The sequence below is a fragment of the Phytobacter sp. V91 genome (genome assembly GCF_965644225.1).
In the GTDB taxonomy this organism is placed as follows: Bacteria; Pseudomonadota; Gammaproteobacteria; order Enterobacterales; family Enterobacteriaceae; genus CBFFRJ01.
Window position 1 is genome coordinate 1 of the sequence record NZ_CBFFRJ010000028.1, and the last position, 45,397, is coordinate 45,397.

The following is a 45,397-nucleotide window of genomic DNA, read 5'->3' on the forward strand; positions in this document are numbered from 1 at the left end:
ATCATACAGCTCAGCTAAGGTAAGGCTAATACAGATAAGGACTCCACTGAACCCCACCGATTAAATCGCACCTTCCATTACCAATATCGGTTTTGGGGTTATTCGTCTTGGCGCCATGATGTATTTCGTCACCTATTATTTAGGCAATGCCAGCTATTTTATGTGGATGCTCGGCGCTCATATTCTGGGTAAAGCAGCAGGCAGCGCGTTGGCCAAACGACTGACCCGAAACTTCAGCAAAGTGCAGATGTTTGGTTACTGCTCGGTGCTCGCCGGCGTTCTCAGTATCGCCCTCTTCTTCGCGCCAAAATCTATTTTCGTGCTGGTGCCGCTGACCTTTATCGTCTCAACGCTTTACCAGTCCACTACCACGCTGATGTGGGTGATGATGGCGGATGTTGCCGATTACGGTGAATGGCTACAGAAAAACGGATGGACGGGGTGATTTTCTCCACCTTCCTCGCGGTACTGAAACTCGGGATGGCTATCAGCGGCGCCATCGTCGGCTGGACGCTGAGCCTGAGCGGCTATGTCGCCAACGCCCCGGAACAGACGTCAACCGCAATGTACTGCATCGTCGCCCTGTTTACGGTGGTGCCTGGCCTGCTCTCTTTAGCGGCCTTTGCCACCCTGCGGTGGTACAAACTCGACGACAGCACCATGAAATCCATCAATCTTGCCCGTCACAGTCTCTCGTAAAAAGGACGTATTACTCATGAGCGAACTTATTCAACACCCCGACAGCATTGAATGGCGTTTTGAGCGTCAGATCCTGCGCATTGAGCCCTGGGGCGAAAACAGCCTGCGCGTGCGTGCCACCTGCTCGCCTGCATTTAGCGACAATCTGCATGCTTTGCTGGCGCCTGTTGCAAGCTCGCCGCAGATAAGCGCGCAACCGGAACAACTCAGGCTACGTAATGGCAATATTACCGCCGTGCTTAACCTTAAAGGCCAGCTGGCTTTTTACAATCAGCGCGGTGAGCTACTGCTGGAAGAGATGTGGCGTCAGCGTTCAACGGTTGGCATTGGCGCCAGCGAAAAGAGCCAGGACAAATATATCAGCGCCCTGAAACTCGATGGTCGTGAGTTTAAACCCCTGCCGGGCGGCAAATACCAGCTCAGCGTGCGCTTTGAATCCCGCGCCGATGAACGTATTTACGGCATGGGCCAGTACCAACAACCCTGGCTGGATCTTAAAGGCTGCGTGCTGGAGCTGGCGCAACGTAATTCACAGGCCAGCGTGCCCTTTATGCAGTCAAGCCTCGGTTACGGCCTGCTGTGGAACAACCCGGCGATTGGCGAAGCCAGCTTTGCCAAAAATCATACCCAGTGGCAGGCGAAAGTGACGCAGGAAATGGACTACTGGATAACCGCGGCTGACAGCATCCAGGCCATTACACGCCAGTATGCCAGAGCCACTGGAACACCGCCGCCCGCTCCCGCCTTTACCAGCGGTTTATGGCAGTGCAAGTTACGCTACCGCAGCCAACAGGAAGTGCTGGAGGTGGCCCGTGAATACCGTCGTCGCCATCTGCCGCTCTCGGTCATGGTTATCGATTTCTTCCACTGGCCAAATCAGGGGACCTGGTGTTTCGATCCGGTTGACTGGCCGGATCCCAAAGCGATGGTCGCAGAGCTTAACGCCCTCGGTATTGAGCTGATGGTATCCGTCTGGCCAACGGTGGAAGCCCGCAGCCCATTGTTCCCGGTAATGAAAGCCAAAGGCTGGTTAGTCACCAGTGAGCGGGGCGTGCAGGTGAACCTCGATTTTATGGGCAATACCACGTTCTTTGACGCCACCCATCCGCAGGCCAGGGCATTTGTCTGGGAGACGGTAAAGAAAAACTATTACGATCTCGGAATCAAACTGTTCTGGCTCGACGAAGCAGAGCCGGAGTACCGCGCCTATGATTTCGACAACTATCGCTATCATGCCGGTCCGGTACTGGAGGTGGGAAACCAGTATCCCCGCGATTTTGCTCAGGGTTTTTATGAGGGACTTCGCGCCAGTGGCGAACAGGATATCGTCAATCTGGTACGCTGCTCCTGGGCAGGCAGCCAGCGTTTTGGCGTCCTGTCCTGGTCCGGCGATGTACACTCCTCATTCCATGCTTTCCGTAACCAGCTTGCGGCGGGCCTGAATATGGGGCTGGCAGGGATCCCCTGGTGGACTACCGACATAGGTGGTTTCCAGGGCGGCAACGTCAATGATCCGGCATTCCATGAGCTACTGATCCGCTGGTTCCAGTGGGCGGTATTCTGCCCGGTGCTGCGTATGCACGGTTATCGCGAGCCGCAGATCCAGCCGCCGGAAAGCTATCGCCATGGTATTCCTCAGTGCAACAGCGGGTCTGCGAACGAACTCTGGAGCTATGGCGAGGAGAATTACGCCATCATGCAGCACTGGCTTTCCGTGCGTGAGAAGCTGCGCCCGTATATTGATGCGTTGTTTGCGAACGCCCATCAGCACGGGGATCCGCTGATGCGTCCTTTGTTCTGGCACTATCCGCACGAAACTCAGAGCTGGCAGGTGGAAGATCAGTATCTGTTCGGCGACGATCTGCTGGTGGCCCCGGTGCTGCATGCCGGCGAGCGCGAGCGCGAAGTCTGGCTGCCGGGTAGCCATGTCTGGGTTGCGCTTAGCGGTGAACGTTATCAGGGGCAGCAACGCATTAAGGTTAGCGCCGGGCTGGAGACCATTCCGGTGTTCATCCGCGAAGGGAGTGAGCTGGTCGGTCTGTTAGTTAATGGCTAAGGCAATTGCCTGAATATAGATGTTTCGTTATAAAAAGCCTGCTTATCAATGCGCATCCGCGTAAAGTACTGTAAGCAGGCTTACTTTTTTGGCAAGGAACGAAACGCTCTCCATGTTCGATACAACTCTTTTTATCCTTCTTGGGCTGGTGGCGCTGAGCTTCTTTAGCCACAACACGACCGTTGCCGTCGCGGTGATGGTGTTGATCATCGTGCGCATCACCCCGCTTAACGCTTACTTCCCGTGGGTCGAAAAGCAGGGGCTGACCCTCGGTATCGTCATCCTGACCATTGGGGTGATGGCACCGATTGCCAGCGGCACATTACCCCCTTCCACGCTTATCAGCTCCTTTCTGAACTGGAAATCGCTGATTGCGATTGCGGTGGGGGTTTTTGTCTCCTGGCTGGGCGGCCGCGGCGTCACACTGATGAGCTCGCAGCCCTCGCTGGTGGCAGGGCTGCTGGTGGGGACAGTACTGGGTGTGGCCCTGTTCCGGGGCGTGCCGGTCGGGCCACTGATTGCGGCAGGTCTGGTGTCGCTGCTAATTGGTCGGCAGTAAATGCCGACGCTGCCAGCGTTTAACACCCAGCTCCAGTAAGCTACAGAGCAGATAGTAAACCAGCCCGGTGAAGATAAATAACGCCGCCGGGTAAACCTGTACCCGGTTATTCACCTGTCCGGCCACGGTGGTCAGCTCCGGCACATTGACGATAAACGCCAGCGACGTGTCCTTTAGCAGGGCAATCAGCAGGCCGATAAACGACGGGATGGCATTGCGCAGCGCCTGAGGTAACAAGATCAGGCGCAGAATATGCGCGCTGACAAATCCGCTACTGAGCGCCGCCTCATATTGCCCCTTCGGTAAGGCATTTAACGCCGCCAGCGTCGAATACATCACCGACGCCGAGGTAAACCACGCCAGCGCCAGAGTGACGGTTACCGCACCCGGTAAATCCGTACCTGTCAGCCAGGGCAGCAAAAACCACATCCAGAAGATGACAAAGATAAGCGGGATGCCGCGGATCAGTTCCGCCCAGACAAAAAGCACCCTGCGCGGCCAGCCCTGAAAGCGCCAGGCGCAGCAGGCCAGTATAACACCGCCGGGGAACGCCAGCGCCGCCGCCCCCAGGGTCATCAGCAGGGATAACAGCACGCCGCCGGGTTCGCCTTGCAGAGCACGCCCCAGCAGCAAATAGCTGAGGTTATCCGTAATGACCTTAATATTAGCTATCACGCGATGCCTCCTTTCGCGCCATGGCGCGCCACCCGCGAGGGAGATTAAACAGCAGGCTCATCACCAGCCCGAGCGCGAGATAAAGCACGCTACCGACGGTAAAAGCCTCCAGCGCGTGGGCATTAAAGCTCTCAATCTGGCGGGTCTGGTAAGTCAGCTCCGCAAAACCGATCCCGGTTGCCAGGGAGGAGAGCTTCATCAGATTGAGGTACTGTCCGACCACCGGCTGCCAGGCATTCTCCAGCCCCTGCGGCAGCAGCACCCAGCGGAATAACGCCAGCTCGCTGAACCCCTGCGATTTCGCCGCTTCGATTTGCCCACCAGGTACGGCATGCAGTCCGGCCTGGATCTCTTCCACCAGAAAAGCGGCGGTAAACAACCCTAACGCCCAGGCTGAGGAGAGAAACTCCGGCGTAAACCACCAGACGTCGCCGGGCAGAATACTGAAGCTATGTTCGTCATTCACGTACTGGCGAAATCCCTCTGGTAGCACATTCCAGGCAGCGAAATACCAGAACAGGATCTGCACCAATAGCGGCGTATTACGAAACAGCGAGACCCAGCCTGCCACCACGATTTTGCCCGCTCGCCTTCCGGCAAGACGCAACGCCAGCAGTACAATGGTCAGCAAGGTCGCAAGCAGTACCCCGACGACCGTCACCCAGATGGTGGTTAAAAAGCCCGAGACAAGCCATTGTGCTGGCTGCCCGCTGAACACTCCAGCCCAGTCCAGATGGATCCCCATTACAACTCCTTGCCATCCGCATGCAGCGGATTAAGGACTTTTTGCAGAAAACGTCTGGCGCGAGGGTGCTCAGGCGCGGTGAAAAACGCCTCTGGCGTAGCCTGTTCAAGGATTTCCCCCCCATCGATAAAGACCACCCGGTCAGCAATCTCACGGGCGAACTGCATTTCATGAGTCACCACAATCAACGTGATCCCGCTATGGGCCAGCGATTTCATCACCTGTAGCACTTCGCCAATCATTTCCGGATCCAGCGCTGAGGTTGGCTCATCAAACAGAATGATATGGGGCTCCGCCGCCAGTGTTCGGGCAATCGCCACGCGTTGCTGCTGACCGCCGGAGAGCTGCGCCGGATAGTGTCCGGCTTTGTCCTTCAGCCCTACCCGTTCCAGTAAACCCAGCGCAATCGCCTGGGCCTGCGCTGCCGATTTGCCATGAATGCGGGTTAAGGCCAGCGTGATATTCTCCAGCGCGCTCAGATGCGCATAAAGATTGAACTGCTGAAAGACGAACCCCACCTGGCGGCGTAAATTGCGCAGTTCACGGCCTTTAAGCTGACGGGTCGGTTTGCCATCGACCAGGATCTCGCCGTCGCTCAGCGTTTCCAGTTGGTTGATAAGGCGGATCAGCGTCGATTTACCGGATCCGGAGGGGCCGCACACGGCAACAACTTCACCCGCAGCAACCTGGAGGTTAACCTGGTTTAACACCCGGTTATTGCCATAGCTTTTGCTCGCCCCACGAAACTCCACCGTGCCTTTTTGCACGGGAAAAACCTCCGGGGCCTGCGCCGCGGAGGTTGAAATTAGACCTGCCAACATATTACTTCGCTTCTATTTTAAAGCTGCGCGGAGCCGGGGCTTTGGTTTGTGGACCAAACCAGACGTCGTAGATTTTTGCGGCTTCACCGTTTTGCTCAAGCTTAACCAGTTCTTCATTGACGGCAGTAAGCAGCGCCGTTTCGCCTTTAGTGACGCCCACGCCAATCTCTTCTTTTGAGAGCAGATCCGGCAGAATTTTGAACTTCGCTTTGTCAGGCGCTTCCGCCAGTAAACCAGCAAGGATGGTGCTGTCCTGAGTGATAGCCTGCACGTTGCCGTTACGTAACGCGGTGAGCGCCAGCGGGATATCGTCATACGCCAGCACGCGAGACTGCGGGAAACGCTGGTGCAGCGCCTGCTCGCCGGTAGTGCCTTTTACTGCGCCAATACGGGCTTTGCTGTAGCTGTCGAGTTTGTCCGAACCGCTGGCAGCTACAAGGAACTGCTGCCCGGTGACAAAGTACGGGGTGGAGAAATCAATCACCTGCGCACGTTCCGGGGTAATGGTGATATCCGCCACGATCAGATCCACTTTGCCGGATTGCAGCAACGGAATACGGTTCGCCGGGTTGGTCGCAATCAGCTCCAGCTTCACGCCAAGGCTTTTTGCCAGCGCTTTAGCAAAATCAACGTCATAACCAACAATTTCGTGGCTCTGCGGGTCAATTGCGCCAAACGGCGGGTTGGCATCAAAGGTGGCCACTTTCACCACGCCAGCCGCTTTGATATCGGCCAGTTTGTCAGCGTGAGCGGCAAATGAAAAAGTAGAGAGCAGTGCCAGTGCGGTCAGCGCACCGATTTTTTTGTTTTGTGCTGTGGTTGCCATGCTAATCCTTACGCCCTGTTTTTAGTAAGATTCATGGCTAAAGTCACATAACCGTAATCATCAGACAAATATCAAAAAGTGCATTTATTATCTGAAAAAGTTATTAAAAGGATAACCGCCATACAAACTGCTTATTATCATCGGGTCGCCAGTTAACCCCTGCTAATCCCACAGCTAATAAAGGGAATTAGCAGCATAAAATATTTAACCTGCCCCCAGTGTCGCCAGATACCGCCCCGGCGTCTGCCCCAGCCCTTTCTTAAACATCGTGATAAAGGCAGTAGTGGATTCATAGCCCAGTGACTGGGCCACGTTTTGTACTGATTCCCCGCCGATCAACAGTCTGAGCGCCAGAATAAGCTGAAGCTGGTGTCGCCAGCGACGAAAGCTCAGGCCGGTCTCTTTCACCACCAGCCGTGCCAGATTGCGCTCGCTCATCGCAAATATTTGCGCCCACTGCGTAAGGGTTTGCCATTGCGCAGGCCGTTGTACCATGGTGTCAACCATCTGGCGAATTTTAGGGTGCGGTGAAACAGGCAGCTGTAGTTGCATTTGCGGCTGTCGCGGCAGCTCATCAAAAAGCACCGCAATCAGGCGCTGCGTGGCGGGTTGCTGGCGCTCGCGAAAGCTGCGGGTGGAGAGCGTCATGATAAGCTCCCGTACCAGGGGTGAAATCTTCAGCGTGCAGCAACTTTCCGGCATGTTGACTCTTTCTTGCTCCACAAACAAAAAGTAGAGCTGCGCCCCCGGCGTGGCATGGTTGCTGTGGGGGACCATGCCCGGCAACCACACCGCGTGGTGCGGCGGCACCATCCAGCGCGCATTTTCCACCTCGCTGGTGATAGCCCCGCTTAAGGCGAGGATCAGCTGCCCTTTACGGTGGCTATGCGCCGGAATTTGCTGCTCATCCGCTTCGACGGTGATGCCGAACGCCAGCGCCGATTCCTGCTGGCTGTCCGGGTTAAAGCCATCCAGCCCGAGACCATGCATAAGAATGTCCGAATTTAGCGATAAAGTGTCATTTTAGCTTGATTCAAACAGGGACAAAAAGCGCTAAGGTACTCTTCTGTTATTTTTCCTGAGATTACAATGACCACTGCTATCACTTCGCGCGCAAGGCAAGGATGGTTGCTGATTGCAGGCATCCTGATGATTGCCACTACTCTGCGCGTCACCTTTACCGGCGCCGCCCCGCTGCTTGATGCAATACGTGGGGACTATGGTTTAACCACCGCGCAAACCGGTATGTTGACCACTCTGCCTCTGCTGGCGTTCGCGCTTATCTCCCCTCTGGCGGCAGGCGTTGCCCGGCGCATGGGAATGGAGCGCAGTCTGTTTGCCGCCATGCTGATTATTTGCCTGGGTATCGCCATCCGCTCATTCCCCTCTCCCATCCTGCTGTTCAGCGGGACGGCGATCATTGGCTGCGGTATTGCCTTAGGAAACGTATTGCTCCCTGGGATAATCAAACGTGATTTTTCCCATCAGGTCGCCAGACTGACCGGCGCCTATTCATTGACCATGGGCGCTGCCGCGGCGCTGGGATCGGCATTAATTGTCCCTCTGGCGATGACCCGCGCTGGCTGGCACGGCGCATTGCTGATGCTGGCGGTGTTTCCGCTTCTCGCGTTGTTGCTGTGGATGCCGCAGCTCAAAAACAGACAACCTGCCAGCATAAGCGCCTCGCCTGTCAGCCAGAATCGGGGGATCTGGCGCTCAGCGCTGGCCTGGCAACTGACGCTGTTTCTGGGGATAAACTCGCTCATTTATTACGTGGTGATTGGCTGGCTGCCGGCTATTTTGCTCAGCTACGGCTATAGCGAAGTGGAAGCCGGTTCGCTGCATGGTTTGCTGCAACTGGCAACCGCGTCGCCGGGGATCCTTATTCCGCTCATTCTGCATCGCCTGCGCGATCCGCGTGGACTGGCCGTTATCATTGCCTTATTGTGCGCCATCAGTTCAGCAGGTTTCGTCCTCTGGCCCGCGGAGTCCATGCTGTGGACGCTGATGTTCGGCTTTGGCTCCGGCGGCACCATGATCCTCGGGTTAACCTTTATTGGTTTACGCGCAGGCTCTGCGCATCAGGCCGCGGCGCTATCCGGTATGGCGCAGTCAGTCGGTTACCTGCTTGCCGCCTGCGGGCCGCCGCTGATGGGCAGCATCCATGATGCCAGCGGTAACTGGCACATCCCGCTTATCGCCTGCGCGTTGTTATCGGTGGTGATGGCGCTGTCTGGCGCCCTGGCCGGTCGGGAACGAGAGACCGTCAGAAAATAAAGAACAGGCCCCGCAGGGCCTGAATTAGACTAATCGTAAGCTGCGCGCAGCATCGCCTGTACCAGCGGCACCGGACGACCTGCAAGGGCATTACGTTCATGCTGGAACAAGGTGGCAACGAAGAAAGGATGACTCACCAGTTCAACCGCCCGGATTTCCCCTTCTTCATCCCAGCCGGTCACGCGCAGATCGCTTTTTTCAAGCTCCGCCACGAAATCGTCCGCAATGCCGTAGCTGCAGCGATAGCCTTCAACGATCGTATCCTGGCCGTAAGCTTTAGCAATCAACGTATTGGGGCGTAACTCGATGGTTGCCGTTTGATCAATAAGAGCGCAACTCAACGGCACAACCACCATCCGGCCCTGGTTGTCTGTTTCCTGATGTGCAGCATCCCTGAAGCCCAGCACATTGCGGGCATATTCAATAATCGCATGCTGGAATCCGCCACATGTGCCGAGAAAGGGAATGGCATTTTCCCGCGCGTACTGGATGGCAATAAAAGCGCCTTCGGGGTTTTTATAGGGGCTGGCGGGCACAACCCAGATGGCATCGTAACCGATAAGGTCGTCGCCAGAGGCAATGTCAGTGGTCGCCAGCCAGTCGTAATCTGCGGTAAGCTCAAGGACGGCAGCAGCGTCATCGATAGCCAGAGGGATCGCCTGATGTGCGACGACATCGTGGTTATGATCGCCAACCAGCGCAATGCGCAGCGTATCTTTAACGGGAATGTGGGTCATGGTGGGTTCCTTACGTTCATGCAGATAACAGACAACATAAGGAAGCTCACATTAACGATCTTTTGCCTTTATCACAATATCTTAAAGCAGGTAGTTCGTAATTCATTGCCTGGCGGTGAAAATAGCGTGCAGTAAAACAACAGCGTGCAGGTAAACACAATAATGCAAAACAAAATTCTGGTGAGCGCCTGCCTGATGGGGTTTAAAGTTCGCTACAACGGCAGCGAAAAGGCATCGCTGACGCTGGCACGCTGGCAGCATGAGCAACGGCTGGTCATTCATTGCCCGGAGCTTGCCGCAGGTCTGGCGACGCCGCGCGCTGCGGCGGAAATCGTTGATGGCCGTGGTGACGATGTGATGCGGAACAGGGCGCGAATTGTGGAGGATAACGGTCAGGATGTGACAGCGCATTATCAACTGGCTGCCTGGCTGGCACTGGAGACCGCACAGCGAGAACAGTGTTGCGCGGCGCTACTGACTGACGGTAGCCCGACCTGCGGTAGTCAGCGCATCTATGATGGCACGTTCAGCGGCAGGCAAATCAGGGGGATGGGTGTGGCGGCGGCATTGCTTGAGGCCCACGGCATCCGGGTATTTTCTCATCAACAACTGCCGCAATTGATTGCATTTATCGCCGAAAAGGATAACGAAGATGATTCAGTGCAAACGAGTCTATGAGGCGCCCTCAACAGACGATGGTTACCGGGTACTGGTGGACAAACTCTGGCCCAGTGGAGTGAAAAAGGAATCTCTGGCCTGCAATGAATGGTGTAAAGCACTCGCGCCAGCCACGCAACTGCGCAAAGATTTTCACGCCGGAGTGATAGATTTCGCGACCTTCCGGCAGCGCTACTGCCAGCAATTAGCGGAACTAGAAGCGGAGGGCCTGCGGCTGGCGGCCCTCAGCAAACAGCAGAGAGTAACGCTACTCTTTGCAGCAAAGGACGCTCAGCAAAATCATGCGCTGGTGCTTGCCGACTGGCTTAACGCCCTGTAAATCAGCACGCTTCCCGCTGACGCTGCTCTTCTGGCTGATTCTCAGGCTGCAGGGGCATCAGATGCCCGGCACGCACAAATGCAAACCCCGACTGACCATCAAAGGCCACCACTTCGCCGGTAACCAGCCAGAGCGGCTGGGACAGCGTCAGTGGCATACGAGTCATGACGCCGTTCACTGGATTAAGGAAGGTCTCGCCCGGCTGGTAAAGCCCAAACAACTCAACGGCTTTACCAATATTTCCTCTGCCTGCGGGGGTTTGAGCGCCAATAATCATGGCAAGGTGACCCGGTCGTAACTGAAACATACTCTTCTCGCGCGAAATTAACACTGGGATATTAGGATAAATCTTAATCACAAGTGTAACCTGGCGCGGGAGTCGGTGTCACGAGCCAGATTGTGGATGGTCACGTCGCCATAATTCCCATTCATCAACAACCTCCCCGCCGGGAAGTTTACATTCTGTCCTTACGCCCTGCGGGCTTTGTACCGGCACACGTTCGCCCCCTTTTTGCAGGCAATAGACAGCCGCCGGGTTCGCCATTCCTGTCTTAGGCGGCGGTGGAGCATCCTTTGATGAAGCACAGGCGGTCAGCGTGACAATAAAAACCAGCAATGTTTTGCGCATAAAAATCTTCCATTATGAAATAATTACCTGAAAATTTAGCTTATCTCCTTGCCGGTGACATCTCCATGGTTTCTCCATCTTTACGCCACTTTTACCCGATATATTTACCTCGTTCTCACCCATGACCAGAGAACATCATTCCGTAATCAATGAGTTTTTGCCCCGCTTCATCAACGGGGCTTTTTTTTATTCGTTATCTCCTAAACTCCCCGTCTGTTGACGCCGATATATGAAATGTAGTGTAGCCATGCTTTAATATGGCGGTTTAAATTTTCAGCAATCAGTGCATTGAAGCGCAGTCGACAGAGGTAAACGAGCGTAATGTCCGATTTCATCCTGGCCCGAGTTTCCGAAACTCTCTCCAAAGATCAATCCGTTGAAAGTCTGGTACGCCAACTCCTTGAAATGCTGGAGGTGGTGACCGAAATGGAATCGACGTATCTGACCAGGATTGACGATGATGGTCGTTATCAGCACATTTTGTATGCCAGAAATAGCAAACAACTCGATATTCCTGAAGGTTTTTCCCTGCCGTGGGGGGACAGCCTTTGTAAACGCGCGCTGGATGATGGATGTTATTTCAGCAACCAGGTGGCCACACACTGGGCGGACTGTGAAGCCGCAACAGCTCTCGGTATTACCAGCTATTTAAGCACTCCCGTACATCTTGCCGATGGTTCACTTTATGGCACTCTGTGCGCCGCCAGTTCGGATACCCATACGTTAAGCGTGCGTGGCGAACAGGTGCTACGTCTGTTTGCGGGGCTTATTGCCCAGTCCATTGAAAAAGATTATCTGGTTAATCAGCTGCGTGAAGCCAATGCCGCGCTGATTGCCCACTCATATACCGATGCGCTTACCGGCCTGCCCAATCGTCGCGCCATTTTTGATAATCTGATGACCCTGTTCTCCCTCGCCCGGCATCTGAATATCCATATTGTTATCGGGTTTATTGACCTTGATAATTTCAAAAAAATAAACGATGAGCTTGGCCATGAATCTGGCGACCAGTTTCTTATCCAGACAGGTCGTCGTTTACTCGACGGTTGCGGACGGGATGATGTTGTTGGTCGCCTTGGCGGTGATGAGTTTTTAATCGCCTGCCCGGGCAGTCCGATTAATCAGACACAACCTGAAAGATTAATTTACCTTAAGCAAAATTTACAGCATTGCCTTACCGGGGAATATCAACTGGGTTCTGCCCGGATATTTTATCCCGGCGCAAGTATTGGTGTAGTGGAAATTAATCCTGATGAAATTGACGCTGACAGCGCATTACAAATTGCCGACCAGGCTATGTATCAGGATAAAAAAGGAAAAGAGAAGCAACCCTTTATTCGCCTCAATTAATCGCATCAAAATAGCTTTTTGAGCTTGAGAATTATCTCATCTTCTTCTATTTAATTTATATAAGTCTGGCGTTCGTAAGAGTGCTAGCAAGGAGTGTCTTAGTGAAAAAAACGACCATAATCATGCTTATCGTGGCAATTATTGCTGTGGCTGGCACTCAACTCGGCTGGTGGTAATCGATGAGCTAAACTTAACGCTTATGGCAGATTTCATGCGGACCGATGATGCTGTTGGCTGGGCAGACCCCATTAGTCTCATTTATCTGAGCAGGAGCTTGCGATGTTCACAGGACTTAAAAAAAGCGAAAGTAAACGGCTTGCGGCACTGGAATTATTGCGCAAAGAAGATAAAACCCGTGACGCTGCCCTCACTGAATATGCCTGCCTCGCTTGTGAGGTGATGGGTGTCGAAGGATGTTTCATAACCGTATTTGATGATGATTACCAATATATCAAATATGTTAAAAACGTCCCGCTGGAACATTTTAAAGTCCCGATAGAAAAAACCATGTGTCAGTATTCCCGGGACAGCGAGCAAACTGTCGTCTGCCCGGATGCCCGGCTCGATAGTCGCTTCTCACATCAGCCCCTGGTGAAAAATGGCGATATTTTGTTCTATGCATCAGCCCCCATGATGACCAAAGAGGGCATGGTGCTGGGAACGCTCTGCGTCAGCAGCTCCTCCATTTTCACCCCCACCAGCCAACAGATTGAAAGTTTCAATCGGGTCGCTGAGCTGTCGGCGGTTTATCTTGAAGCCCGCTACTCGATTGGCCGGGTTGATACTTTGACCGGGCTGCCTAATCGTCAGTTCCTGATCCGTGAGATGGAGCAAAAAACCCTGAACAGGGATCGCCGGACTTACGGTCTGGTTATCTTTGACTGCATTGATATGCCCAGAGCCTATGAGCTCACCCGTTATCTCGGGCTGCATGCGGTCGACACGATGCTACGTAATTTTATTCCCCTGCTACGCCTGCGGCTGCGGCTCAAAGAACGCACTCCGCTTTATTCCTTCGCCCCCGCACGTTTCGCCGTACTGGTCGATATTGAACAGGCCTTAACGCTTGTAAAACGTGCAGAAACCCTGCCGGGAACCCAGGCACAGATGGCGCAGGATATTGATATTACGCTGACGATACATACCGGCTATGTGAAATTCTCCCCCCTGGAAGACGATGCCCACGAAATTGTTCGCCAGGCAATCAGCGCATTGCACGAATCCATTCGCCAGGATATTCCGGTACTGCAATTCAACCCCATTCTTGACCACAAAAGAAATAAGGACTTCAAGCTCTTATACGATTTGAGTGAGGCGATAAAAGCAAAAAACCAGCTTTATCTGGTCTATCAACCCAAGGTGTCTCTCCAGTCAGGGAAAACAGAGGGCGTTGAGGCGCTGTTACGCTGGCGTCATCCGCAGTTGGGAAATGTTTCGCCGACCACGATTGTTACGCTGGCAGAAAAGACCAGCCTGATGCCCGAAATTACGCAATGGGTGATCGGCACCGTGATTGCGCAACTGAAGTTATGGCGCTCGGTTGGGATTAAGATCCCTATCTCTATCAACGTCACCGTCAGTGATTTTTCGCGCCCCGGCTTTGCTGATGATCTGGAGCGCAATGTTCTTGGCGCAGGGTTATACCCGGCAGACGTGCGTATTGAGTGTCTTGAAACGGAAAAAGTGCTTGAAAGCGATCTTGCCCTTGAGGAGCTGGACAGACTCAAGTTGTTAGGTTTCCAGATCCTGCTTGATGACTTTGGCGCGGGGTACAGTAATATCAGCTATCTGCGCCGAATTCCCATTGATGTGATTAAGCTGGATCGTTCGCTAATCAGCCAGATAACCACCGATACAGGCAGCCGAATTATCGCCCGCAATGTGATAATGATGCTCAAAGAGTTACATTACGTGGTACTGGCTGAAGGTGTCGAAAACCAGGAAACCGCGCATATGCTTAACGAATATGGCTGTGATGAGGCCCAGGGTTATTATTTCTCAAAACCCATTCCAGCCGATGAAATACCTGTCTGGCTGGCGGACAGTAAGCCCTATCGTGTTCTGTCCCGTATCAGCGTGGATCAACATCAATACGGATCCTGACCACCAGAGAATGAGGATCGGTAATACAACGCCGCACGGTTAACACCGTGCGGCGTTTTGTTTTGGCGGGTATTATTGGTTAGCAAAAAATGTGAAGATGAATTAATAATCTGCTCATCAATTTTATCAATCCTTTGTCGATAAAAATTCCATTGGAACCTTACGCTGAATACGGCTATAAAGTGCACAAGTGATGGATATACGCTTCAATATTATTTACTGAATTCCGGGCAGTTTTGGTGTCGAAACTGCCAATTTTTCATTCCTGTTTTCCTCAATATATTCTCTTCTTCACGCGGTCAGTGACTTTAATTTATTAATGACTTTTCTGGCTTCATTGATGGTATTTTTGCGCAAACGCCAGAATGGAAAAACACCATACAGCCAGATTTGATAGTAAAACTTATCCTTCCCCTGCAATAAAACGACCGGTTCCCTGAGCCTGCTGTAGTGGTCACGGCTGATAGTCTTCATAACCTGTGATGACACATTGCGGTAAACCAGCCCGGCATGACGATGGTTTTCTTTATGATGAAAACCCGCACATTTCTCGATTTTCTCAATCCCCAGAGAAAAAGGTACCGGGCCTGTTGTATGCAGGACACCTCGCATGCCAACACCGTAGCGCCAGGGTTTGTACTTTTTCAAGCGCGTAACAACTTCATCAATGACTGCTTTAAGATAAGGGGACTCTGGAGCGGCAATGATGTTCCATTGCTGATATTCGCCATTTTTAAGAAAGCGTAATGCCTCGTGCTTACCCATTTCGCCATCGCAACCATTCTGTTGATTATCCCAGTTACAGACCATTATTTTACAGTGGACAGGAATCACCTCATTCAATGGCTGGGTGCACGAGCTTTTGATGTCTAAATAGACGCCACCCTCTTTATACATCAGCAGGTAACGGAAAAAATCAGCCCGGGCAGCACCATAGCGCGGATTGATATTAGAATAGAGCTCGAGCATTTCAGGCTCATAGTTTCTCGTGAGATAGTCAATGATGCGACTATCATCGTAGAAATAATATTCCCAGTCAGGATTTCGCTTTCTTAATTCAGTAATGGAAGCATGAATGTCAGCCGGTAGCGCTCCTGCACCTTTGGTGTATATCTGATGAATTTTCTTAGGTATGTAGCTCATCATTAATCCTGGCATTATCACTTCATTATGTTCAGCAAAAAATCTTATTTTTATCAGGTCAATTTACCCATACATGATGACATCAGCATGAAGTACCCCAGAAATTTGACCTATGGTTGTCTCTATAATAGATAGAGCCAAATAAATTGACATCGATTTTTGCATAAGGTTTCAGGTGAAGCTTAAAAAACGCCGAAATTTATTTATATATTGGGAGATTACACGCAGTTCTTAATAATCGCTGAAAAAGTGTGATGCAGCGATCTGGAGTTTAGTCAGGCGCGGTCGATAATCAAAACAAGCGTGATAGCACGCTGAATCTGCGGGGATAAGGTCTATGATTACTCTGACTGTAGCTGGCATTCTTGCCGTGAACGCTGTTGCGTTTCTCATTTCCCGTTCATCCATCCAGGATATAGATAACGACTATTGAATTGTTTTTTACCAGGCAACCCACTCAACGCCTGCTGAGTCTAAGATTCAGCGGGCGTTTTTCAGCGCGTGACAAACAGATGAGCTGGAGGAGAAAGGCCAAAAAATGCGCGACTCGCCCGTTCGAGCTCTTTGCGCGTCAAAATGATATTGCCGCGCTCGCCGGGAATCGACAGTTTGTAATCACCACTGAGTAAGACAGGGCTGATTTGATACCAGCGCCCCAGATAAAATATCCAGTTCATTGTCCCCTCCGGCGGTACACATAGATTCCTATATAGTAGACTGCCACACGGCGTTGAACCTGGAGTTACGTCTCACTATCGCTTCTCAGTAGCACTAAGCCAGCCCCCTAGCTTTGCCCACATTTTTGGCGGCACCACAGACATATATTGAATGTTTTTCTCAGTGGCTTCTGTTCTTTACGATAACGCTCACAAGCTCGTATCTAATTTATACACTGTTCGAGAGAAAAATATTAAGACTGCGGGATAAACTTGTTACATCATAATTTTTGATAACAGTGCAAGATATGATGAGTAATATCTATTACGGATAACCACTCAATGCTAATAATAAAAAACGGGAACCATCAGGCTCCCGTTGTTGCAACCCAGAAATCGGATTACATATTGCTGATGATCGCGTCACCAAACTCTGAACATTTCAGCAGCTTAGCGCCGTCCATCAGACGTTCGAAATCGTAGGTCACGGTTTTGGCCGCGATCGCACCTTCAACGCCTTTGACGATAAGGTCTGCGGCTTCGAACCATTGCAGATGACGCAGCAGTATTTATACGGAAATTATTTTACCTATTGATAAGTTTGGGTTTTCTTTGATTTTTAGCCACCTTCTGATGATTTTCATACCATTTCTAACCTTATGATTTCTCATCATTGTTTTTGAGTTTTGATAACCGTTTTTTGCCCAATATGTCAGTTAAGTTCTGACGGATTTTCTTCAGCGGCAGGTGCATCAACTGGCTCAGCCGCTACCTCTTCAGCATCATCAGCATCATTTTTCGAACCAGCAGACGCCAGCGCCTGCTTCAGTGAATCAACCTCACATTTCAGTTCCTGAATAGCCATCACGGCTTTTGCCAGCATTGCAGTTGTGTCAAGCGTGTAAGGCGAGTCGGGGTTGTTTTCATCCCAGTCAGGCTGAAGACCTTTACCCGTTACACACTCCGGTGAAACCAGGATCACATCGTTAGCGATAAAGCCAAGTGTCTCGCGTGACTCAGGAATAATGCCGCGCGCCTTGTATCTGAACGTTGCAGGCATCCATGCATTAACCTCAGCAAGCGCACCTTTGCTTGACTGGTAGGTGATATCCTTTTTCAACTCTTTATCAGAGGTTGATTGCATTTGCATTAGTCCGACATTCGAACCATCAACCCAAACCTCAAGGTTGGCGCTCTGCCAGTAGTAGTTCCATGCGTTAGTATTTGTTACACCAGCAATACCACGACGACTAATGTAACCACCCTCAACCATAAATCTGCCATTACCAGCACCAAGACCAACAACAGACAAACCACCAGATGCGTTAAATGTTATCAGCCTGCTTGTGAAGTCTGACGTAGAACTTCCGTGGTGGAAGTCTATAAATGGCTGAGCTGAGCTTATTTCTATTGATGAAACGTTAGCTGTACTTCCTGATTGCAGAGCGCCGACAAGCCTTGAGTCATTTCCTGCCGCTACTGTCCCGGCTGCGATACCCACATCGAGGGTTGCTGCTCCCCCAAGTCCCAGCGCCGTGCGAGCCGTTGCTGGCGTGGTTCCACCAGTTCCGCCGTTGGCAATGGGAACAGTATCCGCTGAGGTGTAAACCTTGCGTACGGTGAAAACCCTGGAGCCTTTTGCACCAACAGAAAGAACTTCAAAAATGGAATAATTCGCAGTGGATGCCGTATCAGGCGTTACCTCTAATGAGATTCGGGTTCCACTCGAAGCAATACCAACTACTCGAATATGTAACCCCGTCCCTGCGTTATACGTCAGATCTGTCGGTGCATTTGTCATGTTGCTGGTACTGGTCAGATACGTTAACCCGGTTGAAAAGTCGAAGTTCTGCCAGTCGAAAGCAGTAAGGGTCGTCAGTACTGTTGCGCCAATACCGTACAAAAGGGGTAGACTGGCTGAGTCAATTACCTCCTTCCATGCGCTCCAGGCAGCGGTTGAGTATTTTTCGCGGTGGAATTTGCGGCCGTTATGAATCGCGCTGGTTCCGTAAACGGTCCATTCCTGGGTGATTGATGTGTTTGATCTCAGTGTGCGAACCACCAGGCGACAGTTATTTGGTGGTGTTGTTCCACCAAATAAAGCGGGGTCCGGGAGTCCACTGGTGGAGTTGTTTGTCGGATAGTCACCATCATCAAGTAAGGTATCCGCATTCCCTACATAAAAATTTGGCGCAGCCAGTATGTCCTGTTTAACCCACGGACCCCACGTGGTCGCACTGGATAGATAGCGATTGTACTGATTTCCATAGTTAGACACGGCGGTTTGCTGAGCACCGGACCCGTAGCCTTGTTCCGTAGTGACCTTCCCTGCAAAGCCATCATAAGGCCACCCCAGAGCAAGAGTACCGTTAGCAGAAGTAACACGGACAACCCCGAAACTGGCTTCAGTAGTGAAAGTGTTGATATCAGTCGTTGACGTTGCGAGGGTGGACCTGAATACCCCAACTGCCACATCTACCCATATGGTCCACGTTACCACCCCTGCCGCGGTGCTGGTCCCAACACGCACGTAAGTGGCTGACCTGTCCCACACTCTGTACTCCTGAACGCAGGATTTCAGGTTGTTTGCGTTGGTGCTGTATACCTGCAATGAGCCAGCGACATTGATAGGGTAATTTCGTGCCGTCGTGGCATTGGCGTTACGGGGCTGGTTATAGTCACCATCCACAGAACCATCAATGGTATTTAAATCGGCTGTACCCAGGTCACCGCGAAACTGACGCGGAGAACCAATAGTGCTCATCATCTTTGCCCATGATGGCCCCTGGACCTGCCGACCGGTTGGCGTGCCGTCAGGTAGCGTGACAGTGATATCACCAGACCCGGCATAAAATGCCTGCCAGTTGGCGTTTTCCTGGAGCATACGGCGTACCGCTTCAGCGGTTTGAGCAGCCAGCGCGGCAGTGATGCGGTTCAGTGTTTGCTGCGGAACGGCAACATACGCCGCCCCGGTAGTCGTTGGCCCGGTGAATGCATCAGTCAGCGTTGCAGCGGTATTGCTCGTGACGGTATCAACAAACAGCGTATAGGGAACGCCACCGATAGTTGTCGAAATGACGTCGCCTGATTTCAGGTCTGAGGTAAATGTAGTGCTGGTACCAACAACCGCAGTTGAGCCGTTGGTTAATCTGATTGTGCCTGCTGACATATTTTCTCCAGACGAAAAAAAAACCCGCCGAAGCGGGTTTGAGTGGATTGGTTTGTATTATTTACAGGTGGACGACGTGAAGTTGTTTTTATTCACCCATCGCCAGTTAAAGGGATAACCGGCCCTGAATTCGACCTGGTTAGCTACAGTGCGAACCCCATAAATTTGAACAGACTGGGGCTGGCCGCCAAGCATGGCTGTCGCCTGACAGACTGGCTGTTGCTTTTCAATAAGAGAGCCAGTGCATGCAGATAAAAAGCATGAAACAAAGATGACAAACAATAGTTTTTTCATCGTCATATTCCCGGAGATAATAACTCAGTTAAATTACCTCGCATGGAATATTCAATAAAATTGATTTAATAGATCAATTGACGACAATTGATCGTTTTAATCGATCAATTGATATTACATATACGCATCAATATTTATGGCTGCTGTCTTCCGGCCAATGGCTGCACCACCAGATGGTTGATTTGACGGGGGAGTGACTGACAGCCCCGCCATTATTCTGGTTGAGTTTCCGTCATAAATGGTTCCAAATGAGGCGGGCACAGAATAAATCGCACCACCAGGCCCGCCGCCGGATACATAATACTGAGCCATACCGAGTAGTGAAGGAACTATGGCCCACCGCCCCGGTAAAGTAACATCCGGCATGGAATCGCCACCGCCAACACTGACAATATCTGTCAGTACCCTGTCTTTATGCGTCAGGATAAGCTCGCCAGCAGCATTCAGTATAGCCAGCCCATAATCACCAGCCGGATAGGGTTGAGCCTCCTGCGTAAACATGAAAACACGTAGTGTGAAGCTTCTGGTTTGGTTACCTGAGTATCCAAACGCGGTCACATTCACAGCATTACCGGATGCCACTGAGAATCCGTATACGCAGGTTTGTACCGGAAGATCCGCCAGACTGGTTGTCAGGCAGCAGCAAAATGGGATGAACGGTTGTGTTGTATCAACAGCAATGCTGCCACTCGCGATTTGCGATGCACCTGATGCCACTGAATTGAAGTCGTAATACCCCTTCAGTCGTATCGGTGCTGATTCGGGAGTAACAAAACTATTACCATTATCGAGTTGAATAAAAGCACCGTATGACATCAGGCAACCTCAAAATAAACAATTACCCTGGCCGCATTTGCATAGGTGATATAATTACCCACAGAGCCAGGTTCAGCGATTATGGTATTACCGGAAACCCTTATATTCCGTTGAGCGGAATACTCACTGGTTGATAATGGTATCTCAATAAAACCCAGAACATGCCCGGCAGGCACAGCAAATGACCATGAACCCGCAGACTGGCCCTGCGCTAATGAAATATTGCCTGCCACTGAAACAGGCTTAATTCCATAGTTATTATCATTCCCGTACTGATCGAACGATGCGAACCCATATGCCATTACAGTTGCCCCAGTCGGACGCGCAACGTATTGTTGGCGTCATACACGTCAATGCGGTTGTTACTGATCCTTAGCCTACCGAGACCTGCCGCCCCGCCATTCACTTCAAACGTTCCGTCCGATTTCATGATTGTGCCGGTCTGTCCCGCAACATAATTTGCTGACCTGAGCTCACCAATTTTCGCCAGGGTGATTGAACCATACTGGATAAAAGCATCGTTCAAAAATACCTGACCATTAACGATGGAAAACGGAGAATACATGTTTGCCGTACCGTTTCCGGATAGCATCACGAATTCGTTCGCATTGATGGCCACGCGGGTAGATACCACGCCAGAGGTAACAACCACGGCAACAGACAGACCTGCGTCGTAGTAAACACCGTTATATTTCACCCCCGCTTTCAGCGTGTAGATTGCGTTTGCCGTGCTCGCATCAGCATAAGCCGTAAACTTCTGGTTTATCGCCGCCTGCTGCTGGTCAAACGCCGCCGTCGTTTGCTGCTCGAATGTCGCCAGTGCCTGCGCAGTGTCGGTTTGCGCCTGACTGATGCTGACAACGCTGGCCTCGGCGCTAACCATTCGACCTGTCAGAGCATCCAGGCTTTGCGTTGTCGCCTGTACCGTTGTGGTTAACGAGGCCACCGCCGAATCGGTTGTTGCCTGCGCTTTTTTAACCGTCAGGATTTCCGCTGCGTTGGCGCCGAACTGCACGGCCACCAGCTCTTTGAATTCCGCATAGGCCTGGTTTGCGTCAGCGATCAGCAGCTGAGCCTGAGAGATTTCAGCCCGCGCCGCGCCAAACTGCTGAAACGCCACTTTCGCATTCTGAATGTCGGTCAATGTGCCCTGCAGCACCCCGGCGATACTGAAATCAATTTTCTCAGTCAGCGCTTTGCCGTCGGCAGCCAGCAGAACCTGGTCTTTAATGGCGTCCAGATAATCACTGGCCTGATCGTTGGCCATGCCCCGAACCCAGTCAGTCCAGCCAGACTGGTTGCCGGTTTTGTCCACCAGCTGCGCGCGATACCAGAACACCTGGCCTGCCCGCAGCCCCATTTGCGAATAAACGGCCAGAGGGTATGCCACATCAGCCAGTAGCTGCGGATCAGAAAAATCAGCGTTTGGGGTGTACTGTATTTCAGTCATCAGCGTGTCTGATGTATTAGCCGGGAAACCCCAGGTCAGTTTGATGCCCCAGTTAAAGCCGGTGGCCGCCAGCCCGACAGGTTTCGGCGGGTTACCCGTCTTCCCGGTCAGCGTGGTTTCGGTGGAGTAGCCCCAGCCGGAGGAAATCTCAGCGGCGTTAATCGCCCGAACGCGAACCAGGTAGCGGCCCGTGTAGATAGCCGGCACCTCAAATGAGGTGGTGGAGCTGCGAGTGACGTTAACCCAGTCCCCGTCGTTACGCCGCCATTGAGCTTCATACGAAATAGCATTTTCAGCCTGGTCCCAGCTCGCCCGGAGAGTCTGGAGACTGATCCCCTGATTGACCACAGAGTAACTGGAAATAAGGATATTCCCCGGCGCTGACTGATTCCCTGGAGGGATCACGCTAATCGGGCGCTGGTCGATGAACGCGCCTGTATCAATACGGGCATATTTGTCGGGGTCATGTGCGGCGCCCACAATGGTGAATGTGTCATCGTCATTATCACTGATGCTCACCACGCGGTATTGCTGGGCATACAACGTATTTGACTCAACAACCCACACTGACTCTGCCTGCGGCGTGGTGGTGTACGCCGTGGACACCGTGACCTTGTTTCCACTGACAGACTGAATGGTACGACTCTGAGACGCCCCGGTGGGCAGGTTCACAATGAGACGATCACCGGCAACCGCATCCGACACACGGTCGAGGGTGAGCACCCGGCCACTGACTGCACTGATACGTCCACCAGTAATTTTTCCGGATAAATACCGGTCAGATACCGCAATGATATAACCCGGTTGCGGAATGTTACCGTCCAGTCCTACAGTGAACGTGATCACCCGGTCTTTGTTGTTCGTCAGGATCCCCCAGCGCCCCTTTCGGTTCGCCTCCGACTGGCGAGTGCATCCAATAGCCGTCAGCTCGAGCTGATTAAAGTCAAAGCGAGAAACCAATGTCGGTTCAAATACCGGCTCCATCGCATCCGCATACCCGTTCGATGGATCTGAGTATGAAACCAGCGCTGCTGAATAACGATTTTTGGTCGTGCTACTGCTGTATGAAAAACCCTCGGGGGTCACGCTGGCGTTTGTATAGCTGTAATCGACATCCCTCGGCATATCAGCCAGCGCCACTATCTGATTGCCGCCCCAGTAGGTCATACCCCGGAAAATCGCGGCAAAATCACGCAGCACGGTATAGGCGTCGTTTCGGTCCTGCACATAGACGTTGCAGGTGTACCGGGGTTCAGTGCCACTCCCACCTTTACCATCCGGCACCATCTGGTCGCAGTATTGTGCAACCTGGTACAGACCCCATTTATCGATGTTTGCCGCTGACAGCCGGTCACCCAGACCAAAGCGATCAGTCACCACCAGATCATAAAAAATCCAGGCCGGATTATCCGTCCAGGCCCATTTAAATGCACCAGTCCAGGTTCCAGTGTACGCACGGGTAACAGGGTTATAGTTATCCGGTACGCGCATAACGCGCCCTGCCGGCTCACATGCAATCTGAGGAATTGATCCACTGAACTGGCTGGAATCGAACTCGATGTAGAGCAGCGCAGTATTGGGGTAACGCAACTTCGCGTCGATCACCTCCGTGTAGCTCTGCAACGTCATTGTGTCGCCGATTTTCGCGCTGTTTGCGTCAGCGGTAATTTTGCGTAGGCGAATGGTCCAGGTCGAACCGGCAGGTAAATTTATGCGGTGGCTGCGTTCGTAACCTGAGGTGGTTTTGCCCTTTACTGACGTATTAACAATCGTTTTGAACGCGCCGCCATTGGTCTGGAGGTCAATAGCATATTTGATGGTATTGCCCACCAGATCCCCGTCATCCTCCTGCCGGAAAATGGAGGGCCATTTGATGCGCAAGCGAACGGCAGACAACTGCGTATTAGTAAAGGTGCGACTCCAGGCGGTCTGGCTGGAAACGACTATGCTACCCGTGCTGATCTCATTTTCAGTACCCGGCATGCCCTGGATATATCCCTGCGCCTGAGTCCCCGGGCGAAACTCCCAGGTAACACCGGAGAAATTAGAAGATCCATCAGAATTCAGTAGCGGCGTACCATCCAGAAAAATAGACTGCCCGGTGAGTCCACCCGAGAATTCCCCCTCACCCAGCGCCAGCAAAACTTTCGCCTTTGCTACCGATTGCAGATCATCAGGCTGTTCGGTGGGCGTGCGGGAACTGGAGCCGCCACCTTTGCGCCCCTGAATTCGTTTATTTGCCATATTGCGCCCATAAAAAAACCTCCCGAAGAAGGTTGTTGGTTGTTAACCGATGAACTATTTATTGCTGATCTTCGACGTAAATCCCCGCCGAAATAATGGCACCACCGATACGACGCTTACCGTACAGCAACGGCACCGGGTATCCCTGAGAGGTTGTGTTTTTTACACCACCAAATGCATACGACGGTTTGTTATCCGCAGACTGCGTTTTAGCCAGGCCTGTAGCCTGGGGGGAGAGTAGCTGAATTACGCCGCCCAGGGTCATTGATACCCCCATGGCAGCCATTGCCCCCCAGCCACCAGCAAATGCCGTACCACCGATGCCGATTGCCATGCCACTGGTCGCAATAGCAGCAACGGTGACTAAAGCTACACCTAATATTGTCTGAAATAACCCGGCGCGTTTGCTGCCGATAATGATCGGAACAATTCGAATCACATCCCCCGCCACAGGAAAACCCAGGTCATCAATACAGATATTCTTCTTTCCTCGAAACACGGCATACGTTAACCCACGGCGCTGGCTGGAAATCATATACTGCTCAAAGCCTTTGATGGTTGCAGCCAGTGCGCGTGAAGCCTCATGGGTAGTACTAATAAGGCGATGATGAACTTTACCGAAAGTTTTACCCAGCACACCGCCGAGCTCTATTTGCGTTAGTATTTCTTTCATTTCACCTCTTATTACTTTTTAAGATTATAAAAAAACCGCCTGACGGCGGTTCAGTGTTTACTTATTTTCAGTAGCTAATGTTGCATTGGCTTCTTTAGGCTTGAGTGTATACATCCCGCCGTTAAAGGGGTCTACAAGCAACCATCCAATTAGCCCACCAAATACAATATTACCACCTATATACCAGCCATTGGCATTTGCCTTAATGGGCAGAGTGACTGGCTGGGAGTTGTCTTTTGTGAAAGTAATTTGATAATTCTTCTTGCCAAAATAGCTTCCATCAGATTTAAGAAGAGAAACACCCTGAGGGGTTTTACCTTGAGCCACTAATTTTCCGGAGTCATCCTTAATCTGAAAATCAGCACCTGATGGGGTACTGTTTACCTGAACAAGCTGCGTATCATCACCCACTATGGTTGCGCATCCGGACAGAACTGTCACAACAAATGCAAGCGCAATAATTTTTTTCATTTTTATATTTCCGTAATCGCTATGATATTTATAGCAAAAACATATTCTCTAAAAACTATCTCTTTTTCAATGATCTGTATCAGTGGTGAATGCGCATGCATTCATCAGATGAATTAATGCTCAAATCGTAATCTATGTTCCCATTCAACAAACATCATAATGCCCTCAGAAGTCTAAGGACTTTCACCGTCCTTTCCTGCCAGTAACCACCATACGGAACACGGTTACTGAGTCGGCCATAAAGATGGTGCAGTAACATGTTGCCATCCAGCAATATCCCCGCATGGTTCCACTTATCCGCTTGTACCTGCATGATCACCATATCTCCCGGCTGCGGTGGGCCGTCAAACTCGCGGAAACCGCATTCGTACCAACAATCCTGATAAAAATTATCCGGGTACTCATTTTCCCACCAGGGAAAATCAACCCGGTAATCAGGCAGTTCAATGCCATGGGTCTGCCGGAAATAACTCATTACCAGTCCCCAGCAGTCGTAGACACCCAGCACAAACGGACGCTCCAGCAACGGCAGTTCGCCGCGAGGATTAATCGTGCGCAAATCCCCCTCTGGCCAGCTGACGATATGCCAGGGGATCGCCATCAGGTCACACTGAGCGCAGTCCAGTTCGCTGGGTTGCGTTGTCGCATCAGGGTGGCTGTGCACAATCGCGATCACGGCCCCCCACTCCTCGGCGGCGGCATAATCCTCCGGCGACAACACAAAATGCTCTGTGGGGTCACTGGCCAGATTACGGCACGGGAAATAACGCTCAACACGACTTTTCTGCACCACAACACCGCAGCATTCGTTGGGATGTTCTGCGTCCGCGTGCGCCAGGATCGCATCAATGGTTTTTTGGCGCATATCAACTCCTGATTAATGATGTTCCGGGGAACCCACCAAACGGCAACTCATTACTGGCACCGAATCGTAATTTGCAGGCGGACAGAGTTGCATTGCACTGGTCGAGAGAGGGATCCGTAACGGGCTTATTATTTTTGTCGAAACAGGCAGTCCCGGCATAATCACAACCATCACCCGTGCGATATTTTCCGCGAATGCACCAGACACACAAAGAATGTAACTGGCGTGTCGGGATCATCAGCCCCTGTAAATCCATTGGGCTGGTTAGACGAAACTCAATGGATGTATTTAATTCCGTGTTTTTCCCGTCAATATACCAGACCTGTAATTTTTCCTGTGTCGGATCAGCAGTGGTGTTACCAGCAGTAAAATTACGGACATCCAGATATTGCGCCAGCGTGTCATGTATCGTCACGACCGCTTTAAGAAGGTCATCATATGCCAGGCATAACGCAGTGATTGAACCGTTAAGGTTTGCGACGGTCAGTTTCGGCGTTGCGCCGCTCCCGGAGGTTGACTTCTCCAGCCCCTCAATCTGACAAGGCCAGGCTTTATATTCCCGGCCCTGCCACCAGATTGATTTTGCGGGTAGTTTTGACTCATCGCCACCAGCGGCCGTTATTTCAGCTGATGTATGAGCGATGTTATGGCTATGGAATCGAAGCACCTCACCGACTCCAAATGCTGTGCCGTCTACTTCATAGAGCCGTATTTCATTACCCGGCTCCAGTTTTTGATAATCACTGTTTAAGCTCATGGTGCGAATGCCTGTTCGAAAGTAGCGACTATCGTCATAAGCTTTTTGCTTTTGACGGTTCTCTGAAGGGAGTCAGCCTGCACCCGCCAGAGAGCAAGCTCTCCGTAAGGTGGCTGAAAAGAAAATGATTTTGTCTTGTGGCTTCTGAGGAAGGCAAAAATTTGGTTGCCAGTGGTCACGGCTCCGGTAAAGGTATAACTGTAAGTTAATGTCTCCGGGTTTAGCCCCTCTCCACTGACCTGAGCGTACCCATCACCGAACTGGGTTTTCCTTATGTTGTCCTTAACATTTATAGTTGGTTGGCCTGACGCCTGAATGCGCCAGGTAAATGCATCAATAGCCATATGACTTACCTGCCATTATTTGCAGCCCAGAGAATGCCGCCAGGCCTTAACTCTTTGGCGATACCCTCCCGAACAGAAGTGTCGATAACTTTCTGATATGCACGCCCCAGTTGATCGGTTGATCCTTTCTGGTCTGAATTCCCTTGTTGAGTGGTGATAGATACGGGAGCATAAACACTGACACCCGAAGGGGAGATCGCAGAGGTATTGTTTCCGACATACCCACCAGCAGCATAACCGCGCATCAGTCGGTACAAATTCCCCACGCCCAGCCTTGCCGTTGACTCCTTGGTGAAGACAAACTCCCCGCCGTGAACAATACCTTTTGGCTCATATTTCCCGCCAGGACCGGTGTAACCGCCTCCGTCGTATTCGGGTATGTATCCACCACTCCAGGCCATTTTAGGGCCAACAAAACTGGCACTCCCTTCACCGCCACCCTGAGGCCCATAATATGCCGCACTTATCCATCCCATTGCTTTCTGCAAGGTGTACGCAACAAACAACTGATTGGTGATTTGAGCAATGGAGCTCAGAACGGAGATCGTGAAGCTTTTGAATGAGGCTTTGCCGGTGGTAACCATATTAGTGAGCATGTTACTCATGCCAGTCATCGCGCCTTGAGCTGCCCCCTGCATTGAGGAATAAACATTTGTCGCGGTATCAAGATACTCAGAGAAACCTCGGTTAGCACCGCTGAGCCAGTCACTGCGCAGGCTGTCCTCAGTCGCGTAATACTGATTTAGCGCTGTGAGCTCTTTCTGATAATCGATATCTGTCGTTTTACCTCCGGCGTTTTTCCAGCCACTTTCCAGTTGCGCATATGCCAGATTGCGATCGGACTGCCGACTGCTCAACGACGCAGAACCGGTTAAAGCCACCTGCTTTGCTGTCATCTGCGTGACATATTTCGCAGACGTATCCATACGTTTGTTGAGTTGTTCCTGCGCGACAACCTGATCTCCTTTAATGGCAAGCTGTTCTTTTAAACTGAGCACTTCCTTTGAATGCGCAAGTAACGATTGCTCCTGCGCTGACAGTTTTCGGCGTCCGGAAGCGTCTTCAAGAACCTGAATTTGCGCTTCTGTCGTCCATAAATCCTTACGTTGCTGACTGATAACATCATTTATCCCCTTGTGCTGCTGAAGGACTTTATACTGAGCCTGAAGCGCAATAAGCTCAGCTGATGCTTTATCCTCAGCACGGTCACCTGCTGGAGATGTTGTTTTTGGCGCTTTAGGGTCTTTGTACTTCTCGTTAATCGCGATAGTTAACCTGTTGAATTTCTCCTGAGAAATAAGCCCCTGATCCAGCTGACGCTGATATTTCGCCTGCAGATCATTACGGATTTGAGCATTTGTTCTGGCCGTCTCAAGAAACTTATCGGCCTCGATATTGGCGGATACCTGATCACGGTTGTATTCACGGCTTTTAACATTTACCTGCGTGACGAACCCTAATAGATTTCCGGCGCTGTCGTTAATATTCTCCCAGTTCGTCGCGATCACTGCAGACTGGTCACGCATTTGCTGGTTAATATTATCGAAAACGGCTGATCCCGTACCTTGATTAAATTGCGGGAGTTTCACTGACGTTGCGTGATCCGCGACCGTGTCAGACCACAATTTGTAATTTTTGAGTTTATCAATCAGCCCCTGCCAGTAGTCCGCAAGCTCGTCCAGGTCTGATTTAGAGGCGTCTTTAAAGTTTTTCTGGCTGTCACCCAGGGAGTCGATGATTAGTTTTGTAGCCCCCGCTTTGTCACCCAAATCAACCATATGCTTAACCTGCTCATAGAGCGCCAGGTTTGCAAAATTGTACTGCTGGTTGATATCGACAAACGCTTTCAGAGGATCCTGGGGGATTTTCGCCAGCTCAGCCACCAGGTTTTTAACGCTCTCCCCGGTGGTGCTGGACATAATGAGTGCTGTCTCGCTGACCTGCTTTATCTGGCTTGTTGTCAGGCCGATGCTGGTTGCCTGAGCGACGGCTGCGGCGGCAGACGATGTGCTCACATCAGTATTTTTAGCGACCTGAGCCGCGATTCGGGCCAGACCGTCAGCTGTCTGACCGCTGATGCTCCCGGTCTTGGCAAGAGACTGATTAAACACCTCTGATTGCTGGCGAGCCTGATACCAGTTATAGATCAGCAAGCCGACGGCGACGGCCAGAGCACCGACCCCAAGGGTAGTCGGCGTTAAAAATCCACGAACACGCCCCAGCTTTCCAGCCGCCTCAGCGGTATTATTAAACTGTTCAGAAACGTCCCCAAGGCTTTCAGATGTTTGCTCGGTGGCTTCGGTTGTTTTAGTGCTGAACCCAAACAGTGAGTCACCAAACACCTGAAGCATAGGTGCCAGACCACCAAAGCTGTCCTTAACCTGCCCGCCCTGCTGGAGCAGAATCAAAAACGGGGACTGGCCGCCTGCCAGCTGCGTCGCAATATCGGTAAGTTGCGCTGGCAGGCTGCGCATGGCGGCATTGTACTGGCCAATCGAAATTCCAGCTTTTTTAGCAGACGCCTCCTGCCTCGAGAATGCACTTTGCACTTCAAGCGCAGTGTCGTTTGCCGCAGTCCCGATCCCTTCAAGTCCCCGTTTGACGTAGTTATTCCGCTCGGTAAATTTAGCGTCGTTTAAGTCAAGATTGACAATGAGATCACCCACCGCCTGGGCCATAACGAACTCCTCCTGTAATGCCTTCGGCGGCCAGCATCATGGCCTCGTCGGACGTTTCGGTGTCCGGTTCCGGACGTGTCTGGGGATTGAGCAGGCTGAAATCTGCAGGGGTGAGCCCGTGGTCTTTGCAGATCATATTGGTGATGTGGTGGCTCAGGCATGAGAAATGGGTATCAATCAGGTCCGTCTGGAAATACTCAACGGCGTAGAATTGCTCCCATTCGCTCAGTTCAGTGCAAGACATCTGCGAGAGCATCACACGCCAGTCAGGCCTGCGGAACTCACGGGCAAGTTTAAGAGCAAAGTTCAGGGCTGCGGCGTGGGCTTTTCCGTGGTCTGCGCCTCTGTTTCAGAGGCTTCCGCATCGTCCGATGCGGAAGCTACGGGCAACATTCCGGACAGGTTACGTACAATAAAATCCGCTTCGGAAATGGCAGGCAAAGGCCAGCCAGACAGTACCTCCTGATGAAGTTCTTCAACTGATAGACCTTTGAATCCTTCCTTCTGCCACAAAGACATTGCGACGATGCGGGCAGCAATCTTCACGTTAATTGCAGTCGCAATGCCCGCGAGCGCTTCCTCACTCATTTCAGTGGTGTCAGCGGCCACCCCTTTGTTCACCTCGGCGATATAGCCGATAAACTCAATTCGCTGCAACGCCGACAGTTCAAAAAGCGTGACGGTTTCGCCGTTATATTCCAGCGGCTCAGTTTTGAGGAACATGAATTACTCCTGTCAGGCAATGGTGACTTTGCTGATAGCCACAAACGAGCCATCATTGGTAATAGCGATGATTTCTACGGTACCGGCCGCAACCCCCGTCACTGTTACAACGGAACCGGAGACAGATACTTTTGCTTTCGACGGATCGGACGATGCCACACGGAATGTTTTATCGGTCGCGCTGGCCGGGAGAACAGACAGATTCAGCGTGGTTGTGGCACCAACAGCTACGGTCGCCGTTGCTTTGTCGAATGATGCCCCGGTCACTGAGATAGCCGGGGTCGTTACTTCTTCGGCCAGTGTGGGTTTACCGCTATTAGTAATTTTAACTGTCCGGGTAATGGTTTCTTTGTTCGTCACCGCTTTGCCCAGACTGCTTACCCAGCCCCGGAAAACATCCACGGCCCCGTTTGGGTATTTAATGCGATACGTCCGAATGGTACCGCCATTGAACCACTGCACCAGTTGCTTTTGCCCTGATTCGCCAGGTTTCCACGCCAGAGTAAGGGATGTATCCCCCGCCGATTTTTGCCCCTGCCCGGTGGCAGTCCAGTCAGCATTTTCATCATCGATGTAGGTGTCATCATATGATTCAGCTGTCATCTCACCTGGCGCGATATCTTTGATCTGTGCATATCGAACCCAGTCAATATCATCTAAGGGGTTGGCAATGCCGGTCCCCTCATAGGCCCAGAACGTAGTACCAGCGCCTTTTACGGGAGCCAGTGGGTTTGGAGTAGCCATAAATGCCTCACATGGTATAGGTGATTGAATATTGCAGGTCGGCAGAGCCCCAGGTCGCCATTTCGTCATCGTGCTGGTAGTCGTAACCTAACGGATTCATCAGCTCAATGAGCTCGCCAAGAGTCGGGACATCCTCAAGAACGGGATAGATACGCGATTCCATCCACGTATCCAGCTCTGTATCCGTAGCGCTACCTTTAAGAAAAACTTCAACATGCAGCGTGGCTGTCCACTGGTCTTCATCAAGCATTTCGCCGGGCGCCTGAGCATCTGTCAGATAAACGGCCACGGCGGGCAAGTCGTCGGCCTCCAGAACGGCAGGGCGACCATCGAACCAGGTGACAGAATCAGTAATGCTGCCTTTGAGTGCATTCAGCACGGCAGCACGAATGTGTGGGTGTTTCATTTTTTGAGTATCAGCCTCAGTTGATTGCGAAGCGCGGCGCCCAGTTCCTTAGGCATGTCGCTTTGCGTCAGTCGGTTGGTTTCCTCCCTGAACGCCGTCGTCAGTGGTTCTGCAAGCGGGATGCTGACCACTTCGATGGGGTGACGACTTTTGGTCGTTCGCCGGAGTACATGCCAGCGACCGTTTTTCAGTTGCTGAATAAAGCCACCAGGGAACGAGAACGGGCCAATACGCAGCACGCTGTTTGCCCCCTGTTTGTCTCGCTTACGACGTGAAAGCCTGACGCTCGCCACACCCAGCTTTATCGCCGGAAGGTTCCCCCTGTTGACGCGGATCAGGGCGCGGGGTTTGTTAACCGACGCTTTTTTTAGCTTTACGCGCTGATTTACCAGCTTTCTCGGTACTTTCGTATCCCCCACAACGATACGGACACTTTTACTGATTGCACGGGCAGCCACCCGGTTAACCGCCTGCGCCGACGCGCGGGGCACTGCTGTTTTGCTGATGCTGTTCAGGTTGGCGATCGCCTGCTCCAGCCCGGTGACGGACATATCAGTCCTCCTACTCGATCCAGATTTGCGGCTTGTTATTGAAAAGCTGATGGCGGGTCACTTTATAGTCAGTCCCTTTCCAGGTGACCTCATCGTTGCGACGTGGCCGGTACGCATCACTGAAAACCACCAGCGACAAACCGTCTCCGACTACCGGCCCCATTTCGGCAACAAAGTGACTTTCTACAGCGGCAAAATCATTACCGTTGATGGTGGCTGTATCACTCATACTCCGGATGGTGGCCGCGTCCATGCGTGCCGCCATCTTTTCGAATGGATTAGCCATTGAGCCGAACCAACACCGACGTGCTGTTAGCTGCCGCCCCCTCCCACGCTTTACCTGCCTGGGTAGCATCAGCGCTGGCAAGCTGGATTTTCCCGTCTTTCAGATAAACGGTTTTACCCTGCGCAATGTTGTCGGCCGGAAGTTTGGAAAGGGTCACAACCCCACGGGTCATACCATCACCCGTTTCACCGGGCTGGATGTCCGTGATGGCAATCGCCACCAAATCCCCCAGCGCAACAGGTGAGCCGCTGGTAATAACCTCGGTACCCGCGTTAGTTACAGGGATAGTGCTGCCGTCCTGAACGTAATTTTTCATAAAAGCTCTCCACGGCTCCGGCGGGAGCCGTTTTACAGGCGAAAAAAAAGCCCTGACGGGCTATGCGTTTTGTTTCGAATTACTTGCCGGTGGATTTGACCAGGCCGCGGTAGTCGAGCGGTGCCACACCAGCATCGATACGAACTTTCGTCGCGATACCGTCCGTGGTGAACCCTTCCTGCTGATCGATGTAAGGGGTGTCCACACCGTTAAGATAAGCAACTTCGATGGTATCAGTGCCTCTTGCTGCAGCCAGATACCAGGCATCCGGGTCAGCACTATCAAGACGAGGCTCGGAAATAATTTCGGCAAAGTTCTGGATAGGGTTGTTAACCCCCGCGTTAATATCTGCCCCTTTTACACTGGCCGACTTAATTGTCTGGCTGGCCAGAGTTTCAAGCACCACCGGCACCAGCATATATGCCGGGCGGATATTCAGCGAACGCTCACCTTCTTTTTGCAGACGCATCCGCTGGCGGGCAGCATCCAGGCTGGTGACCGAGATTGCACCCGAAGACAGGTTGTTATGGTCGGCATGGAACAATGCCTTGCCGTCAGAGAGTTTGGTATTGCCGGTCAGCGTGGCGTATACCAGGTCACCGATTGTCCCTTTGGCTGCGCGCCCCATTTTCATAGGAACATCCGTCAACTGATTCAGGTCATCGTTGATGATCGCCTGACGGGTTACGGAGAAAATGTTGCCGTAGGTGGCCAGCGCGATCGTCTCACCTTTGTCGCCGGTAGTCACATACTTGAACTCCGCGCCCTCACGTACTTTTGCCAGTGAGGAGAAACCGCCCATGCCGACGCGGTGTGCCGTTTTAAAATCACTGAGCTGCCCCTTTTTGGTCCACTGCTCAAAGGTTTCAGCCGCTTCTTCCCAGCCCTGCAACAGCGATTTGTTTGCCACATCCAGCAGGATATTACCGAAGTCAGACGTGCTGTGCGTCAGCGCAAGACCTACCATCTGCATCGGGTTGTAGCTGGAAACACCGATCCCGCGCTCAGTAAGCGCCATGCGGGCATATTCACGCAACGTCATGCCGTTGTAGGCGTTGTCGTTCTGGCGTTCTTCGTAGCCCGCACGGAACATCAGCGCCTGGCGAATACCGTCACCGACAATATTACCGTTGCCCGCATAAATATGGGTTTGGGTATTTTTATTGGTCGGCGTGATATCTTTCCCCAGTTCGGCCAGCAGCTTGTCTTTTGCCATAGCCACCGTGCAATCCACGTCGCTGACACACGCGGCCTGCAACGCCTGGTGCTTACCGCCGAACATCGCGAAAAGATCCTGAATACCGTTAACACGCGCTTTTTGTTCCGCGACGACCTGTGCGCGGATGGCGTTTTCATCCAGTACCGGGGTGGGGGCCGGTTGTTGCGGATTCGTCGGATTGGCTGGCTCGCGCGGGTTGACGTTACGCGGCGGCGTGATCATGTTACGAATGCTTTGTGGCATCTTTTCGAACTCCTCAATACGTTTTGACTGAATACAGGCCATTGCCTGTAGAGACGGGGTGGTCTGGTCGGCAAATCCCTGGGCAACACATTCACTGCCGCTCATCCAGGTTTCATCCTCCAGCATGGCGGCAATTTCTTCGGCTGATTTCCCTGTTTTACTGGCATAGGCGGGGATCAAAACTGACTCCATTTTGTCGAGAAGGTCAGCATAATCGCGCATATCGTTTGCATCACCACCCGCGAATCCCCAGGGTTTGTGGATCATCATCATGGTGTTTTCCGGCATGATCACCGGATTGCCGACCATCGCGATCATCGACGCCATTGATGCGGCTACACCATCGATATGAACGGTAATGGCTGCACCGTGGAATTTGAGAGCATTAAAAATGGCGATACCTTCAAAGACATCGCCACCCGGTGAGTTGATATGCAAATTAATGTGGCTGATGTCACCCAGCGCCTGTAAATCACTGACAAACTGACGTGCTGTTACCCCCCAGAATCCAATCTCGTCATAAATATAAATTTCAGCCTCATCCGCCGCGCTGGCTTTCATGCTGAACCAGGAGTTACTTTTTGCGCTGGCTTTCGGGCGGCGGCTCACCCGGTTTCGTTGTTGCTTCGGCACTGGTGCCTCCTTTGTCATTGGCGGGGTCGGTGTCATACACCAGTCCCAGTTCGCGGTTTTCGTCGATCTCCGCTTTTCGGCGGCGTTTCACATCGTCGGGGTTACTTCCTCGCGCACGAACCCAGTCGGATTCTGTTGCCGCCCCACCCCGGATGAGTATCTTCCAGGCATTCGCTTCTTTTGCCGGGTCGATCCATGGCATCACTGGCCCGGAGTAGACGGCAGAATACAGGGTGTCCATATCCAGCCCGCGCGGAACCGTAATTTTCCCTGATAGGATCGCGAGCCGGAGCCAGTTGCGATAAACGTGACGTGTCACGGACCCGATAAACCAGTCCTGGAGAACAAAATACCCGTCCGTTGATTCCACCAGCTCCTGACGCTGGGCACTGTAAGTTCCGTCGTAATTGCGCGAGGCGCTGGAATAACTAATACGTGTACCGGCGGACACTGCACGCAGTTGTCCGTTGCGAAAACCTTCCAAGTTAGTGTTTGGCCGGTCAGACTTAATCATCCCGATATCTTCACCCGGTCTGAGATCGTCGAAGATAATGCCGGGCTGAATTAACAGGTCGCGCTCATCGTCTGTAGCCGCTGCGCCAGTGTCGTCACCATAGGTCTGTCCGTCGCCTTTTTTGATGTACATCCCTAGGGCTGCGGCAATTCGTGCGGCCACCAGCTCGGAATCTTCATACTCTTTCAGCGCACTCAGGCGCATCAGCACCCCGGAAAATAACGAAGTCCCTCTTGACTGGTGCAGGCGTCGGGTAAACTTCAGATGCAGCATGTTTTCTGCCGGAACGTCTTTGGTATCCCACTGTTTGCCAGTCACCGGGCTGTTTTTATAGACCTTGTACTTTTTGGGGCGTCCCCACTCGTTTTTATAGATCCCCTGCGACAACCCCTGCGATTCATCGTTATCCATCGGAACATAATCGGATTCGAGTGCTTCCAGCCAGAAACTGATCCCGGCCACGGGGTTCAGCCCAGGAACGGTACCACTGACCAGTTGAGTAAACACCTCACCATCGCGCAGCCAGCTGCGGAGCATAAGTCGCTCGAGCATAGGTCGGGTAAACTCCCCGGTGACATCAGGACTGACCGACCATTCGGCCCAGGCGGTGCGAATATCGCTGGCGAGCTTTTTTGCTATCTTGCCGTTTTTCAGCAAGGGATGCGGGTCAACAATAATCCCTTCGGAACCGATGACGCGCTCTTCGAGTTTGTCCAGTATTCCGATGACCAGATCGTTATTGTTGTCCAGCCAGCGCGCCTGCTCGCGCAGGGATACCGCCCCGTTCTGGCTCAGCTGGTTGCCGGAGCGATTTTCACGCCTGGCTTTGTGTGTGCGAGTCGGCTTTATGGCTTCAAACGCCTGAATAACCGCTCGCGAACGGAGCCGCGCCGCTTTCCAGCCGGGTGAAATAAGGCCAATTGCATCATCAAGTAAGCTCATCCGAACCTCGCCAGTCTGAAACCCGACCTGCCCTGGCTTTGTCGTAACGCAGTTTCCTTGCGGCGTTCCCACTCCTGCCGCCCCGCGCGGATCTCAGACAGATTTTCAAACGTCATCTGCTGACCATTGAACGTGATAGATTTCCCTTCAAGAACCGCAACTTCAGCGGCGGTGTAATGCTGGATCATGACGTCTATTTCACTGATATTCACAACCAGCCTCCTCCCGTCTGGGTTGTCCACGGATTTGCATCTTCATCAGCCTGCTCTGTTTTCTTCTTCCGCCTGGCGGGCTCTTTGATCACCGGCGGTTTAACCGGCGCGGATGGCGCTTCGCCAGCTTCCGGCGGCGTGTCCTCCAGCCACGTTTCCCGCCGTGCCCACTCTGGCGCATCCGGCCATTTAATTTTCTCGTACCCGTGGAGGGTGGCGAGAGCATCGGCGTAGACGAGAAGGTCAAACGCTTCATTCGCGCCGCGGCCCGGTTTACTCCATTTTCCATCGGTTGAACGCTCCTCATAGGTCAGTTCATCGTAGAACCAGCTGCCGAGCCATTTAGGGAAATGCACATAATTCGGACCAGGCGAATCACGCCACAACGCGTTGTTCACCTGGTCTTTAAGTGCATCGGTCTGGAGAAGATAAAGCGGCACATCACCGGCGGCTTTCGCGCGCCGGGTGGATCGGTCAGTGTTGTCAGGGAAAGTGCGGGTGATGAGTTTCGAGCGACGAACACTGTCGCCCTTAAAGAGATAAATCTTTTTGCCCAGCCCTTCACGGCGGCATTTGCGCCAGAATTTGTACGCGTTGTCGGTGACACCATCTTCACCGCCGGAGTCGACCGCCATTGCCATGAGCCGCATGCGCTTAGCCGGGTCACTGGCTAATACCCATGATTTTTCGAACACGTCAGACAGCAGTAAATCCCAGTCTTCCGGGTAACTGGCCGGATCTATGGGGTAACACTCGCCGTGCTCATTGGCCCTTAATGACTGCCGGATATTGTAGCGATCCACCACCCAACGTTCTCCCTGCGCACCGTAGCCAGTCACCTGCACCACGAAGCGCCGGGATTTACCGCCCTGCACATCGACCGTTGCGGTCATAAACAGCACACCTTCCGGCACTGCGCGTTTCGGCACGTCCTCGGCGCGCTGCTCCAGCAATTCACTTTTACGCTGTTCAAGGTTGGCGCGGGGCAGATATGGCCGCCCGAAGTCAGTATTTACCACCGTTTTGAGCGTCTCTTCACTCTGGGTGGCTTCATATTCCTGTTCTGCGGTCAGGAATTTGTAGATCATCTGCGCCCAAGTCTGGTAAGCGGCGGCTGGCCCCTCCATCCAGAATGACGCGATACGCGAGCGGCGCGGCTCACCATATCTGTTGCCGTCACGGTCGATTTTTTCCCCGTCCCGCAACCAGACAGAAAGAATGTTCAGGTCGCGTTTCATCTCCGGCGTAATTTTGCCTTTACATGCAGGGCACTGGAGATAAGCGGATTCACTTGCCAGCACAGGGTCGGATAATTCCCGGTAACCCATCATGTTTGCGACTTCTGGCTGGAAATATTCCCCGCAGTGAGGGCACGGCCAGTACAGGCGGCGGCGGTCGCCACGGTTAAAGAGCGACAAAATCCCGGTGGTCGGCGGCGCTTCATGCGCAGACGAGGGACGCCACTTTGTGTCACGAATATCACGACCAGGGGAGCTTTCAACCAGTGTCATCCCGCTGGACATAAAGGTGGTGGTACGCTTGGAGCCCAGGGAAAATGCATCACCTTCCCCGTCGATATCCTCAGGGAAGCGGTCATAGTCGGTGAGCGCCACGCTTTTATAATCCGACGACGACATAATGTTGACCGACGGCCAGCCGAGCTTAAGGTAGTTCCCGGCACGAAAGGTGCGGTCGTGGACGTTGTTATCATTACGACGTGGGCTGAGCCGCGATTTCACCTCGGGGCTACAGCGAAATGTGCGATCGAGGCGTTTCTTTGAGTGCTCACGCGCTTTCTCTTCTGACACCTGAATGACCAGCATGTCGGCGGGATCGCAAACGATGTTATAGACAATCCAGCCATCAATCAGGCCAATGGTTTTCCCTGTTCGTGCGGGGCCGACGAACACCACTGCATCATATTCGCGGGATGCAAGGCAGTTCATCGGTTCGATTATGTAAGGGGCCAGATTCGGATCCCATGGAACGGAGTTACCTGCTCCCATCGGCACACGCATATACGCACTGACCGCATCGGCCACCTGCATACGACGCGGGGCACGTAAAATGCCGGAGACATCGCGGCGAAGCCCCCTGGCAGATGCCCGTTTTGCCATCAGTCCTCCTCTGGCTCATCCTCCTCTGGTTCGGCGTCCATTACTTTTTGTGCGACCTGATCGCGCAGGTCATCAATCACGCTTTGCACGCGCGAGACCGCGACGGGCGTCAGCGCACAGTCGCGTTCAAGAATGTCCGGGAGTGTTTCAAGCACCATGACGACGGCTTTCGCCATCAGTGAAAATTCTCTTGCAACGTCTTCAGCGGGAATGAGCTGCTTAGTCTCAACCTCGAATTTCAGCCGCTCATTCTCCGCTTTCCAGTGTGCGAGCCTGTCTGCGGGGTCCATCTCTTCGACGTTTGCCGTGGAGACAGTCGGGATCATCAGTTCGCTCAAAATATCCGTGACGAGAAAGAGCTTGAGCTTGCTGTTGCTGCCAGCTGCTGGCGCAACATTTTTTAGCCTTGCGGCAACCGTCTGCCGGTGCACACCCGTGATGCCAGCCAACTGGTTGATGTTGAGTTTTAACGACGCGATTTCCTGGTCCATGATGGTGAACACTTTTTGAACGATTCGACATCATTGAAAATCCGCATACTGGAAAATCAATAACCTGCACACATGATGATGATGACTATAAAATTAGAAAACTAGCCGAAACCCGCGACCCCGCCGCCCCGTGGCAGGCTGAGCCTCAGGAGTACCTTTTGAATGATAATGATTATCATTTATATATGAATCCACCGTTTAGCCATCCAAACGGCTAAAATCACACCTAATGCCGTTCGCCTCGCGCTATTTGGACGTCTAGGCGTCCATTTAATCACCATCTCAGGCATTCCTCACGCACATACGCTTGATTCCGTCAGTTGTTTGACTCTGGCATTTGACGCTGTTCCTCGATGTCTCGGATTCCCGCTAACTGGTTGTTGGCTATTTCTATGGCGGCGAGCAGAGGCTGAATCCACAATACCGCCTGGCAATAGGTCAGGGTGCTGGTGGTAGTGGCGCTGTTACTGCCTGAGTCAGCCCCGGCGGTATCGGTACGCATTGCGCTGGCACGTATACGGTTCGCGTATTCGAGCAACCCACTAGCGACAGCAGCAGGAACAGGCAGATCACATGTTTTTTCACGGCGTAATATCTCCCGGTATTCAATTACCGTTTTTCGCTGTTTCCGGCCGTAATTGCGTTTGCCCGAGTGGCAAGCATAGCTGTTTGATTAAACCGGTTGATGTTGAATGCCTGAGTGGCGATCGCCTGCCCCTGCAATTTGTTGTCGGATTCGAGCACGCGCTTATCGCTCTCGGCGGCGCTCAGATCAGACTTAGCGAATGACAGCAGTACAGCCAGGGCAGCGATAATAACCACGGCAACCAAAGCGGTGATGAAAGTTGCGCGGTTCACTGGTCTATACCCCAGCACGTTAACGCGCTTTCCTGATCCCGACGTTCGACCTGTCCGTAGCAGCCGTTCTTCTGGCCTTTAGTCAAGCGACAGTCACGCCCGCCGTCTTTAATCCACCAGCGGATTGCCGCGCAAGCGCCTTTGCGGTCGCCAGCGTTAATGCGCTGATAGAACGTTGAAGGGAAGCACTTGCCGGGGCCAATGTTATACGGGCAAAACGAGGCAATCCCGGCTTTCTGAGGTTCGGTCAGCGGAACGTGGATATTTCGGGCAACCCACGCCAGCGCAGCGTCACGCTCTTTAGCGTTAACCTGATCGCATTTGGCCTGCGTCAACTTCATGCCCTGGATAACAGATTTGCCATCCACCAGCGTGGCGCCACGGCAAATTGTCCAGATGCCGCCACCGTCCCGATAAGCCGTCAGGCTGTTACCCTCTTTCTCATCCAGGAACTGATCCAGCAGCACCGGCGCTGATGCGCCAGCAGCCATGAGAGCGAGCATGGCGGCACTTAATTTATTTCTCAGAGCTGGTGACATAGCCATTTAAACGGTCCTCCCTCTCTTTGCGCCTGTAATACCAGTTCACCGCGCAGGTGATGATTGTGCAGGCGATACCAACAACGATCGCCCAGTCACTCAGGGTCATGCCTGCTACCTTGTCAGCCAAAACCCACACCTCTGTTTTTGTCACGTCGGCATATGCCTTTGCTGATACACCGCAGCCCGTCAGCGCGGTCCCGGTGCCGTATGAAAGCCTGCTGTATATCGTGCTCATTCTGGTCATAGCCTCACCTCCGATAATTCGGATGGTGCTGTGTGTGGAAAGGATTCAGGCCTTCGGGCGGCATTTAACGACAGGCTGACTGAGAGAGTTGCCCGAGGCCTGAAAATGAAAAAACCCGCATTTTGCGGGCTAACTGGTTATGTTGAATTTTTTTGTGTCATCGCGGCTATTTCGGCGATTGTCTGGTCGTATCGCTCCTTTTCAATTTCAACGCCGATTGCCCCTCGCCCCAGTTCTATTGCCTCTTTGATTGACGATCCGGAACCCATGAAAAAATCGGCAACAACGTCTCCGGGCCTGCTGCTGGCATTGATTATCTGCCGCATCATTTCCCGTGGTTTTTCGCAGGGGTGTTTGCCCGGATAGAACTGCACCGGCTTATGTGTCCAGACATCCGTGTAAGGTACCGCCGCAGTCACTGCAAAATATCGCCGGAGAGATTTGTACTCCGACAGCAATTCGCAATATTTCCGATTGAGAGACTGATACGTGGCCACCAGCTGATGATGGGGCTGCGCCAGGCTGCTGCTCTGGTGTCGTTCATGCGCTATGCGACTGAATAACGCCTGCAATTTGCAATAATCAACTTCTGATGGCAACTGCCACTGACTGGCCCCAAACCAGTGCGAAACCATGTTTTTCTTGCCTGTTGCTTCCACAATTTCTTTCGCAGAAACGTTGAGAGATTTCCGGGCATTCTGGAAATACTCGATTAACGGAGCCATCAGGTTTCGTTTTAGTTCAGTGCTTTTACCTTCGTAGCCATCATCTTTATGACGGTATGGTCCGAGGTAATGGTCAGCGAAAAGAATTCGTTCGGTTGAAGGAAAATAAGCCCGGAGGCTCTCTTTGTTACATCCTTTCCATGGCCCTGCGGGTTTAGCCCAAATGATATGGCTCAGGAGATTAAAGCGCTTCCTCACCAGCAGCTCTGTTTCAGCAGCAAGCCGGTGACCGCAAAAGAGGTAAATGCTCCCAGTCGGCTTAAGCACCCGCCAGAATTGCTCCAGGCAGCCATCAAGCCACTTAAGGTAATCCTCATCACCATTCCACTGATTATCCCAACCATTCGGCTTAACTTTAAAGTAAGGCGGGTCGGTGATAATCAGGTCAATAGAGTTATCCGGGATAGTTTGTATAAAACGCAGACAGTCATCGTTGACTAAATAAGCACTGGATATTTTTACAGTATTTTCCATAGATCAATAAGCACATTTATTGTATGCTCACTTCGCTTTAGCGCTAAAGCGGTGGGCCTTGGTTCGCTTATGACCTTGACTATGAGCGAATGGCTGGCCGGGTGCTACAACACCCACCAGCCGCCCATTTCCACAGCAAAAAAGCCGTCATGTAGTGACGACACTCAACAGAAAAGAAATCGGTCCGCATCTGCGGGCCTTTTTTATTGACGGGAATAAAAAAACCCCGCCGAGGCGAGGTTTCAGATTTATGCGGTTGCTTTTAGTCGCTGCCATCGCGGCGCAGCTCTGCCAAGCATGACCCAATTAAACAGTTTTCTGTCCCGTTTTCAACTCCACTTTGCTTTCATGGCACTTTTTGCAAAAAACAATGGTGCTGACTTGCTGCTGTTCAGCAGTCTCACGGCGTACAGCCAGGAACAATTTTGCCCTGAAAATCTCCAGGCACCAGCGAACCCGTCTGCGCGCCTCGCTGTTGGTTAGCCAGGGGGCGACTGACTGTAGGTCTCTGGCGATATCGCTGATTTTGTTTCTGGTCGTATAAAACTGCATGCCTACCATGTAAACCGGATCATCAGCCTTAAACGTTTTGAGCGTTACACTCTCGATGAAATCGGCATCGTCCCGGCGTTCGGCCTCTGCAATCATTTCCCTCAGGGATAACGATCCCCAGAGCAATGTTTTCGCCCGAACAACACCCCGCACCCCTCTGTATCCCTCTTTGCGCGCCTGCTCAAGTGCATTGGTAATTTGCGACAATTGATTGTCAGACCAGTCGGATTCATTAGCTTCTGACACGAAGCGACGGCAATTTTCCAGTCGGTATTGCGCGCGTGTTTTGCCACCAACGCATTCACCCCAGACAGTGAGTAGCGACGATATCCAGCCAGACTGGACGGATGTCAGCGGAGTGAATTTACCCAGGTAACTTTTACGGGGCGCCGTGGCGATAATCTCCAGACCAGCATAATGCTGACGACGTTGACGTGGTGTCATCTTCTTCTCCTTTACGCCAGAACACCCAGCGCAAATGCGCGGTCCAGCAATTTAATAATCAACTCCGGTTGCGTGCCGTATTGGCGTTCGAACGCAGCCGGGTTGTTGTGCAATTCGGTGTGGTGCTTTCGACAAAGTGGAATCGTGAATGCGTCATGAGACTTGGTAGCCATACCGCCCTGCCCCCAGCCAATGAGGTGATGAGAGTCATCAGCTGGCTGCCCGCAGCATGCACATGGTTGGGATTTAACCCAGGCGAGGAATTTGGGGTTTTCCCAGCGAATACGTTTTGGCCGGGAAAACAGGGTTTGGGGGGCGACGGGATCCACTTTTACCGAGACAACAGCTTTTCGTGACGCTGGCTTTGGCAATGCAGCTTTTGCCACTTTTTCAGACAGAATGCTGGTGGCCGGCAGCGATGGCACAATGTCACATTCGCGCATCACCGATTGTGGTTCTACCTCGGGCATCCCCATTGCCCTGCGTGCAGTGAACTCGGAAATAGCACTGAAGACGCCCCGGAGAACAGCCCACCAGCAAAGCTCTGGCAGCGTCACTTCATGGTCGTCTGGTAATCGCAGTTCTCCACGGATAGCGCGAAGTATCCAGGCCGCTGCGTTTTTGGCGGCAATCGGATCCAGTTCCTGGCTGGCGGCGTCACGCAGTTGGTTGTCGCAATGCCAACAAAGGCACACTGCACTGCCAGCATGGCGTAGCGTAACAAACTCTTTATGATGATAAGCCGAATGCGGCCACTGGCAGGCGCTGCCCCGGTGGAGCAGCCAGTTTTCCAGGCCGTTAATGCCACCGGCCGCTTTCACGACCTGTTGGTGTGTAAAAAATGAGATTAACGACGGATCTTCACTGAGGGGCTGACGTGCTGGTGGCACGGCGCCAGAGGGTAGCTCTGCCATATTTGCCGGTTGGCTTTCCACCAGCACACGGCCAGACATGAAAATATGCATCAGCTCGCGGCCAGGGCGTAGCAGCACCACCCCCATTTCGCGGGCGATGTCCGGTTTCAGCAGCGCGCGAGTCATGCCGTCTCCCGGATAATTATTTGCCCGGTTTCGCCCCAGACTTTAGTAACGCGCCCGTCCCAGATTCGACAGTCGTCCTCGAAAATCGAATCCAACAACGCTTTCTCCAGATTGTCTTTGTCCGGCTTTTGCTGGTGAGGTTTTCCGGCATACTCAGCGCGTTTTTTCTTGCTCCAGCTTACAGGCATAGGGAGAACGAAAATGACGTGGTAACCCGATTCAGGCAGGGTCACCCCCATTTTTTGAATCTGGTCTTTATAACGCCAGTACGCACTCGTCGCCGGGCGCTTTTTCCACTTATCGCGCTGAGTCATGCGGGGCTTGCCCATCGGCACTATTGGGTAGATTTGCTCGCTCACTCCCAGTGCCTCCACTGGTAGGTTCTATCAGCGCGTGGTGGTTTGTCCGACTCAGGCAAGCGGACGCTGACAATCCAGCTCTTATAGTCAGGAGCAAGGCTTTTTTCGGTTTCGACGTGCTTTGCCGTGTAGCGGTCCACCAGCTCGGTGGCTTGTTCGGCGGTGAGGTCGGTATGCGTGAACCAGCCCTTTTTCATGCAGCACCCCGCATGGATGCAGGATGCAAGAAAGCGCTGGCGTCGATAAACGTCAGGCTCGGGTGATGTCGGTATTTCGAGGTGGTTTTCTGCGCCATGGGCTCTCCGTGGCGCAGCAGACTGCCAGTTGTTCAGGCTGGCTATGTGACTATATCAGAATGTGGGGCGGGCGTGTAACCGGCTCGTTCGAGCATTTGCATAAACATGTTGGGGGTGCCGATTATCTCTTCAGGCAGCATGGGCCTGAAGCTAAATTTATCCCCCTGCCGGTACAGCAGCGCTTTGCATCGGGCGGGCATGTCGAACGTCAGCACCACAACGCCGTCATCGCGGCGAACCAGATCATACCTGGTCAAATCATCACTATCCACTCCCCCCCCCCTTTTGCGCCCCAGACGACTCTCCACTCTTATTTTTCCTGGCGTTAGCCAATAAATCAAATACTGTTGATATATGGGTCTTCCCCTGTTGTGGTGGCTGTTGTAGGCTTTTCGCTGTTGACCCAACAACAGGAGGAAAACCACTTGAATAA

The 45,397-nt window shown here is 52.4% G+C and carries 48 protein-coding genes and 3 pseudogenes; 9 read left to right on the forward strand and 42 right to left on the reverse strand.

The annotated features are described in order from the left end of the window. Positions 1 to 76: 76 nt before the first annotated feature. The 3 genes and pseudogenes from ACSZO4_RS07820 to ACSZO4_RS07830 form a co-directional block, all read left to right on the forward strand. Positions 77 to 699: pseudogene (locus ACSZO4_RS07820) on the forward strand (MFS transporter); the annotation flags it as partial. A gap of 16 nt (positions 700 to 715) precedes the next feature. Continuing rightward, complete coding sequence (locus ACSZO4_RS07825) at positions 716 to 2,755, forward strand: glycoside hydrolase family 31 protein (protein ID WP_437888322.1); 2,040 nt, start codon at positions 716 to 718, stop codon at positions 2,753 to 2,755. 112 nt (positions 2,756 to 2,867) lie between these two features. Next, a complete protein-coding gene (locus ACSZO4_RS07830) occupies positions 2,868 to 3,314 on the forward strand; it encodes a DUF441 domain-containing protein (protein WP_437888323.1) in 447 nt (148 codons plus the stop codon). On the opposite strand, the gene ACSZO4_RS07835 is transcribed toward ACSZO4_RS07830, so the two are convergent. From ACSZO4_RS07835 to ACSZO4_RS07855, 5 genes are all read right to left on the reverse strand, one after another. After that, positions 3,297 to 3,989: an amino acid ABC transporter permease gene (locus ACSZO4_RS07835; protein WP_437888324.1), complete on the reverse strand. Its 693-nt coding sequence runs from the start codon at positions 3,987 to 3,989 to the stop codon at positions 3,297 to 3,299. The genes ACSZO4_RS07830 and ACSZO4_RS07835 overlap by 18 nt on opposite strands. Further along, positions 3,979 to 4,734 carry an amino acid ABC transporter permease gene (locus ACSZO4_RS07840; protein ID WP_437888325.1) on the reverse strand — a complete coding sequence of 252 codons (756 nt, stop codon included), beginning with the start codon at positions 4,732 to 4,734 and terminating at the stop codon, positions 3,979 to 3,981. The genes ACSZO4_RS07835 and ACSZO4_RS07840 overlap by 11 nt, the downstream gene beginning before the upstream one ends. After that, positions 4,734 to 5,555, reverse strand: coding sequence for an amino acid ABC transporter ATP-binding protein (locus ACSZO4_RS07845; protein ID WP_437888326.1), 822 nt, complete (start codon positions 5,553 to 5,555; stop codon positions 4,734 to 4,736). Before ACSZO4_RS07845 ends, ACSZO4_RS07840 begins: the two co-directional genes overlap by 1 nt. Before the next feature lies 1 nt (position 5,556). Then, positions 5,557 to 6,381, reverse strand: a complete 825-nt coding sequence (locus ACSZO4_RS07850; protein WP_437888327.1) for an ABC transporter substrate-binding protein — start codon at positions 6,379 to 6,381, stop codon at positions 5,557 to 5,559. A gap of 204 nt (positions 6,382 to 6,585) precedes the next feature. After that, positions 6,586 to 7,371 carry an AraC family transcriptional regulator gene (locus tag ACSZO4_RS07855; protein ID WP_437888328.1) on the reverse strand — a complete coding sequence of 262 codons (786 nt, stop codon included), beginning with the start codon at positions 7,369 to 7,371 and terminating at the stop codon, positions 6,586 to 6,588. 99 nt (positions 7,372 to 7,470) lie between these two features. Here ACSZO4_RS07855 and ACSZO4_RS07860 point away from each other — a divergent pair, with 99 nt between their 5' ends. Then, positions 7,471 to 8,658 carry a CynX/NimT family MFS transporter gene (locus ACSZO4_RS07860; RefSeq protein ID WP_437888329.1) on the forward strand — a complete coding sequence of 396 codons (1,188 nt, stop codon included), beginning with the start codon at positions 7,471 to 7,473 and terminating at the stop codon, positions 8,656 to 8,658. A 29-nt stretch (positions 8,659 to 8,687) separates the two neighbouring features. Here ACSZO4_RS07860 and ACSZO4_RS07865 read toward each other — a convergent pair whose 3' ends face one another. Then, the gene (locus ACSZO4_RS07865) at positions 8,688 to 9,395 is read right to left on the reverse strand and encodes a CTP synthase C-terminal region-related (seleno)protein (protein WP_437888330.1); all 708 of its coding nucleotides are present in this window, start codon (positions 9,393 to 9,395) and stop codon (positions 8,688 to 8,690) included. 162 nt (positions 9,396 to 9,557) lie between these two features. Between ACSZO4_RS07865 and ACSZO4_RS07870 the strand changes: the two genes are divergently transcribed. Continuing rightward, positions 9,558 to 10,073 carry a DUF523 domain-containing protein gene (locus ACSZO4_RS07870; protein ID WP_437888331.1) on the forward strand — a complete coding sequence of 172 codons (516 nt, stop codon included), beginning with the start codon at positions 9,558 to 9,560 and terminating at the stop codon, positions 10,071 to 10,073. Then, positions 10,048 to 10,392 carry a DUF488 domain-containing protein gene (locus tag ACSZO4_RS07875; protein ID WP_437888332.1) on the forward strand — a complete coding sequence of 115 codons (345 nt, stop codon included), beginning with the start codon at positions 10,048 to 10,050 and terminating at the stop codon, positions 10,390 to 10,392. Before ACSZO4_RS07870 ends, ACSZO4_RS07875 begins: the two co-directional genes overlap by 26 nt. 1 nt (position 10,393) lies before the next feature. Here ACSZO4_RS07875 and ACSZO4_RS07880 read toward each other — a convergent pair whose 3' ends face one another. Together ACSZO4_RS07880 and ACSZO4_RS07885 are read right to left on the reverse strand one after the other, a co-directional pair. Next, on the reverse strand, positions 10,394 to 10,699 hold the full coding sequence (locus ACSZO4_RS07880) for a hypothetical protein (protein WP_437888333.1): 306 nt from the start codon (positions 10,697 to 10,699) through the stop codon (positions 10,394 to 10,396). A gap of 78 nt (positions 10,700 to 10,777) precedes the next feature. After that, on the reverse strand, positions 10,778 to 11,020 hold the full coding sequence (locus ACSZO4_RS07885; protein WP_437888334.1) for a putative hemolysin: 243 nt from the start codon (positions 11,018 to 11,020) through the stop codon (positions 10,778 to 10,780). 321 nt (positions 11,021 to 11,341) lie between these two features. Between ACSZO4_RS07885 and ACSZO4_RS07890 the strand changes: the two genes are divergently transcribed. Together ACSZO4_RS07890 and ACSZO4_RS07895 are read left to right on the forward strand one after the other, a co-directional pair. Further along, positions 11,342 to 12,370: a GGDEF domain-containing protein gene (locus ACSZO4_RS07890; RefSeq protein WP_437888335.1), complete on the forward strand. Its 1,029-nt coding sequence runs from the start codon at positions 11,342 to 11,344 to the stop codon at positions 12,368 to 12,370. Between the two features lie 279 nt (positions 12,371 to 12,649). Beyond that, complete coding sequence (locus tag ACSZO4_RS07895; protein ID WP_437888336.1) at positions 12,650 to 14,473, forward strand: sensor domain-containing phosphodiesterase; 1,824 nt, start codon at positions 12,650 to 12,652, stop codon at positions 14,471 to 14,473. Between the two features lie 291 nt (positions 14,474 to 14,764). Here ACSZO4_RS07895 and ACSZO4_RS07900 read toward each other — a convergent pair whose 3' ends face one another. The 34 genes and pseudogenes from ACSZO4_RS07900 to ACSZO4_RS08065 form a co-directional block, all read right to left on the reverse strand. Then, on the reverse strand, positions 14,765 to 15,631 hold the full coding sequence (locus ACSZO4_RS07900) for a glycosyltransferase family 32 protein (RefSeq protein WP_437888337.1): 867 nt from the start codon (positions 15,629 to 15,631) through the stop codon (positions 14,765 to 14,767). A gap of 479 nt (positions 15,632 to 16,110) precedes the next feature. Further along, the gene (locus ACSZO4_RS07905) at positions 16,111 to 16,293 is read right to left on the reverse strand and encodes a hypothetical protein (RefSeq protein ID WP_437888338.1); all 183 of its coding nucleotides are present in this window, start codon (positions 16,291 to 16,293) and stop codon (positions 16,111 to 16,113) included. 380 nt (positions 16,294 to 16,673) lie between these two features. Then, positions 16,674 to 16,841, reverse strand: a pseudogene (locus ACSZO4_RS07910) (NADP-dependent isocitrate dehydrogenase); the annotation flags it as partial. Between the two features lie 143 nt (positions 16,842 to 16,984). Then, positions 16,985 to 19,441, reverse strand: coding sequence for a pyocin knob domain-containing S74 family peptidase (locus ACSZO4_RS07915; protein ID WP_437888339.1), 2,457 nt, complete (start codon positions 19,439 to 19,441; stop codon positions 16,985 to 16,987). Between the two features lie 57 nt (positions 19,442 to 19,498). After that, a complete protein-coding gene (gene cor, locus ACSZO4_RS07920; protein ID WP_437888340.1) occupies positions 19,499 to 19,735 on the reverse strand; it encodes a phage exclusion lipoprotein Cor in 237 nt (78 codons plus the stop codon). Between the two features lie 114 nt (positions 19,736 to 19,849). Then, entirely contained in the window at positions 19,850 to 20,551 is a 702-nt protein-coding gene (locus ACSZO4_RS07925) for a hypothetical protein (RefSeq protein ID WP_437888341.1), read from the reverse strand. Continuing rightward, the gene (locus tag ACSZO4_RS07930; RefSeq protein WP_437888342.1) at positions 20,551 to 20,853 is read right to left on the reverse strand and encodes a hypothetical protein; all 303 of its coding nucleotides are present in this window, start codon (positions 20,851 to 20,853) and stop codon (positions 20,551 to 20,553) included. The genes ACSZO4_RS07925 and ACSZO4_RS07930 overlap by 1 nt, the downstream gene beginning before the upstream one ends. Next, positions 20,853 to 24,245: a TipJ family phage tail tip protein gene (gene gpJ / locus ACSZO4_RS07935; protein WP_437888343.1), complete on the reverse strand. Its 3,393-nt coding sequence runs from the start codon at positions 24,243 to 24,245 to the stop codon at positions 20,853 to 20,855. Before gpJ ends, ACSZO4_RS07930 begins: the two co-directional genes overlap by 1 nt. A 58-nt stretch (positions 24,246 to 24,303) precedes the next feature. Next, positions 24,304 to 24,918 (reverse strand): tail assembly protein, encoded by a 615-nt coding sequence (locus ACSZO4_RS07940; protein WP_437888344.1) that lies wholly within the window; start codon positions 24,916 to 24,918, stop codon positions 24,304 to 24,306. 57 nt (positions 24,919 to 24,975) lie between these two features. Beyond that, entirely contained in the window at positions 24,976 to 25,389 is a 414-nt protein-coding gene (locus ACSZO4_RS07945; RefSeq protein WP_437888345.1) for a hypothetical protein, read from the reverse strand. A 154-nt stretch (positions 25,390 to 25,543) separates the two neighbouring features. After that, a complete protein-coding gene (locus ACSZO4_RS07950) occupies positions 25,544 to 26,254 on the reverse strand; it encodes a C40 family peptidase (protein ID WP_437888346.1) in 711 nt (236 codons plus the stop codon). Between the two features lies 1 nt (position 26,255). Then, a complete protein-coding gene (locus tag ACSZO4_RS07955; protein WP_437888347.1) occupies positions 26,256 to 27,011 on the reverse strand; it encodes a phage minor tail protein L in 756 nt (251 codons plus the stop codon). After that, entirely contained in the window at positions 27,008 to 27,355 is a 348-nt protein-coding gene (locus ACSZO4_RS07960) for a phage tail protein (RefSeq protein WP_437888348.1), read from the reverse strand. The genes ACSZO4_RS07955 and ACSZO4_RS07960 overlap by 4 nt, the downstream gene beginning before the upstream one ends. A 5-nt stretch (positions 27,356 to 27,360) precedes the next feature. Further along, positions 27,361 to 30,033 (reverse strand): phage tail tape measure protein, encoded by a 2,673-nt coding sequence (locus ACSZO4_RS07965; RefSeq protein WP_437888349.1) that lies wholly within the window; start codon positions 30,031 to 30,033, stop codon positions 27,361 to 27,363. Beyond that, positions 30,014 to 30,289: a phage tail assembly protein T gene (locus ACSZO4_RS07970; protein WP_437888350.1), complete on the reverse strand. Its 276-nt coding sequence runs from the start codon at positions 30,287 to 30,289 to the stop codon at positions 30,014 to 30,016. Before ACSZO4_RS07970 ends, ACSZO4_RS07965 begins: the two co-directional genes overlap by 20 nt. Before the next feature lie 50 nt (positions 30,290 to 30,339). After that, positions 30,340 to 30,756, reverse strand: a complete 417-nt coding sequence (gpG, locus tag ACSZO4_RS07975; RefSeq protein WP_437888351.1) for a phage tail assembly chaperone G — start codon at positions 30,754 to 30,756, stop codon at positions 30,340 to 30,342. 12 nt (positions 30,757 to 30,768) lie between these two features. Beyond that, on the reverse strand, positions 30,769 to 31,500 hold the full coding sequence (locus ACSZO4_RS07980; RefSeq protein ID WP_437888352.1) for a phage tail tube protein: 732 nt from the start codon (positions 31,498 to 31,500) through the stop codon (positions 30,769 to 30,771). Positions 31,501 to 31,507: 7 nt separating this feature from the next. Then, on the reverse strand, positions 31,508 to 31,906 hold the full coding sequence (locus ACSZO4_RS07985; protein WP_437888353.1) for a phage minor tail U family protein: 399 nt from the start codon (positions 31,904 to 31,906) through the stop codon (positions 31,508 to 31,510). After that, on the reverse strand, positions 31,903 to 32,457 hold the full coding sequence (locus ACSZO4_RS07990) for a phage tail protein (RefSeq protein ID WP_437888354.1): 555 nt from the start codon (positions 32,455 to 32,457) through the stop codon (positions 31,903 to 31,905). Before ACSZO4_RS07990 ends, ACSZO4_RS07985 begins: the two co-directional genes overlap by 4 nt. 10 nt (positions 32,458 to 32,467) lie before the next feature. Further along, positions 32,468 to 32,743, reverse strand: coding sequence for an ATP-binding protein (locus ACSZO4_RS07995; RefSeq protein ID WP_437888355.1), 276 nt, complete (start codon positions 32,741 to 32,743; stop codon positions 32,468 to 32,470). Next, positions 32,736 to 33,059 (reverse strand): DUF2190 family protein, encoded by a 324-nt coding sequence (locus ACSZO4_RS08000; RefSeq protein WP_437888356.1) that lies wholly within the window; start codon positions 33,057 to 33,059, stop codon positions 32,736 to 32,738. The genes ACSZO4_RS07995 and ACSZO4_RS08000 overlap by 8 nt, the downstream gene beginning before the upstream one ends. A 79-nt stretch (positions 33,060 to 33,138) precedes the next feature. Continuing rightward, entirely contained in the window at positions 33,139 to 35,082 is a 1,944-nt protein-coding gene (locus ACSZO4_RS08005; protein ID WP_437888368.1) for a ClpP-like prohead protease/major capsid protein fusion protein, read from the reverse strand. Positions 35,083 to 35,095: 13 nt separating this feature from the next. Then, positions 35,096 to 36,610, reverse strand: a complete 1,515-nt coding sequence (locus ACSZO4_RS08010) for a phage portal protein (RefSeq protein ID WP_437888357.1) — start codon at positions 36,608 to 36,610, stop codon at positions 35,096 to 35,098. Next, a complete protein-coding gene (locus ACSZO4_RS08015; protein WP_437888358.1) occupies positions 36,607 to 36,822 on the reverse strand; it encodes a hypothetical protein in 216 nt (71 codons plus the stop codon). Before ACSZO4_RS08015 ends, ACSZO4_RS08010 begins: the two co-directional genes overlap by 4 nt. Beyond that, positions 36,819 to 38,939: a phage terminase large subunit family protein gene (locus ACSZO4_RS08020; protein ID WP_437888359.1), complete on the reverse strand. Its 2,121-nt coding sequence runs from the start codon at positions 38,937 to 38,939 to the stop codon at positions 36,819 to 36,821. The genes ACSZO4_RS08015 and ACSZO4_RS08020 overlap by 4 nt, the downstream gene beginning before the upstream one ends. Then, complete coding sequence (locus tag ACSZO4_RS08025; RefSeq protein WP_437888360.1) at positions 38,939 to 39,430, reverse strand: DUF1441 family protein; 492 nt, start codon at positions 39,428 to 39,430, stop codon at positions 38,939 to 38,941. Before ACSZO4_RS08025 ends, ACSZO4_RS08020 begins: the two co-directional genes overlap by 1 nt. 316 nt (positions 39,431 to 39,746) lie before the next feature. Beyond that, positions 39,747 to 40,288 (reverse strand): annotated as a pseudogene (locus tag ACSZO4_RS08030) (hypothetical protein). Then, positions 40,285 to 40,833 carry a lysozyme gene (locus ACSZO4_RS08035; RefSeq protein ID WP_437888361.1) on the reverse strand — a complete coding sequence of 183 codons (549 nt, stop codon included), beginning with the start codon at positions 40,831 to 40,833 and terminating at the stop codon, positions 40,285 to 40,287. Before ACSZO4_RS08035 ends, ACSZO4_RS08030 begins: the two are co-directional and overlap by 4 nt. Next, positions 40,805 to 41,074 (reverse strand): phage holin, encoded by a 270-nt coding sequence (locus ACSZO4_RS08040; protein WP_437888362.1) that lies wholly within the window; start codon positions 41,072 to 41,074, stop codon positions 40,805 to 40,807. Before ACSZO4_RS08040 ends, ACSZO4_RS08035 begins: the two co-directional genes overlap by 29 nt. Positions 41,075 to 41,211: 137 nt before the next feature. Further along, the gene (locus ACSZO4_RS08045; protein WP_437888363.1) at positions 41,212 to 42,273 is read right to left on the reverse strand and encodes a DNA-methyltransferase; all 1,062 of its coding nucleotides are present in this window, start codon (positions 42,271 to 42,273) and stop codon (positions 41,212 to 41,214) included. Between the two features lie 306 nt (positions 42,274 to 42,579). Further along, entirely contained in the window at positions 42,580 to 43,269 is a 690-nt protein-coding gene (locus tag ACSZO4_RS08050; RefSeq protein ID WP_437888364.1) for a hypothetical protein, read from the reverse strand. A gap of 11 nt (positions 43,270 to 43,280) precedes the next feature. Beyond that, positions 43,281 to 44,309 (reverse strand): DUF968 domain-containing protein, encoded by a 1,029-nt coding sequence (locus tag ACSZO4_RS08055; RefSeq protein ID WP_437888365.1) that lies wholly within the window; start codon positions 44,307 to 44,309, stop codon positions 43,281 to 43,283. Further along, positions 44,306 to 44,638, reverse strand: coding sequence for a RusA family crossover junction endodeoxyribonuclease (locus ACSZO4_RS08060; RefSeq protein WP_437888369.1), 333 nt, complete (start codon positions 44,636 to 44,638; stop codon positions 44,306 to 44,308). Before ACSZO4_RS08060 ends, ACSZO4_RS08055 begins: the two co-directional genes overlap by 4 nt. Before the next feature lie 26 nt (positions 44,639 to 44,664). Next, on the reverse strand, positions 44,665 to 44,865 hold the full coding sequence (locus ACSZO4_RS08065; RefSeq protein WP_437888366.1) for a hypothetical protein: 201 nt from the start codon (positions 44,863 to 44,865) through the stop codon (positions 44,665 to 44,667). Between the two features lie 23 nt (positions 44,866 to 44,888). Between ACSZO4_RS08065 and ACSZO4_RS08070 the strand changes: the two genes are divergently transcribed. After that, positions 44,889 to 45,293, forward strand: a complete 405-nt coding sequence (locus ACSZO4_RS08070) for a hypothetical protein (protein WP_437888367.1) — start codon at positions 44,889 to 44,891, stop codon at positions 45,291 to 45,293. Positions 45,294 to 45,397 lie beyond the last annotated feature (104 nt).

Excerpts from the sequence above, each read along its gene's own strand:
- ACSZO4_RS07825 (WP_437888322.1), top strand. The coding sequence starts at position 716 with ATGAGCGAACTTATTCAACACCCCGACAGCATTGAATGGCGTTTTGAG.
- ACSZO4_RS07830 (WP_437888323.1), top strand. The coding sequence starts at position 2,868 with ATGTTCGATACAACTCTTTTTATCCTTCTTGGGCTGGTGGCGCTGAGC.
- ACSZO4_RS07840 (WP_437888325.1), bottom strand. The coding sequence starts at position 4,734 with ATGGGGATCCATCTGGACTGGGCTGGAGTGTTCAGCGGGCAGCCAGCA.
- ACSZO4_RS07845 (WP_437888326.1), bottom strand. The coding sequence starts at position 5,555 with ATGTTGGCAGGTCTAATTTCAACCTCCGCGGCGCAGGCCCCGGAGGTT.
- ACSZO4_RS07850 (WP_437888327.1), bottom strand. The coding sequence starts at position 6,381 with ATGGCAACCACAGCACAAAACAAAAAAATCGGTGCGCTGACCGCACTG.
- ACSZO4_RS07855 (WP_437888328.1), bottom strand. The coding sequence starts at position 7,371 with ATGCATGGTCTCGGGCTGGATGGCTTTAACCCGGACAGCCAGCAGGAA.
- ACSZO4_RS07860 (WP_437888329.1), top strand. The coding sequence starts at position 7,471 with ATGACCACTGCTATCACTTCGCGCGCAAGGCAAGGATGGTTGCTGATT.
- ACSZO4_RS07865 (WP_437888330.1), bottom strand. The coding sequence starts at position 9,395 with ATGACCCACATTCCCGTTAAAGATACGCTGCGCATTGCGCTGGTTGGC.
- ACSZO4_RS07870 (WP_437888331.1), top strand. The coding sequence starts at position 9,558 with ATGCAAAACAAAATTCTGGTGAGCGCCTGCCTGATGGGGTTTAAAGTT.
- ACSZO4_RS07875 (WP_437888332.1), top strand. The coding sequence starts at position 10,048 with ATGATTCAGTGCAAACGAGTCTATGAGGCGCCCTCAACAGACGATGGT.
- ACSZO4_RS07880 (WP_437888333.1), bottom strand. The coding sequence starts at position 10,699 with ATGTTTCAGTTACGACCGGGTCACCTTGCCATGATTATTGGCGCTCAA.
- ACSZO4_RS07885 (WP_437888334.1), bottom strand. The coding sequence starts at position 11,020 with ATGCGCAAAACATTGCTGGTTTTTATTGTCACGCTGACCGCCTGTGCT.
- ACSZO4_RS07890 (WP_437888335.1), top strand. The coding sequence starts at position 11,342 with ATGTCCGATTTCATCCTGGCCCGAGTTTCCGAAACTCTCTCCAAAGAT.
- ACSZO4_RS07895 (WP_437888336.1), top strand. The coding sequence starts at position 12,650 with ATGTTCACAGGACTTAAAAAAAGCGAAAGTAAACGGCTTGCGGCACTG.
- ACSZO4_RS07900 (WP_437888337.1), bottom strand. The coding sequence starts at position 15,631 with ATGCCAGGATTAATGATGAGCTACATACCTAAGAAAATTCATCAGATA.
- ACSZO4_RS07905 (WP_437888338.1), bottom strand. The coding sequence starts at position 16,293 with ATGAACTGGATATTTTATCTGGGGCGCTGGTATCAAATCAGCCCTGTC.
- ACSZO4_RS07915 (WP_437888339.1), bottom strand. The coding sequence starts at position 19,441 with ATGTCAGCAGGCACAATCAGATTAACCAACGGCTCAACTGCGGTTGTT.
- cor (WP_437888340.1), bottom strand. The coding sequence starts at position 19,735 with ATGAAAAAACTATTGTTTGTCATCTTTGTTTCATGCTTTTTATCTGCA.
- ACSZO4_RS07925 (WP_437888341.1), bottom strand. The coding sequence starts at position 20,551 with ATGTCATACGGTGCTTTTATTCAACTCGATAATGGTAATAGTTTTGTT.
- ACSZO4_RS07930 (WP_437888342.1), bottom strand. The coding sequence starts at position 20,853 with ATGGCATATGGGTTCGCATCGTTCGATCAGTACGGGAATGATAATAAC.
- gpJ (WP_437888343.1), bottom strand. The coding sequence starts at position 24,245 with ATGGCAAATAAACGAATTCAGGGGCGCAAAGGTGGCGGCTCCAGTTCC.
- ACSZO4_RS07940 (WP_437888344.1), bottom strand. The coding sequence starts at position 24,918 with ATGAAAGAAATACTAACGCAAATAGAGCTCGGCGGTGTGCTGGGTAAA.
- ACSZO4_RS07945 (WP_437888345.1), bottom strand. The coding sequence starts at position 25,389 with ATGAAAAAAATTATTGCGCTTGCATTTGTTGTGACAGTTCTGTCCGGA.
- ACSZO4_RS07950 (WP_437888346.1), bottom strand. The coding sequence starts at position 26,254 with ATGCGCCAAAAAACCATTGATGCGATCCTGGCGCACGCGGACGCAGAA.
- ACSZO4_RS07955 (WP_437888347.1), bottom strand. The coding sequence starts at position 27,011 with ATGAGCTTAAACAGTGATTATCAAAAACTGGAGCCGGGTAATGAAATA.
- ACSZO4_RS07960 (WP_437888348.1), bottom strand. The coding sequence starts at position 27,355 with ATGGCTATTGATGCATTTACCTGGCGCATTCAGGCGTCAGGCCAACCA.
- ACSZO4_RS07965 (WP_437888349.1), bottom strand. The coding sequence starts at position 30,033 with ATGGCCCAGGCGGTGGGTGATCTCATTGTCAATCTTGACTTAAACGAC.
- ACSZO4_RS07970 (WP_437888350.1), bottom strand. The coding sequence starts at position 30,289 with ATGCTCTCGCAGATGTCTTGCACTGAACTGAGCGAATGGGAGCAATTC.
- gpG (WP_437888351.1), bottom strand. The coding sequence starts at position 30,756 with ATGTTCCTCAAAACTGAGCCGCTGGAATATAACGGCGAAACCGTCACG.
- ACSZO4_RS07980 (WP_437888352.1), bottom strand. The coding sequence starts at position 31,500 with ATGGCTACTCCAAACCCACTGGCTCCCGTAAAAGGCGCTGGTACTACG.
- ACSZO4_RS07985 (WP_437888353.1), bottom strand. The coding sequence starts at position 31,906 with ATGAAACACCCACACATTCGTGCTGCCGTGCTGAATGCACTCAAAGGC.
- ACSZO4_RS07990 (WP_437888354.1), bottom strand. The coding sequence starts at position 32,457 with ATGTCCGTCACCGGGCTGGAGCAGGCGATCGCCAACCTGAACAGCATC.
- ACSZO4_RS07995 (WP_437888355.1), bottom strand. The coding sequence starts at position 32,743 with ATGGCTAATCCATTCGAAAAGATGGCGGCACGCATGGACGCGGCCACC.
- ACSZO4_RS08000 (WP_437888356.1), bottom strand. The coding sequence starts at position 33,059 with ATGAAAAATTACGTTCAGGACGGCAGCACTATCCCTGTAACTAACGCG.
- ACSZO4_RS08005 (WP_437888368.1), bottom strand. The coding sequence starts at position 35,082 with ATGAAAGCCAGCGCGGCGGATGAGGCTGAAATTTATATTTATGACGAG.
- ACSZO4_RS08010 (WP_437888357.1), bottom strand. The coding sequence starts at position 36,610 with ATGAGCTTACTTGATGATGCAATTGGCCTTATTTCACCCGGCTGGAAA.
- ACSZO4_RS08020 (WP_437888359.1), bottom strand. The coding sequence starts at position 38,939 with ATGGCAAAACGGGCATCTGCCAGGGGGCTTCGCCGCGATGTCTCCGGC.
- ACSZO4_RS08025 (WP_437888360.1), bottom strand. The coding sequence starts at position 39,430 with ATGGACCAGGAAATCGCGTCGTTAAAACTCAACATCAACCAGTTGGCT.
- ACSZO4_RS08035 (WP_437888361.1), bottom strand. The coding sequence starts at position 40,833 with ATGGCTATGTCACCAGCTCTGAGAAATAAATTAAGTGCCGCCATGCTC.
- ACSZO4_RS08040 (WP_437888362.1), bottom strand. The coding sequence starts at position 41,074 with ATGACCAGAATGAGCACGATATACAGCAGGCTTTCATACGGCACCGGG.
- ACSZO4_RS08045 (WP_437888363.1), bottom strand. The coding sequence starts at position 42,273 with ATGGAAAATACTGTAAAAATATCCAGTGCTTATTTAGTCAACGATGAC.
- ACSZO4_RS08050 (WP_437888364.1), bottom strand. The coding sequence starts at position 43,269 with ATGACACCACGTCAACGTCGTCAGCATTATGCTGGTCTGGAGATTATC.
- ACSZO4_RS08055 (WP_437888365.1), bottom strand. The coding sequence starts at position 44,309 with ATGACTCGCGCGCTGCTGAAACCGGACATCGCCCGCGAAATGGGGGTG.
- ACSZO4_RS08060 (WP_437888369.1), bottom strand. The coding sequence starts at position 44,638 with ATGGGCAAGCCCCGCATGACTCAGCGCGATAAGTGGAAAAAGCGCCCG.
- ACSZO4_RS08065 (WP_437888366.1), bottom strand. The coding sequence starts at position 44,865 with ATGAAAAAGGGCTGGTTCACGCATACCGACCTCACCGCCGAACAAGCC.
- ACSZO4_RS08070 (WP_437888367.1), top strand. The coding sequence starts at position 44,889 with ATGCAAGAAAGCGCTGGCGTCGATAAACGTCAGGCTCGGGTGATGTCG.